The 57,671-nt window shown below is 72.2% G+C and carries 49 protein-coding genes (2 of these 49 only partly in view); 15 read left to right on the forward strand and 34 right to left on the reverse strand.

The features are described from left to right. The 4 genes from GBN72_RS08345 to GBN72_RS34040 form a co-directional block, all read right to left on the reverse strand. Positions 1-1,215: the start of a condensation domain-containing protein gene (locus GBN72_RS08345; protein ID WP_151771075.1), read on the reverse strand. The gene continues 2,055 nt to the left of window position 1, outside the view; the window shows 1,215 of its 3,270 coding nt (coding positions 1-1,215); the start codon lies at positions 1,213-1,215; the stop codon falls past the left edge of the window. A gap of 175 nt (positions 1,216-1,390) precedes the next feature. Continuing rightward, positions 1,391-2,257: a 4'-phosphopantetheinyl transferase family protein gene (locus GBN72_RS08350; protein WP_151771076.1), complete on the reverse strand. Its 867-nt coding sequence runs from the start codon at positions 2,255-2,257 to the stop codon at positions 1,391-1,393. Then, positions 2,251-2,547 (reverse strand): hypothetical protein, encoded by a 297-nt coding sequence (locus GBN72_RS08355; protein ID WP_151771077.1) that lies wholly within the window; start codon positions 2,545-2,547, stop codon positions 2,251-2,253. Before GBN72_RS08355 ends, GBN72_RS08350 begins: the two co-directional genes overlap by 7 nt. A gap of 46 nt (positions 2,548-2,593) precedes the next feature. Further along, entirely contained in the window at positions 2,594-2,734 is a 141-nt protein-coding gene (locus GBN72_RS34040) for a hypothetical protein (RefSeq protein ID WP_164540503.1), read from the reverse strand. A 567-nt stretch (positions 2,735-3,301) separates the two neighbouring features. Here GBN72_RS34040 and GBN72_RS08360 point away from each other — a divergent pair. Then, positions 3,302-4,789: an FAD-dependent monooxygenase gene (locus tag GBN72_RS08360; RefSeq protein ID WP_246212370.1), complete on the forward strand. Its 1,488-nt coding sequence runs from the start codon at positions 3,302-3,304 to the stop codon at positions 4,787-4,789. Between the two features lie 13 nt (positions 4,790-4,802). Here the strand turns inward: GBN72_RS08360 and GBN72_RS08365 are convergent, their stop codons facing one another. Further along, positions 4,803-5,456, reverse strand: coding sequence for a ScbR family autoregulator-binding transcription factor (locus GBN72_RS08365; RefSeq protein ID WP_151771079.1), 654 nt, complete (start codon positions 5,454-5,456; stop codon positions 4,803-4,805). A 156-nt stretch (positions 5,457-5,612) separates the two neighbouring features. Between GBN72_RS08365 and GBN72_RS08370 the strand changes: the two genes are divergently transcribed. Together GBN72_RS08370 and GBN72_RS35855 are read left to right on the forward strand one after the other, a co-directional pair. Next, on the forward strand, positions 5,613-6,473 hold the full coding sequence (locus GBN72_RS08370; RefSeq protein ID WP_151771080.1) for an NAD(P)H-binding protein: 861 nt from the start codon (positions 5,613-5,615) through the stop codon (positions 6,471-6,473). A 161-nt stretch (positions 6,474-6,634) separates the two neighbouring features. After that, positions 6,635-6,769, forward strand: a complete 135-nt coding sequence (locus GBN72_RS35855; protein ID WP_281371506.1) for a hypothetical protein — start codon at positions 6,635-6,637, stop codon at positions 6,767-6,769. 183 nt (positions 6,770-6,952) lie between these two features. Here the strand turns inward: GBN72_RS35855 and GBN72_RS08375 are convergent, their stop codons facing one another. Beyond that, on the reverse strand, positions 6,953-7,960 hold the full coding sequence (locus GBN72_RS08375) for a ScbA/BarX family gamma-butyrolactone biosynthesis protein (protein WP_151771081.1): 1,008 nt from the start codon (positions 7,958-7,960) through the stop codon (positions 6,953-6,955). A gap of 361 nt (positions 7,961-8,321) precedes the next feature. Here GBN72_RS08375 and GBN72_RS08380 point away from each other — a divergent pair, with 361 nt between their 5' ends. The 3 genes from GBN72_RS08380 to GBN72_RS08390 all read left to right on the forward strand — a co-directional run bounded on the left by GBN72_RS08380 (position 8,322) and on the right by GBN72_RS08390 (position 10,483). Further along, positions 8,322-8,534, forward strand: coding sequence for an acyl-CoA carboxylase subunit epsilon (locus GBN72_RS08380; protein ID WP_246212371.1), 213 nt, complete (start codon positions 8,322-8,324; stop codon positions 8,532-8,534). Positions 8,535-8,653: 119 nt separating this feature from the next. After that, on the forward strand, positions 8,654-10,246 hold the full coding sequence (locus tag GBN72_RS08385; RefSeq protein ID WP_246212372.1) for an acyl-CoA carboxylase subunit beta: 1,593 nt from the start codon (positions 8,654-8,656) through the stop codon (positions 10,244-10,246). A 39-nt stretch (positions 10,247-10,285) separates the two neighbouring features. Next, positions 10,286-10,483, forward strand: coding sequence for an acyl-CoA carboxylase epsilon subunit (locus tag GBN72_RS08390; RefSeq protein WP_151771082.1), 198 nt, complete (start codon positions 10,286-10,288; stop codon positions 10,481-10,483). A 245-nt stretch (positions 10,484-10,728) separates the two neighbouring features. Here GBN72_RS08390 and GBN72_RS08395 read toward each other — a convergent pair whose 3' ends face one another. From GBN72_RS08395 to GBN72_RS08430, 8 genes are all read right to left on the reverse strand, one after another. Next, positions 10,729-11,310: a GTP-binding protein gene (locus GBN72_RS08395; RefSeq protein ID WP_151771083.1), complete on the reverse strand. Its 582-nt coding sequence runs from the start codon at positions 11,308-11,310 to the stop codon at positions 10,729-10,731. Beyond that, on the reverse strand, positions 11,291-11,890 hold the full coding sequence (locus tag GBN72_RS08400; RefSeq protein WP_151771084.1) for a DUF742 domain-containing protein: 600 nt from the start codon (positions 11,888-11,890) through the stop codon (positions 11,291-11,293). The genes GBN72_RS08395 and GBN72_RS08400 overlap by 20 nt, the downstream gene beginning before the upstream one ends. A 96-nt stretch (positions 11,891-11,986) precedes the next feature. Continuing rightward, a complete protein-coding gene (locus tag GBN72_RS08405) occupies positions 11,987-12,400 on the reverse strand; it encodes a roadblock/LC7 domain-containing protein (RefSeq protein WP_108954969.1) in 414 nt (137 codons plus the stop codon). 10 nt (positions 12,401-12,410) lie between these two features. Beyond that, positions 12,411-15,503 (reverse strand): nitrate- and nitrite sensing domain-containing protein, encoded by a 3,093-nt coding sequence (locus tag GBN72_RS08410; RefSeq protein WP_151771085.1) that lies wholly within the window; start codon positions 15,501-15,503, stop codon positions 12,411-12,413. 429 nt (positions 15,504-15,932) lie between these two features. Then, a complete protein-coding gene (locus GBN72_RS08415) occupies positions 15,933-16,508 on the reverse strand; it encodes a GTP-binding protein (RefSeq protein WP_151771086.1) in 576 nt (191 codons plus the stop codon). Continuing rightward, the gene (locus GBN72_RS08420) at positions 16,489-16,881 is read right to left on the reverse strand and encodes a DUF742 domain-containing protein (RefSeq protein WP_151771087.1); all 393 of its coding nucleotides are present in this window, start codon (positions 16,879-16,881) and stop codon (positions 16,489-16,491) included. Before GBN72_RS08420 ends, GBN72_RS08415 begins: the two co-directional genes overlap by 20 nt. A gap of 107 nt (positions 16,882-16,988) precedes the next feature. Further along, complete coding sequence (locus GBN72_RS08425) at positions 16,989-17,411, reverse strand: roadblock/LC7 domain-containing protein (RefSeq protein WP_151771088.1); 423 nt, start codon at positions 17,409-17,411, stop codon at positions 16,989-16,991. Further along, positions 17,412-21,128, reverse strand: a complete 3,717-nt coding sequence (locus tag GBN72_RS08430; protein ID WP_164540505.1) for a sensor histidine kinase — start codon at positions 21,126-21,128, stop codon at positions 17,412-17,414. It abuts the gene before it with no gap. A gap of 618 nt (positions 21,129-21,746) precedes the next feature. On the opposite strand from GBN72_RS08430, the gene GBN72_RS08435 reads away from it, so the two are divergent. The 5 genes from GBN72_RS08435 to GBN72_RS08455 all read left to right on the forward strand — a co-directional run bounded on the left by GBN72_RS08435 (position 21,747) and on the right by GBN72_RS08455 (position 26,289). Further along, positions 21,747-21,929 (forward strand): hypothetical protein, encoded by a 183-nt coding sequence (locus tag GBN72_RS08435; RefSeq protein ID WP_151771089.1) that lies wholly within the window; start codon positions 21,747-21,749, stop codon positions 21,927-21,929. A 119-nt stretch (positions 21,930-22,048) separates the two neighbouring features. Beyond that, a complete protein-coding gene (locus GBN72_RS08440; protein WP_151771090.1) occupies positions 22,049-22,825 on the forward strand; it encodes a fumarylacetoacetate hydrolase family protein in 777 nt (258 codons plus the stop codon). Beyond that, on the forward strand, positions 22,809-24,293 hold the full coding sequence (gltX, locus tag GBN72_RS08445; RefSeq protein ID WP_151771091.1) for a glutamate--tRNA ligase: 1,485 nt from the start codon (positions 22,809-22,811) through the stop codon (positions 24,291-24,293). Before GBN72_RS08440 ends, gltX begins: the two co-directional genes overlap by 17 nt. A gap of 241 nt (positions 24,294-24,534) precedes the next feature. After that, the gene (locus GBN72_RS08450; RefSeq protein WP_151771092.1) at positions 24,535-25,014 is read left to right on the forward strand and encodes a hypothetical protein; all 480 of its coding nucleotides are present in this window, start codon (positions 24,535-24,537) and stop codon (positions 25,012-25,014) included. 138 nt (positions 25,015-25,152) lie between these two features. After that, positions 25,153-26,289: a serine hydrolase domain-containing protein gene (locus tag GBN72_RS08455; protein WP_151771093.1), complete on the forward strand. Its 1,137-nt coding sequence runs from the start codon at positions 25,153-25,155 to the stop codon at positions 26,287-26,289. Between the two features lie 667 nt (positions 26,290-26,956). Here the strand turns inward: GBN72_RS08455 and GBN72_RS08460 are convergent. From GBN72_RS08460 to GBN72_RS08485, 7 genes are all read right to left on the reverse strand, one after another. Continuing rightward, the gene (locus GBN72_RS08460; protein ID WP_369695879.1) at positions 26,957-28,345 is read right to left on the reverse strand and encodes a hypothetical protein; all 1,389 of its coding nucleotides are present in this window, start codon (positions 28,343-28,345) and stop codon (positions 26,957-26,959) included. A 255-nt stretch (positions 28,346-28,600) separates the two neighbouring features. After that, complete coding sequence (gene cimA / locus GBN72_RS08465) at positions 28,601-30,214, reverse strand: citramalate synthase (protein WP_151771094.1); 1,614 nt, start codon at positions 30,212-30,214, stop codon at positions 28,601-28,603. 472 nt (positions 30,215-30,686) lie between these two features. Continuing rightward, complete coding sequence (locus tag GBN72_RS08470) at positions 30,687-31,781, reverse strand: branched-chain amino acid aminotransferase (protein WP_151771095.1); 1,095 nt, start codon at positions 31,779-31,781, stop codon at positions 30,687-30,689. Between the two features lie 264 nt (positions 31,782-32,045). After that, a complete protein-coding gene (locus GBN72_RS08475) occupies positions 32,046-33,089 on the reverse strand; it encodes a 3-isopropylmalate dehydrogenase (RefSeq protein ID WP_151771096.1) in 1,044 nt (347 codons plus the stop codon). Between the two features lie 347 nt (positions 33,090-33,436). After that, positions 33,437-33,589: a hypothetical protein gene (locus GBN72_RS34045; protein WP_164540507.1), complete on the reverse strand. Its 153-nt coding sequence runs from the start codon at positions 33,587-33,589 to the stop codon at positions 33,437-33,439. Positions 33,590-33,906: 317 nt separating this feature from the next. Continuing rightward, positions 33,907-35,538, reverse strand: a complete 1,632-nt coding sequence (pruA, locus tag GBN72_RS08480; protein WP_151771097.1) for an L-glutamate gamma-semialdehyde dehydrogenase — start codon at positions 35,536-35,538, stop codon at positions 33,907-33,909. Between the two features lie 57 nt (positions 35,539-35,595). Beyond that, positions 35,596-36,522, reverse strand: coding sequence for a proline dehydrogenase family protein (locus GBN72_RS08485; protein ID WP_151771098.1), 927 nt, complete (start codon positions 36,520-36,522; stop codon positions 35,596-35,598). 148 nt (positions 36,523-36,670) lie between these two features. Between GBN72_RS08485 and GBN72_RS08490 the strand changes: the two genes are divergently transcribed. Next, positions 36,671-37,804, forward strand: coding sequence for a PucR family transcriptional regulator (locus GBN72_RS08490; protein WP_151771099.1), 1,134 nt, complete (start codon positions 36,671-36,673; stop codon positions 37,802-37,804). Here the strand turns inward: GBN72_RS08490 and GBN72_RS08495 are convergent, their stop codons facing one another. Further along, positions 37,805-38,395 (reverse strand): TetR/AcrR family transcriptional regulator, encoded by a 591-nt coding sequence (locus GBN72_RS08495; RefSeq protein WP_151771100.1) that lies wholly within the window; start codon positions 38,393-38,395, stop codon positions 37,805-37,807. A 96-nt stretch (positions 38,396-38,491) separates the two neighbouring features. On the opposite strand from GBN72_RS08495, the gene GBN72_RS08500 reads away from it, so the two are divergent. Then, complete coding sequence (locus GBN72_RS08500) at positions 38,492-40,030, forward strand: MFS transporter (RefSeq protein WP_151771101.1); 1,539 nt, start codon at positions 38,492-38,494, stop codon at positions 40,028-40,030. Positions 40,031-40,192: 162 nt separating this feature from the next. Here GBN72_RS08500 and serA read toward each other — a convergent pair whose 3' ends face one another. From serA to GBN72_RS08530, 6 genes are all read right to left on the reverse strand, one after another. Continuing rightward, positions 40,193-41,782 carry a phosphoglycerate dehydrogenase gene (gene serA / locus GBN72_RS08505; protein ID WP_151771102.1) on the reverse strand — a complete coding sequence of 530 codons (1,590 nt, stop codon included), beginning with the start codon at positions 41,780-41,782 and terminating at the stop codon, positions 40,193-40,195. Between the two features lie 225 nt (positions 41,783-42,007). Next, a complete protein-coding gene (gene ilvC, locus GBN72_RS08510) occupies positions 42,008-43,006 on the reverse strand; it encodes a ketol-acid reductoisomerase (RefSeq protein WP_151771103.1) in 999 nt (332 codons plus the stop codon). Between the two features lie 131 nt (positions 43,007-43,137). Further along, a complete protein-coding gene (gene ilvN, locus GBN72_RS08515) occupies positions 43,138-43,662 on the reverse strand; it encodes an acetolactate synthase small subunit (protein WP_151771104.1) in 525 nt (174 codons plus the stop codon). Positions 43,663-43,682: 20 nt separating this feature from the next. After that, entirely contained in the window at positions 43,683-45,533 is a 1,851-nt protein-coding gene (locus GBN72_RS08520) for an acetolactate synthase large subunit (RefSeq protein WP_174887094.1), read from the reverse strand. A 244-nt stretch (positions 45,534-45,777) separates the two neighbouring features. After that, positions 45,778-48,864, reverse strand: a complete 3,087-nt coding sequence (locus tag GBN72_RS08525; protein WP_170315361.1) for a putative bifunctional diguanylate cyclase/phosphodiesterase — start codon at positions 48,862-48,864, stop codon at positions 45,778-45,780. A gap of 690 nt (positions 48,865-49,554) precedes the next feature. After that, positions 49,555-50,508 (reverse strand): 2-hydroxyacid dehydrogenase, encoded by a 954-nt coding sequence (locus GBN72_RS08530; RefSeq protein ID WP_151771106.1) that lies wholly within the window; start codon positions 50,506-50,508, stop codon positions 49,555-49,557. A gap of 103 nt (positions 50,509-50,611) precedes the next feature. Between GBN72_RS08530 and GBN72_RS08535 the strand changes: the two genes are divergently transcribed. Both GBN72_RS08535 and GBN72_RS08540 read left to right on the forward strand, forming a co-directional pair. Next, the gene (locus GBN72_RS08535; protein WP_151771107.1) at positions 50,612-51,619 is read left to right on the forward strand and encodes an aldo/keto reductase; all 1,008 of its coding nucleotides are present in this window, start codon (positions 50,612-50,614) and stop codon (positions 51,617-51,619) included. Between the two features lie 174 nt (positions 51,620-51,793). Beyond that, positions 51,794-52,933: a PQQ-dependent sugar dehydrogenase gene (locus tag GBN72_RS08540; protein WP_151771108.1), complete on the forward strand. Its 1,140-nt coding sequence runs from the start codon at positions 51,794-51,796 to the stop codon at positions 52,931-52,933. Between the two features lie 34 nt (positions 52,934-52,967). Here the strand turns inward: GBN72_RS08540 and GBN72_RS08545 are convergent, their stop codons facing one another. From GBN72_RS08545 to GBN72_RS08570, 6 genes are all read right to left on the reverse strand, one after another. Continuing rightward, positions 52,968-53,294, reverse strand: coding sequence for a TetR/AcrR family transcriptional regulator C-terminal domain-containing protein (locus tag GBN72_RS08545; protein ID WP_151771109.1), 327 nt, complete (start codon positions 53,292-53,294; stop codon positions 52,968-52,970). Positions 53,295-53,430: 136 nt separating this feature from the next. Continuing rightward, positions 53,431-54,945 carry an Asp-tRNA(Asn)/Glu-tRNA(Gln) amidotransferase subunit GatB gene (gene gatB / locus GBN72_RS08550; RefSeq protein WP_151771110.1) on the reverse strand — a complete coding sequence of 505 codons (1,515 nt, stop codon included), beginning with the start codon at positions 54,943-54,945 and terminating at the stop codon, positions 53,431-53,433. A gap of 15 nt (positions 54,946-54,960) precedes the next feature. Further along, on the reverse strand, positions 54,961-55,200 hold the full coding sequence (locus tag GBN72_RS08555; protein ID WP_151771111.1) for a hypothetical protein: 240 nt from the start codon (positions 55,198-55,200) through the stop codon (positions 54,961-54,963). Further along, a complete protein-coding gene (gene gatA / locus GBN72_RS08560; protein WP_151771112.1) occupies positions 55,197-56,705 on the reverse strand; it encodes an Asp-tRNA(Asn)/Glu-tRNA(Gln) amidotransferase subunit GatA in 1,509 nt (502 codons plus the stop codon). Before gatA ends, GBN72_RS08555 begins: the two co-directional genes overlap by 4 nt. 2 nt (positions 56,706-56,707) lie before the next feature. Continuing rightward, complete coding sequence (gene gatC, locus GBN72_RS08565; RefSeq protein ID WP_108954271.1) at positions 56,708-57,007, reverse strand: Asp-tRNA(Asn)/Glu-tRNA(Gln) amidotransferase subunit GatC; 300 nt, start codon at positions 57,005-57,007, stop codon at positions 56,708-56,710. Between the two features lie 260 nt (positions 57,008-57,267). Beyond that, positions 57,268-57,671, reverse strand: the 3' portion of a protein-coding gene (locus GBN72_RS08570; protein ID WP_151771113.1) for a putative bifunctional diguanylate cyclase/phosphodiesterase. Its footprint extends 1,906 nt past the window's final position; the window shows 404 of its 2,310 coding nt (coding positions 1,907-2,310); the start codon falls outside the window, past its right edge — the gene reads right to left on this strand; its stop codon occupies positions 57,268-57,270.

Below are 57,671 nucleotides of genomic sequence, written 5' to 3' on the forward strand. Positions count from 1 at the left end.
CCGGAGCGCCGGGGAGGGCGCGTGCTCCCGGCACGCCGCGAAGGAGGCCCGTCCGACGACGGCCAGCCGGGACGCGGCCCGGGCGAGGAAGTCCGGCCCGTCACCGTCGGCCGCGCCGTCGAGCAGTACCGGCTCGGTGACGGCGAGCGGACCGACCGTGCGGCGCAGGGCGGGGCTGTCCTGGCGGCCGTCGGTGTGGACGTCGAAGGACGCCCGGTCGTCGTCCCGCCACCGGGCCAGGGCCAGTCCGGCGGCGCCCGCCAGCACCTGGGGGGCGGTCAGGCCGAGACGGCGGGCCAGGGTGACCGTCACCCGCCGGGTGGCGGCCTTGCCCAGGACGAGGGCCGGGCGGTGGTCCGCCTCCCCGGAGTCGCGCAGGTCCCGCCGCGGACGGAACGGGTGGGCGGCGGCGCGGCCCTCGGCCACCGTCTGCCAGTGGCCGGTCTCGCGGGGGTCGGCGGCGACGTCCGGCAGCGAGCCGATCCAGTCGCTGTAGCGGACCTCCTCGGCGGCGGGGTACGCGCCGCCGAGGAGAGCGTCGGCCAGGTCGGCGAGGAGGACCCGCAGGGAGGCGTGGTCGGCCGCCAGCGGGTCGGCCAGCAGCACGATCCGGCGCCCGCCGCGCAGGGCGACGGCGTGCAGGGTGCGTCCGGCGTGCGCGTCGAGCATGCGGCCGGCGTCGGCGACCGCCTGCCGCTCGCGGGTCCGGGGGACGGCGGCCACGGTGCAGGCCACGGCGTCGGCGGGCGGGACCGGGCGGACCCCGGCCGCCGGGCCGTCGCCGATCCGCGACGCGAGCAGCGGGTGGGCCTCCGCCAGGGCGGCAAGGGCGGCGGCGAGTGCCTCCGGATCCACCGGCTCGGGCAGGTTCAGGGTGGCGGAGCGCGGCGGCGGCCGGTGGCCGGTCTCGTGCAGGCGCAGCAGGGCGCGCTGTCCCGGTCCCGGGGTGACGGCGGGCCGGCCGGGCATGGTGAGCAGGTCCGCGACCCGGCCCGCCGGGAAGGGCCGGGCCGTTTCGGGGGTCAGCAGGTAGTGGCCCGCGCCGAGCCGGCGCAGGGTGTGGCGCGGTCCGTCGGGCTCGTCGTCCAGGGCGGTGGCGACCCGATCCTCGTGCGGGGCTCCGAAGAGCTCCAGCAGGGGCGGGTGGCCGTCGGGCGACGGCCCGGGGGCCACGGTCACTACCGAGGCGGGGGCGGTGGAGAGGTCGTCGGTCAACGGTCCGTCGGGCCGTGGCCCTCCTCCTCCCCGCGGTCGCCGGTCCGGATGCTCGCCGTGCAGGCGTTATGGCAAACGGTAGGCGTACCAGCAGTAAGGTGTCCGGTTCCTCCAGCGAGCCTGGAGCGCGGCAGGGGAGCATCTACAGGGAGGCGACGTCCTCGGGCGCCGGCGGTCACCGCCGCAGCAGTTCCTCCATCGCGGCGGTCAGCCCGCCGTCGACTCCGCCGGGATGCGGGCCGCTCCAGGGCCGGGTGCCGTACGGGGTGTCCTGGTAGGCGGCGCTCAGCACGTACCCGTCGAGGACGGTGTGGGTGGCGAGGACCCAGTCGCCGTGGCGGAAGAGGCCGCCGTCCGGCGGGGGGCCGACGCCCTGGCTGCCGAAGCCGAAGGTGGTGAAGTCCAGGCGCAGGCCCTGTCCGAGGGCCTTGCTGTAGGCCTCCTTGAGGGTCCACAGCCGCAGCAGCGCGTCCTTGCGCGGCCGCGGCGGCAGCTGCGCGAGGGCGCGCAGTTCGCCGGGGGTGCAGGCCTGGGCGCTCAGCAGGCCGACGTCGGTGCGCCGGTCCAGCGGCTCGAGGTCGACGCCCACCCGGCCGCCGCAGGAGAGCGCGACCACGATGACGTCCCCGGTGTGCGACAGGCTGACCTCCAGGTCGCATCCGGGCAGGAACGGGCGGCCGCCGATGCGGTGGCCGAGCTCGACGGAGCGCGGGTCGAGGCCCAGGACGGCGGCGGCGGCGTGCCGGACGACCTGCTGCGCGGTCGTGTGGTGCTCCGGGTGCTCCAGGTGCTCCAGGTGCTCCAGGTGGCCGGGGTGCTCACGGTTCTCGCGGTGCGTGGGGTGCCGGGGCGGTCCGTCGGCGGGCCAGTCGGCGCCGAGGGTGTGGAGGACGGCCCTGCCACCGCTCTCCAGGGCGGCGCGCACGCCGGCCCAGGGTCCGGCCGGGCCGTGCACGCGGACGGGGGAGGGGGCGGCGGCCGGGGCGGGTGCGGCCGGCCTGGTGCGGGGCGGCCGGGCGGTGGTGCGCGCGCCGCTCACCATGGCGTGAGCCCGCCGTCGTGGGCGACGGGCGGGGAGGAGAGGAACCAGCGGGCGGGCGCTCCGGTGCCGTCGAGGACGCGGCGGCACAGTTCGCGGACGGTTCTCCGGGCGTGCGGCGCGTCGTCGGCGAGCAGGAAGACGGCCAGTGCGATCTCCCCGGGCCCGCTGTGCACGCGCAGGTGCTCGACGCCGGCGACGTCCTCGGCCCGGGCGCGGATGCGGTGGACGATCCCTGCGGTCTCGCCGGGATCCAGCTCGGGGCCGGTCATCGTGAGGGTGTACAGGTACATGGGTTGCCTTTCGGCCGGGCGGGGGCGGGACGAGACCGTCCCGGGGCTACCAGCCGAAGCCGTCGTCCAGCACGCCCGCCTCGCCGGTCGTGGCCGGTGCGGCCGCCAGCGCCTGGGCGGAGCCGCCGAGGCCGGTGCCGAAGAGCATCAGGAACAGAACCGCGACCCGGACGACACGACGACGCATGACACGCTCCTTTGGGTGGTGACCGTTGGCCGGCCCGGGGATCGGGCCGGGTTTCTTTCCGTCGCATCAAGCTTGTCCGCGGGCACCGGCCCTGTCACGCGTTGACCTGCGGCATCATCGCGCCTGGCAGCTTGGCGTCACGGTCCTCGCGCGGAGCGAGGACAGCCCCAGCACCCCTCCTCGATCTCAATAACAGCAAAAAGCTCCCCTCACACCCTCCGCCTGCCCCTGCGGGTCCCGCTTCGGTCCGTCACGGTCCGACCCGGACCACCCCGTACCGGAACGGTTCCCGCACGGCGCCCCGGGCTCCGCCCGCCACCCTGACGGGTGAGTTCGCACGCTTGTCTTGCTGTTATTTGCATCGGGCAGCTATCTGCCGGACCCGTCGGGAACCGCCGCGTGAACAGGCGGGAAGCAGAACGCCGGACCACTTCCAACGAACCGTCCAACCGGTATATTTTCCGCCCGGGGACAACGTCATACGAGTGCGTGCCGGGCTTGCCTGCCGGCCGCGAGGCCAGGGGGGCCGGGTCGATGCCGCGGGACGTACGGGGTCAGGTTGCCGTGGTGGGCGGGGGACCGGTGGGTCTGCTGCTCGCCTGCGAACTGGCGCGTGAGGGAGTCGGCACGGTCGTCGTGGAGCGCCGCACGACGGTCTCCGGACGGCCGAAGGCGACGACGCTGCACGCCCGGGCGGTGCAGAGCCTCGTACGGCGCGGCCACCTCGACGGGCTGGTCGCCGGCGCCCGCGCAGGCAGCCGCGGAACGGTCACCATGCCGTTCCACTTCGCCGGCCTCCCCGGCCTCACCGTCTCCGCGCCGGCCGGCGAACCCGAGCCGATCCTCAAGTGCGCCCAGGACGAGATCGAGCGCCACCTCGAGCGGCGGGCCGAGGCCGCCGGTGCCCGCATCCTGCGCGGGCACCGGGTCACCGGCCTGCGGCAGACGGACGAGGGCGTACACCTGACCACCGAGGGGCCCGACGGCCCGGTGACCTGCTCCGCCGAGTACGTCGTGGGAGCGGACGGCGCCCGCAGCAGCGTGCGCCGGCTCGCCGGGATCGAGGCCGACACCAGCCCGGCCACGGTGTCCGCACTGGCCGGGGACGTCACCCTGTCCCGCCACTGCGCCCTGCGGCCCGGCTGGCACCGGACCGACCGGGGATGGATCGTCGTCAAGCACGTGGCCGGCGGCAGGACGCGGCTGCGGACGCTCAACTGCTCGGGCGCCCACCCCGCGCGGCACGAGACACCCACCCTGGAGGAACTCGGCCAGGAGGTGTCGTGGATCCTCGGCGAGGACGTCCCGATGGAACAGCCGCGCTGGCTCAGCCGGTTCAGCGACTTCTCGCTGCTCGCCCGCTCCTACCGCCGCGGCCGGATCCTCCTCGCAGGGGACGCCGCCCACCTGCACTTCCCCATCGGCGGACAAGGACTCAGCACCGGACTGCTCGACGCCGTCAACCTGGGCTGGAAACTGGCCTACGCGGTCCGCGGCCCGGCCGGCGAAGGACTGCTCGACACCTACGAACGCGAACGCAGACCCGCCGCCCAGCAGGTCATCGACAACACCCGCGCCCAACTCGCGCTGATGCGCCCCGACACCGGACTCGACCCGGTGCGCGCCCTCTTCGCGGACCTGCTGCTGGGCGGCGCGGCCGGCGAGGGCGCCGCCCTGGCGGCACGGGTGAGTGCCCAGGACACCCGGCTCCCGTCGCACCCGGCGACGGCGTCCTCCTGGGAAGGGACGTTCCTCTACAACGCCGCACTCAGCACCACCGAAGGCCCCACCGACGTGATCACCCTGCTCCGCGCGGGCAGGCCCCTGCTGCTCCTCCTGGGCGACGGCGGACACCGCGACGTGACGCTGCCTTCCCGGTGGAAGGACGTGGTGAGCGTGGTGCGCGCCGAGGCCGTCCCCGGCGTTCCGTGCGCGGCGCTGCTGGTACGCCCCGACGGCTACATCGCCTGGGCCTCGCCCGACAACGGCGACGGCGACCACGGCGGTCCGACCGCGGTCGACCTGGCCGGCCTCGGGGAAGGGGTGGCGGCGTGAGCGGCCGCGGCCGTCACAGGTGGTCCAGCGGATCCTCCAGCAGTTCTTCGTGCACGGCCTCCCCCCGGCCCTCCGACAGGTCGACGGCCGCCAGGACGGAGGGCACCACGACGCCCGGCAGGATGTGACGGATCAGCGAACTGACCCGGCGCGGCAGGTCCTGATAGTCGCTGAGCGCCTGCGACATGGCCTGGATCCCGGCGAAGCTGCCGACCAGGACGTCGGTGGTCTCGGCGAAATCGACGTGCGGCAGCAGCTCGTTCTGGGCGCCGGCCTTCTCCAGCAACTCGGTGCCCACCAGCCGCCAGTGGTCGAAGGGACCGCTGCGGTCCAGCCCGCCGGCCTGCTGGTCGAGGGTCAGGCGCACGCCTGCCCGCACCATCGGGTCGCTCTGCAGACGGTAGGCGTGCACGGCGATGGTGTCGACGAGCTGCTGGACACGGCAGGCGCGCTCGGGAACGGCACGCCACTGGTTCTGCGCGTGCATGATCCCGTCGGCCAGAGCCTCCTTGGAAGGGAAGTGGAAGTAGAGCGCCCCCTTGGTGACACCGGCCGCCGTGAGGATCTCGTTGATGGTCGCGGCCTTGTAGCCGCGTTCCTCGAAGACTCGCGCCGCCGACTCGAGGATCACCTTCCGCGTACGAATCGCTCGGTCCTGCTTGACCACGTGGGCCCGCCTTCCGCCCGTCGGTCCGGGCCAACCACTAAAAAAACCGTCCAGTTTGTATCTTACAGTTCGCGGTCGGCCGGGCGCTGTGCCGTTGCCCCGAAAATCTTCGGGCAGGGGCGACTGGGGCCGGCCGGACGCCGGGAGGGAGAACGGATGATCCTGGTGACCGGTGCCAGCGGCACGGTCGGATCCGAGGTGCTGAGACGGCTTCCCGCCGGGGCGGAGGTCCGGGCCATGTCGAGGGATCCCGCACGGGTGTCCGCCGCGGGGCACGCGGTGGAGGCCGTGCGGGGCGACCACCGTGACCCGCGGTCCCTGGCCACCGCCCTGCGGGGGGTACGGCGGGCGTTCCTCGTCACCAACGCCGTCGACGGCGACGACGACGTCCGCTTCCTGCGGGCCGCCGGCGAGGCGGGGGTGCGGCAGGTGGTGAAGCTGTCGGCGGCCGCCGTCCTCGACCACGGCGCGCAGGACCTCGTCACCCGGTGGCAGCGGTCCTGCGAGGAGGCCCTGCGGAGCTCCGGGCTCGGCTGGACACTGCTGCGTCCGCGCGCGTTCATGTCCAACGCCCTCGGCTGGGCGGGGTCGGTGCGCGCCGAGCAGGTGGTGCGCGCGCTCCACGGGAACGCGGTCACCTCCTGCGTGGACCCCGGGGACGTGGCGGAGGTGGCCGTCCGGGCCCTCACCGAGGAAGGGCACGAAGGCAGCTCCTACACCCTGACGGGGCCGCAGGCGATCAGCGCGGCCGAACAGACACGGGTGCTGGGCGACCTGCTCGGCCGGTCACTGCGCTTCGAGGAACTGGGCCGGGACCAGGCACGGACGGCGCTGCGCCGGCGCCATCCGGACCCGGTCGCCGAGGCACTGCTGGAGAGCGCCGACCGCGCGCGGGACGGCGCGAAGGCACAGGTGGAGGACACCGTGCGAGCGGTGACGGGCCGCGACGCCCGGACGTTCCGGGACTGGGCGCACGAGCACCTCACCGCCTTCACCCCGGCCCCGGGCCCCGCGTAGGGGCGGCACCGGTCCACCGCCGCACGAGGAGTACTCGACGGATACTCGAGGATCCCTGGCTAATTTCACGAGTGCGGACCGGACATCCGGAGGGACGTCCCCGGAAGCCCGGTCCGCCCTCCCGCACGACACAGGAACCGCTCTCACGACAGGGGAACCGGATGACGTCGAACCTGAACAACAACAACGTGAACGACAACAACGTCGTGAACAACAACCTGAACAACAACGCGAACAACAACGCGAACAACAACAACGTCAACGCCAACGTCGGCAACAACGTCAACGGCGTCTGAACGGAACCTCCCGGCCCCGCCGCGAACGCGGTCGTGCCGACGCCCCACCGGGCGTCGGCACGGGGCCGGCCGGCGCAAGGCCAAAGGGTCCTCCCCCCGGGGCGGGCCCTTTTGCCGTCACGCGCCGGTCCGGCGAAGTCTGTGAGGGGCGGTGCGCCTGATCGCTGCCCCTGATCGACGCGCCTAGAGCGCGGCGTGCTGCCCCGGGAAGGGCTGTGCCAGCGTCACCGTGGAGGAGAACACCCGCGCACCGTTCTGCGTGCCGGTGACCCGCACGGCACTCGCACCCGGCCCGGCGGGCTCCGGGGCTGCCTGGATGATGCACGGCGTGTCCAGTTCGGCGTACCGGTCGAAGTCACAGGTGACCTCGAGCGGCAGGCCGTCCCGGCCGAGGAAGGCGGTCGCCGCCTGCCGGGCGGCCTCCATCAGCACCATGCCGGGCACGTGGTCGTTGGCGTGCTCGAACAGCACCGGGTGATTGGTGTCCAGCCTCAACTGCCAGCGGTCGTCCGCCCCGAGAGGGGAGAGGACCACGTCGGTGGGCGAGATGCGCCCGACGGCCTGCGGCGGGACGGGCGCGGTCAGCCGGATCACCTTCGAAGGACCGTCGCCGGGAAGATGGTCGGCGCGCAGTCGCCGGTAGACGAGGGGGGCCACACAGCTCAGCGAGCCGCCGCCGGTGGCGACGACGTGGCCGTCGCGGCGGATCTCCACGTGGATGCGGAGCCCCATCAGGGTGCGGCCGCGGCGTCTCACCTCGGAGCATCTGACGTCCAGCTGCAGCGAGGCCGGCGCGAGGCCGACCCGCATGTGCTCAGGACGGACGGAGACCTGCAGGTCGTGCACCAGGAAATGGTGACCGAGCGGGACGCCGTACTCGGTGTGGGCCAGGAGGATGCCGGCCTGCCGCACCGTCTCGGCCGCCAGGAGGGGGTCGTGGCAGCCCTGGACACCGGTGAAGAAGCTGTGGCTGCGCGGCCACTGACCCGTCAAGGAGAAACGATCCTCCTCGCCGCTCCGGCGCCAGCCGGTCAGCATCACCTCGGCGACGCCGGCGCGGTGCACGAGTTCCTTCGGAACGGTCGTGGTCAGCCCCTGAAACCGCTGAACGCTCTCCGTCCTTTGCCCCGGAATCCCGTGATGACGCTCCAGGACGCGGCGGCGGGCAATGCGGATCGTGCTCGCAGACATGGTTCCTCCTGGTGTGAGTTGCCTGAATGCGAGGGGAGGAGCTCCCCCGGTCCTCGTAAAGATACAGACCACCCGGTTTCATTTCCATCACCAGCCGTCCTCAAGTCGTACAAGAACTGGAAGCAACCGTTCCTTCGGCACCCCTCCAGCGGTCCGGATCGCCCCATCGACCCGAACCCACCTGGGAGTTGACCTTCCACCGGGCCTCCGCGGCGGCCTCGGCCCACCGCGTGGCCCACCCCCGGCCCGGGAGTAGGGCCATCCCGCCCCAACCGGACCTCCAGTGGGCCCATAGCGATTCTTGAGCGGCTCGTTCGACGGTGTCCGGTGGACCACATCACGACACCGAGGGGGTCGCCGCATGCCGATGGACGGTCATCAGACGAACGACGCCCGGGGGCCTGTTCTCCGGGTGGAAAGGGGGCGGGCCAGCGACGAGGAACTCGCGGCGCTCACCGCCGTGTTGCTGTCGCTGCCCCGCAAGGCCGGCTCGACGGAAGAAGTCCGGCCACGGACCGCTTCCGGCTGGTGGGAACGGCGGACGGACTACGAGGCGCCCGGCAGCTGGCACTGAGAGCGCACCGGACGAAGAAAACACGCTTCACGCATACAAACCGCACGCGCGGTTTGTTAGCATCCCTGTTACGGATCCGGGGCGGGACCTTCTCGGCCTCGCCCCAGGAGGGAACCGACATGGCGACGATCACTGCCCCTGCCCGGCAACGGCAGGAAACCGCAGGACTGGCCGCACGCACCGCGGAGCTGCACGCGATCCGCATCCAGGCACTGGCCGGGCCGAGTGAGAAGGCCACCGCCGCGCAGCATGCCAAGGGCAAGCTGACCGCGCGGGAGCGTATCGAGCTGCTGCTGGACGCGGGCTCCTTCCAGGAGGTCGAGCAGTTGCGGCGGCACCGTGCCCAGGGCTTCGGTCTGGAGGCGAAGAAGCCGTACACGGACGGTGTGATCACCGGCTGGGGGACGGTCGAGGGCCGTACGGTCTTCGTCTACGCCCACGACTTCCGGATCTTCGGCGGCGCGCTGGGCGAGGCCCACGCGACGAAGATCCACAAGATCATGGACATGGCCATCGCGGCGGGTGCGCCGCTGGTGTCGCTGAACGACGGCGCCGGCGCCCGTATCCAGGAGGGCGTCTCCGCGCTGGCCGGCTACGGCGGCATCTTCCAGCGCAACACCAAGGCCTCCGGCGTCATCCCGCAGATCAGCGTGATGCTCGGCCCGTGCGCCGGCGGCGCCGCCTACAGCCCCGCCCTCACCGACTTCGTGTTCATGGTCCGCGAGACCTCGCAGATGTTCATCACCGGACCGGACGTCGTCAAGGCCGTCACCGGTGAGGAGATCACCCAGAACGGCCTCGGCGGCGCCGACGTCCACGCCGAGACCTCCGGCGTCTGCCACTTCGCCTACGACGACGAGGAAACCTGCATCGCCGAGGTCCGCTACCTCCTCGCGATGCTCCCGCAGAACAACCGCGAGAACCCCCCGCAGGCCGCCGCCACCGACGCCCTGGACCGCCGCTCCGACGTCCTGCTCGACCTGGTCCCCGCGGACGGCAACCGCCCCTACGACATGACCAAGGTCATCGAGGAGATCGTCGACGACGGCGACTACCTCGAGGTCCACGAACGCTGGGCCCGCAACATCATCTGCGCCCTCGGCCGCCTCGACGGCCAGGTCGTCGGCATCGTCGCCAACCAGCCCCAGGTCCTCGCCGGCGTCCTCGACATCGAAGCCAGCGAGAAAGCCGCCCGCTTCGTCCAGATGTGCGACGCCTTCAACATCCCCATCCTGACCTTCCTCGACGTCCCCGGCTTCCTGCCCGGCGTCGACCAGGAACACGGCGGCATCATCCGCCACGGCGCCAAACTCCTCTACGCCTACTGCAACGCCACCGTCCCGCGGATCTCCCTGATCCTCCGCAAGGCCTACGGCGGCGCCTACATCGTCATGGACTCCCAGTCCATCGGCGCCGACCTCACCTACGCCTGGCCCACCAACGAGATCGCCGTCATGGGCGCCGAAGGCGCCGCCAACGTCATCTTCCGACGCCAGATCGCCGACGCCGACAACCCCGAAGCCATGCGGACCCGCATGGTCAAGGAATACAAGTCCGAGCTGATGCACCCGTACTACGCGGCAGAGCGGGGACTCGTCGATGACGTCATCGATCCCGCCGAGACCCGCGAAGTCTTGATCAGGTCCCTCGCGATGCTCCGCACCAAGCACGCGGACCTGCCCTCGCGCAAGCACGGCAACCCGCCCCAGTAAGACAGTCGCGCCTCAGGAAGGCAGTAGGGAGACACGTTCATGAGCACACCGGTGGACATCCGCGTGGAGAAGGGACAGGCCGAGCCGGAGGAGCTCGCGGCTCTCACGGCCATCCTGCTGGCCCGGGCCTCCTCGGGGCCCGCCCCGGAGGCGTGGCGCGGCGGAGGCTCCGTGCGCGCCGCCTGGCGGCGGCTGGAGCGTGAGCCCGGCTTCCGCGCCCCGCACAGCTGGCGCTGACGCCCCCGGGACACCGTGTGAAGGCCCGCCCGCCCCCTCGAGGGGCGGGCGGGCCTTCGCGTGTTCCCGTGCGGGTGCGTGTGCCGTTCCGCGCGGGTACGACGCGTGCCGTTCCCGCGCGGGTACGACGCGTGCCGGTGCGGGCTCACGGAGTGCACCGGCAGCCGGCGGCCGGCGGCCCCTGAAAACGCCGGAGCCCGGCACCGCCGTGGGGGCGGTGCCGGGCTCCGGGTATGAACCCGCGACTAGCGGAGGCGCGCCATGAGGGCGTGCTCCACGAGCGTGATGAGCGCCGACTTGGCGTCGGCGCGGTGCCGCGCGTCGGTGGTGATGATCGGGGTGTCCGGCCCGATCTGCAGCGCCTCCCGCACCTCTTCCGGCTGGTACGGCTGGTGGCCGTCGAAGCCGTTCAGGGCGATGACGAACGGGAGACCCGAGTTCTCGAAGTAGTCGACCGCCGGGAAGCAGTCGGCGAGACGCCGGGTGTCCACCAGGACCACCGCGCCGATGGCGCCGCGGACCAGGTCGTCCCACATGAACCAGAACCGGTCCTGACCGGGGGTGCCGAACAGGTACAGGATCAGATCCTGGTCGAGCGTGATGCGGCCGAAGTCCATGGCGACCGTGGTGGTCGTCTTGTCCCCGGTGTGGGTGAGGTCGTCGATGCCCGCCGAAGCAGACGTCATGACGGCCTCCGTGCGCAGCGGGTTGATCTCCGAGACGGCGCCGACGAACGTGGTCTTGCCCACGCCGAAGCCGCCCGCCACCACGATCTTCGCGGAGGTGGTGGAGCGGGAAGACCCACCGTCAGAGCTTGCGAAGTCCACTGAGCACCCTTTCGAGCAGTGTCACGTCTGGCTGGCCGCCGGCGTTCTCGTCGCCGCCGGGCTGATGGATGGCGACCAGGCCCGCCTCCGCCAAGTCGGCGACGAGGATCCTGGCCACACCGAGAGGGATCTGCAGCAGGGCCGAGACCTCGGCGACCGACTTGATCTCCCGGCAGAGGTTGCAGATCCGCTGATGCTCGGGAAGCTGCCCCTGCATCTGGTGCGGCTGCGCGGTGGTGTGCACCAGCGCCTCGATGGCGAGCTGGTAGCGGGGCCTGGTACGGCCGCCCGTCATCGCGTACGGACGCACCAGGGGGTTCTTGGCCGACGGCGCCGCGGCGGGCGTCGGCTCGGGACCACGCCGCTGCGGTGCCACGGGCCGCTCGTACGGGGCAGCCGGCTGCCCGTACGGCGAATGCTGCCCATGACCCGGCCCTTGCGGGTTGTAGGGCGCATACGGCTGCTGGTGCGTGTGGCTCGCAGCGGAGGAAAAGTCGTACGACTGCTCGCCGTGCTGCCCGTTCTGGCCCTGGTCGTACGACCAGCCGCCCGGGTTCGGACCGCCTGGGGATGTTGCCACTCTCTCTCCTCCTCCAACTGTGCCGGGCACCCAACGTGTGGACGCCGCGTCCCGAAACCTTACGGTCTCGGGACGCCAAGGCGCACGCGGTGTCTGCTAGTTGAGCAGGCTTCCCTGAAGCTCCGCACGAAGATCCGGCGTAAGTACCGTACCTGCACGGTCGACCAGAAGGGCCATCTCGTACCCCACGAGACCGATGTCCGCCTCGGGGTGGGCCAGCACGGCAAGTGATGAACCGTCCGAAATGGACATGATGAAGAGGAATCCCCGCTCCATCTCGACCACCGTCTGGTTCACATGGCCGCCCTCGAAGATCCGCGAGGCTCCCGCGGTCAGCGAGGTCAGACCCGAGGCGACCGCGGCCAGCTGGTCCGCGCGGTCACGCGGGAAGCCTTCCGACATCGCCAGAAGGAGGCCGTCGGCGGAGACCACCACGGTGTGGGAAACACCCGGGGTGTTGTCCACGAAATTGGTGATCAACCAGTTCAGGTTCTGCGCCGCCTGGCTCATCGGGCTCACACTAACGCTCCTGGTTGTAGGTGCTGTCAGGACCACGGAATTCGTTCCCGTCGGCCTGGCCGTTCGTTTCGTTGCCTGCGGTACGTCCGCGCTGGACGCCCCGCCGCAGGTTGCTCAGCCGGCCCCGTACTTCGTCGGGGTTGCGGGAGACCTGCGGGCCGCCCTGCGGGGTGGCCTCGGCGGTGCCCTCCACGAGGTTCGCCTTGGGTACCCGCTTCGGCAGACCGGAAGAGGTCACTCCGCCCGCCTTGGGCTTGCGGAGCTTGGAGGCGGACTCCCAGCGGCCGTCGTTGGCCGAACGCCAGTCGTCGCCCGCGGCAGCCGGTTCCTGGCCGTTGCCCTGACCGGCGGCGCCGCCGAATCCTCCGCGTCGCGGAAGTCCTGCTTCGGTGGTCGCCGGGCCCTGGCCGAAGCCTACGCCGTTCTGCATGCCCCCGTCAGGACCCTGCGGGGATTCCGCTTGCGCCCCGTAGCCCTCGGCGTAGTCGTTCTGGTAGCCCTGCTGCTGCTGCCAGTCGTCCTGGTAGGACTGCTCGCCGTAGTTCTGGTAACCGTCCTGGCCGCCACCCTGGTGCTGGCCCTGACCGGCTTCCGCATAGCCCTGCTCGGGGTAGCCGTTCACGGACCCGTCGGCGGCGTAGTACGACTCGTCGTACTGCTGCTGCTCCTGGTAGCCCTGCTGGTCGTAGCCGCCGTCCTGGTAGCCCTGACCGTCCTGGTAACCCTGGCCGTCCTGGTAGCCCTGGGCCTGGCCCTGGCTCTCGTCGTAGCCCTGGCCGTTGTCGTACTCCGGACGGCTCTGGGACTCCAGGGCGGCGCGGCGCCCCTCGCGGAGCATCTGGCGGCCGACCGGGTCGAGCTCGCGGACGTCCTCCGGCACCTGCTGGTAGCGGGTGTCGTCGAAGCCCAGCTCGGCGGCGGTCCGCAGCGGCGCCTGCTCGGGAGCCTGCTGGAGCTGCTGCTTCGGGATGATCTGGGAGACCGTGAACTCGTCGGCCGGCACGTCCTGGGCGACACCACCGTGGGTGATGTTGTCCGGGAGCATGACCAGCGAGGTGGTGCCGGCCTGCTCGCCCGAGGGGCGGAGCTGGACACGGATGCCGTGCCGGTCGGACAGGCGGCCGACCACGAAGAGGCCCATGTGCTGGGAGATCGCGGCGTCCACGGTCGGCGGGTTGGCCAGCTTGTGGTTGATGTCCGCGAAGTCCTCGGCGGTGAGGCCGATGCCCTTGTCGTGGATCTCGATCATCACGCGGCCGTCCGGCAGACGGGTCGCGGTGACGCGGACCTTGGTCTGCGGGGAGGAGAACGTGGTGGCGTTCTCCAGCAGCTCGGCGAGCAGGTGCACGAGGTCGGTCACGGCGCGGCCGTGGATCTCGGCCTCCGGGACGCCGGCCAGCTCGATGCGGTCGTACTGCTCCACCTCGGAGGAGGCGGCGCGCAGGATGTCGACCAGCGGGACCGGCTGGTCCCAGCGGCGGCCGGGCTCCTCGCCGGCGAGGACCAGGAGGTTCTCGCCGTTGCGGCGCATACGGGTGGCCAGGTGGTCCAGCTTGAAGAGGTTCTCCAGCTGGTCCGGGTCGGCCTCGTTGTTCTCCAGGTCGGTGATCAGGGTCAGCTGGCCCTCGATCAGCGACTGGTTGCGGCGCGACAGGTTGGTGAAGATCGCGTTGATATTGCCCCGGAGCAGGGCCTGCTCCGCGGCGAGCCGGACCGCCTCGCGGTGGACCTGGTCGAAGGCGCGCGCGACCTCGCCGATCTCGTCGGTGGTGCTGATCGGGATCGGGACCACGCGGGTGTCGACCCGGCCCGGGTCGGTGCGCGAGAGCTGGTCGACCAGCATCGGCAGGCGCTGCTCGGCGACGTCGAAGGCCGCGTTGCGCAGGTCGCGCATCGAGCGGCTCATCTGACGGGCGACGAGACCGGCCAGGACGAAGGCGGCGATGAGGGCGATGAGCACCGCTGCACCGGCGAGGAACGCGGCGGTCTTCGCGTCGTCGGCGACCTTCTGGGAGCCATCCACCGCGGCGTCGGCGAGGTCGGACTCGATCTTGCCGTAGGCCTCGAACTTCGGGTCGTTGACCTCCTGCCAGGTCTTGGCGTTGACGCCCATGGCCTCGAGCTGCGCCTTGCCCTCCACGGTGCCCGGGTTGAGCGCGAGGATCACCTTGATGATCTCGGTGGTGTCCGTCAGGTTCTTGTGGAACGGGGTCTCGGCCGCCGTCTTCTCGAAGCCGCGCTTCACCTCGACCATCTCGGCTTCGAGGCGGTCGGCGTCCTCCTGGCGGCCCGCTCCGGCGTACTCCTCCAGCGCGATGCGCTCGAGGTAGGCGTAGGAGGAGAGCGTGACCAGCTGGGACATCCGCTCGGCCTCGTCCTCGTCCGGCTTCACCAGGACGTGGGTGCCGATGGAACGCTGCAGCGACTGGGCGCCCTTGGTCAGCGACATCGCGTACGCGGTACGGCCGTAGGAGACGACGTTGCCCTCGTCGAGCGTGAGCTCGTTGGAGAAGTCCATGAGGGGGTGGATGACCTTGACGTACCCCTCCTCCGTCCTGGTGCCGGGCAGGCGCTTGGTGTAGGCGCCCTCGCGCAGCGCGGGGAGGAGCTTCTCGGCCTCGAGGAACAGGTCGCGGCGGCGCTCCAGGCCCTCCTTCTGCGGCAGTTCCTTCAGGACGGTCTTGAACTCCGCGGCCGCCTTGTCGGTGCGCGCGCGGGTCTCCTTGACGACCGGGTTGTCCTTGCCCTTGCCCTCCAGGAGGGGGGCGGCGCTCCGGTCGCGCTCCTCGGACAGCGCGTCGGCGTAGTCCAGGGCACTCCGGACGACGCGCGCGGTGGCCGCGGCGTCCTCGGCCTCCTGCCAGGTGTCGATCGACCCCTTGACCTCGACCGCGGCCAGAATGAGGCCGAGGACGACGGGTATGAGCATGATCGCGTTCAGACGCGTCCGCACGCGCCAGTTACGGGGCGAAAGACGTCCGCCGCCCGCTTCCGGCGCGGCGACCGGCTCGGAGCCGGGCAGCTCATCCGCCCGCGGGGGCGGCGTGAAGTTGCCCCGCGCCGACGGCTCGGGTCCGTTCTTGCTTCGCCTCACTCGACCAACAACCTCTCGGCGGTCGGCACCTTCGTCGTGCCGCGGTGTCTCTGGGCCCTTGTGACCAATGGGCAGTTCTGGCATTCCAGCACGCCGGTACGGACAGTTCCAAACGTCCGGACAGGACTCGATTCCGCGCGGAATCCGCCCCGCAAACAGGACATATGGACTGTCGCCCGGCAAAAGACGGGGTGTTTGTGCGCGCTGCGGCACCACGCGAACGCGCGCTGTCGCAGGACGTGGCACATATCTCTGTCGAAATGTTATGAACACGCGCCACCAGGTGGCCAAGGCCACAGAGGCCTGTTGAGGCACGTCATAACTGCTGTTCCGCGCGGCGCACTTGGGGGCTCGCGAGCGCCCCGGGTGCGCCGGACGGCGGAACCCGGCGGCGCCGGTGGGCGCGGCCGGGTTCCGGGTGCCGCCGGTCTAACGCAGTCGCGCCATCAGGGCGTGTTCCACGAGGTGGATCAGGGCGCCCTTGGCCTCGGCGCGGTGCCGGGCGTCGGTGGCGATGATCGGGGTGCCGGCGCTGATCTGCAGCGCCTCGCGGACCTCTTCCGGCTGGTAGGGCTGGTGCCCGTCGAAGTTGTTGAGCGCCACGACGAACGGCAGCCCGGAGTTCTCGAAGTAGTCGACCGCCGGGAAGCAGTCGGCGAGACGCCGGGTGTCCACCAGGACCACCGCGCCGATGGCGCCGCGGACCAGGTCGTCCCACATGAACCAGAACCGGTCCTGACCGGGGGTGCCGAACAGGTACAGGATCAGGTCCTGGTCGAGCGTGATGCGGCCGAAGTCCATGGCGACCGTGGTGGTGGTCTTCCCGGACGTGTGGCTGAGGTCGTCGATGCCCGCCGAGGCGGACGTCATGACGGCCTCCGTGCGCAGGGGGTCGATCTCGGAGACGGAGCTGACGAACGTGGTCTTGCCCACGCCGAAGCCACCCGCCACCACGATCTTCGCCGAGGTGGTCGCCCGGCTCCCGTCAGAGGTTGCGAAGTCCACTGAGCACCCTTTCGAGCAGTGTCACATCCGGTGCACCGCCGTTGTTCTCGTCGCCACCCGGCTGGTGGACGGCGACCATGCCCGCCTCGGCGAGGTCGGCGACGAGGATCCGTGCCACGCCCAGGGGCATGGACAGCAGTGCCGACACCTCGGCCACCGACTTCACCTCCCGGCAGAGGTGACAAATGCGCTGGTGCTCGGGGAGCAGCCCCTGCGTCTGTGCCGGATTCGCGGTCGTGCTGATCAGCGCCTCGATGGCGAGCTGGTAGCGCGGCCGGGTCCGGCCGCCGGTCATGGCATAGGGCCTGACCAGCGGCCCCTCTTCCCCGTACTGGTCTCTGTACGGATCGTGAGCGGCGGTTGGCGGGTTCATGCATCCTCCGGGCGGACAGCAAGTCGGATTGAAGTGCCGTAGGCCGGTGGGGGGTTGCTTTGCTGACGGCCGGACGGTGGGGGACGGTCACATGGCGCGGACAGGTCTCAGCGGAGAAGGCTGCCCTGTAGTTCTGCACGCAGGTCGGGCGTGAGCACGGCGCCGGCGCGGTCGACGAGGAGGGCCATCTCGTAGCCCACCAGGCCGATGTCGCACTCCGGGTGGGCCAGCACCGCGAGCGACGAGCCGTCCGAGATGGACATGATCAAGAGGAAACCGCGTTCCATCTCGACGACCGTCTGGTTCACATGGCCACCCTCGAAGATCCGCGAGGCTCCCGCGGTCAGCGAGGTGAGCCCCGACGCGACCGCGGCGAGCTGGTCGGCGCGGTCGCGCGGGAAGCCCTCGGACATCGCCAGGAGCAGACCGTCGGCGGAGACGACGACGGTGTGGGAGACCCCGGGCGTGTTGTCCACGAAGTTCGTGATCAACCAGTTCAGGTTCTGTGCAGCCTGGCTCATCGGGCTCAACTAGCGCTCCTGCTGGTGAGTGGGGTTCGGGAAGGAACCGGTCTGGCCGGAAGTGGCCTGCCGTCCCTGCGCGATGCCCCGGCGGAGATTGGTCAGCCGGCCCCGCACGGCGTCGGGCGCGCGGGAGACCTGCGGCCCTCCGGTGTGCTGGTTCTGCTGCGCCGTGCCCGGGACGAGGTTCGCCTTGGGCACCCGCTTGGGCAGGCCGGACGTGGTGACGCCGCCCGCGCTGGGCTTGCGGGCGCGCTCAGCCTGGCGGGACAGCTCGTCGTTGGGCGAGCTGCGCCAGGGTGCGGCGGACGGCCGCTGGGGCGCGGCCCCGGCACCGGGCCGCTGCTGCGTGGGCTGCTGCTGACCCGCCTGCTGCGGCCGGCCCTGCGGGGCCTGCTGCGGCTGCTGCGGGCGCCGGGCCTGCCCGGGCGCCTGCTGCTGCGGGCCGGGGCGGCCGGCCTGCGGCTGCTGGCGGTGCTGCTGCGGCTGCCCGCCCTGCGGGGCCTGCTGGCCCGGCTGGCCCTGCTGCTGGCCGGCCTGCTGCTGACCGCGGAACCAGTTGGTCTCCAGCGAGTCGAACAGCGGGGTGCCGCCGTCGGCACGGCCGTTGACCGGCGGCAGGTCGCCCTGTGCGGGCTGCTGCTGCGCGGCGTAACCGCCGTACTGCGGCTGCTGGCCCGTCTGCGGCTGGGCGAACTGACCGGTGCTCGTGGGGTCCTGGGCCTGGTACTGGCCCGGGACCGGGAACTGGCCGGTCGACGACGGGTCCTGCGGGTTGCCGTAGCCCTGCTGCGGGTACTGGCCGCCGGCACCGCCGTACTGCGGGGCCTGCGGCGGCTGCGGGGCCTGCGGACGGCCGCCCTGCTGGGGGTGCTGCCGGCCCGCCGCCGGAGGCTGCTGCTGCGGGGCGGGGGCGTCGAAGTCCGGGCGGGGGAACTGGGCCGTGGAGCCCGCCCCGTGGTCCTCGACGCGCGGCATCTGCGCGGTCTGGCCGAAGTCGTCGTGGCCGCGCGGCGTGTCGGGCCGCTGGGCGGGACCGCCCGGCAGCTCGGGGCGCTGGGCGCCGGGAGGCGGCAGCTGGGGCTGACGCTGGCCGGGCTGGCCGCCCTGCGGCGGGTTCGGCCGGCCCGCGCCGGGGCCCTGCGCCATGCCCTGGCCCGTCCCCGGACCCTGGCCCATGCCCTGCTGGGCGGAGTGCGGGGTGGAGGCGGAACGCTGCGCCGGGACGGATCCGCGGCCCTGCTGCGGTGCGGGGCCGGACGGGAAGCCGCCCTGCGGGGCCTGTCCGGCCGGGGCCTGCGCGGCGGGACCGCCGAAGCCGGCGCCCGCACCGGCACGGCCCTGACCGGGACCGCCGGCGGGCGCGCCGCCCGGACCGCCCTGGTTGCCGGGACCGCCCTGGCCGAAGCCGCCGGGACCGCCCTGGTTGCCGAAGCCGCCGGGACCGCCCTGACCGAAGGCGCCCTGGCCGCCGAAGCCGCCGGAGCCGGAGTCACGGCCGGGCAGCGCCGGACGGGCCGACTGTCCCGCGCCGATCGCCGCGCCGGTGCTGCGGCGGGCCGCCGCGGCGCCGGCCGCGGCCGCGGCGACACCGCCGCCGCCCTGGCCGCCCTTGCCGACGGGTGCCTTCTTGTCGCCCTGCGCGACGTCCACCGGGAGCATGACCAGCGCGGTGGTGCCGCCGGAGTCCGAGGGGCGCAGCTGGATGCGGATGCCGTGGCGCTGCGAGAGGCGGCCGACCACGAACAGACCCATGCGCCGGGAGACCGAGACGTCCACGGTGGGCGGCGCCGCGAGGCGCTCGTTGATCGCGGAGAGGTCCTCCGGCGAGAGGCCGATGCCGGTGTCGTGGATCTCGATCAGCGCACGGCCGTCGGGCAGCGCGTGACCGGTGACCCGGACCTTGGTCTGCGGGGAGGAGAACGAGGTGGCGTTCTCCAGCAGCTCGGCGAGCAGGTGCACGAGGTCGTTGACGACGCGGCCGGCGATCTCGGTCTTGGGGACCGTGGCCAGCTCGATGCGCTCGTACTGCTCCACCTCGGAGGCCGCGGCGCGGAGCACGTCGACCAGCGGGACCGGGCGGGTCCAGCGGCGGCCGGGCTCCTCGCCCGCGAGGACGAGGAGGTTCTCGCCGTTACGGCGCATGCGGGTGGCGAGGTGGTCCAGCTTGAAGAGCGAGGACAGCTGGTCCGGGTCGGCCTCGCGGGACTCCAGTTCGGAGATCAGGGTCAGCTGGCGCTGGATGAGGCCCTGCGAGCGGCGCGAGAGGTTGGTGAACATCGCGTTGACGTTGCCTCGCAGGAGGGCCTGCTCGGCGGCGAGGCGGACCGCCTCGCGGTGCACGTCGTCGAAGGCCGCGGCCACCTGGCCGATCTCGTCGCGGGAGTGCACACCGACCGACTCGACGGTGGTGTCGACGTCCTGCGGGTCCGACTCGGAGAGCTGCTTGACCAGCTCGGGCAGGCGGTCCTTGGCGACCTTGGTCGCGGTGTCCTGCAGGCGGCGCAGCGAGCGGATCATGGAGCGGGCCACCACGAAGGCGCCGACCAGGGACACGCCGAGCACGAGGAGGATCAGGACACCGGAGATCAGCGCCTCGCGCTGTGCCTCGTCCTGGAGCTCGCGGGCCTTCTGCTCCATCTCCTCCAGGAGCGTGTGCTCGATGCTCCCCATCGACTCGATCTTCGTCGAGGCGTCGTCGACCCAGTCCTGGTAGGACTGCTTGCCCACGTTGCGGCTGCCGTTGGGGCTGAGCACCGTGTTCGAGTACTTGTCGGCGACCTCGATCACGCTGTTGTTCTCGAGCGGCTCGAGCATCTTCTGGCGGCCGGAGCCGTAGATGGTCTCGAAGGCGTCGAGTTCGCTCTTCTCGCCCTCGCGGGCGGCCTCGCCGTAGAGGCGGTCGTTCTCGGAGATGTCCGCGAAGGACGAGGCGTCCTTGGGCAGCGAGGCGGCGATGACCGCGCGCTGCATGGACGCGTACTCCTTGGCCGAGGAGAAGGCGGCCAGGGCACGGGTGTGCTGGATCATCTCCGGGTTGCTGGTGGCCTCGGCCATGTCCGTGGACAGTTCGAGCAGCTGGGTGATGAGCCGGTGGTAGGACTCGACGGTCTGGGTCGAGTTGTCCTTGGCGTCGTAGGCGTTCTCGCGGAGCTTGTCGAGTCCGCGCAGCTCGACGATGAGGCCGACGAGGCTGTCGCGGACGCCCTGGAGGTCGCCCTCGCCGAGGTTGTCGTCGACGGTCTCGGTGTCCTTGAGGAACTGGTCCTTGGCCTTGTCCGTCTTCTCCCGCGGCGTCCTGACCTTGTAGTCGGAGTCCTTGGCGCCGTGGGCCAGCGGGCCGGCGGTGACGTCGCGCTCCTCCTGGAGCGCGTTGGCCAGCTCGGTGGCCTGCTTGGTCATCTCGGTGAGCAGCTGCATGTTCTCCAGCTGCTGCATGTCCTCGAGCGAGTCGCTGATCCGCAGCCCGCCCAGGGTGGTCGCGGCGACCACGGGCAGGGCCAGCAGCGACACCAGTCGGGTGGAGATGCGCCAGTTGCGCAGGGCTATGCGGGCGCCCGGGCCCGTGGACCCGCTGCCGGCCGGCTTCAGCACGGGGGCCGCCGGCTCGGCGGCCTGCCCCTGGCCCGGGGGCTGGGCGTGCTGGGGCGAGGCACCGCGTGCGGTCCCGTTGTGTGGCTCCGGCTCCGCCGAAGCGCTGCCATCCCTCTTGAAACGTCCCTGCACTAGCGTCGCAACCTCTGGACCAGGCGTCCCCCCGGAGAGGAAGGGACGGTGTCGGCGTGTGAGGGGCGCGTTCGGGCTGCGCCCCCGTTGTCGGTCGTCAAGTGACCTTCGTGGTCGTGGTGGACCGGCGTTTCTTCCCCCTCCTGTCCACCGCCCGGGACGGTTCTCGCACCGGAGCGTCGACTGGATCCCACGACGGTCCGTGGAATTCCAGCACAGTGGCCGATCCTCAACAAGGCCCGTAGGGCAGCCCGTGACCCAGATGACACCGCGTGAGTGAGCTGTCACCGCATGTCGAGGCTCATCCCTGACAAACCGGACGTTCACCCAGGATCCGGCAGTCCCCGCCCGGTGTCCCAGTCGCCATGATCAGGAGCGGAATGACGACTTTCACTTACTTATGTCCGCTATCGAACAGAGTCCGCTTTCACCCGTTACGCCCCGAATGGCGAGCTGGAGAGTGAGGAAAATCACTGAGGATTCACCGACCCTTCACGGCTTGGGCGGGGAATCGCACGTTTAGTCTGACGTTTTAGCCTGACCCTTTACAGGAACCGTCGGCGTGCCGTCGACGGCAGCTCCCCAGCAGCATCCGCCACCAGAGGGGTCCGATCGACAGTGAAGACGAACATGAGCTCTCGCATCACCGCCAACCCGCGCCGCACCACCCTGGCGCACCTGGAAGACGCCGCGCACCTGCTCGGCGAGGAGCGGGAGCACTCCGTCGAACTGCCGGCGCAGACCGCCAACCCCCGGCGCACGGTGCTCAACGAGATCCCGGTCCGCGCCGTCGCGGAGTGAGCCGGGGCCCCTCCGCCCGGCCGGGCCGTCCGGGCGGCGCGCCACCCGGGCCTCCTCCGCCGCGTTAGCCTGGAGCGTCAGACTCCGGCCGGCAGCTCAGTGAGGGGCATCAGAATCCCGTGCGCATCGCCAGATTCTCCATCGACGGGAACGTCGCCTTCGGCGCGGTCGAGGGCGACAAGCAGGACGAACTCGTCCTCGACATCATCAAGGGCATCCCGTTCGCGGAGTTCGAGCTCTCCGGCACCAAGGTCCCGCTGAGCAAGGTCCGGCTGCTGCCGCCCGTGCTGCCCAGCAAGGTCGTCGCCTTCGGCCGCAACTACGCGGACCACGCGGCGGAGATGGGCTCCCGGGCGGCCGAGGACCCGTTCGCCTTCTTCAAGCCGTCGACCTCGGTGATCGGCTCCGGCGACGTCATCCAGTACCCCTCCTTCACCGAGGAGCTCCACCACGAGGCGGAGCTGGCCGTGGTGATCGGGCGGATGTGCCGCGAGGTGCCGCGGGAGCGCGTCAAGGACGTGATCCTCGGCTACACCTGCGCCAACGACGTCACCGCCCGCGACGTGCAGCGCCGTGAGCAGCAGTGGGCGCGCGCCAAGGGCTTCGACTCCTCCTGCCCGCTCGGCCCCTGGATCGAGACCGACGTCGACCCCGCCGACCTCACGGTCCAGTGCACGGTCAACGGTCAGCAGCGTCAGCTGGGCAGCACCGCGCAGATGGTGAACCCGGTCGAGGACCTGATCGTCAACATCTCGGCGGCGATGACGCTGCTCCCCGGCGACGTGATCCTCACCGGGACCCCGGCGGGCGTCGGCCCGCTCCAGGACGGCGACGAGGTCGCCGTCACCATCGAAGGCATCGGCACTCTCACCAACAAGGTTGTCAAGCGTGGCTAGCGCACCCGTCCGTGTTCGTTTCTGCCCCTCCCCCACCGGTAACCCCCACGTGGGCCTGGTGCGCACCGCCCTGTTCAACTGGGCGTACGCCCGGCGCCACCAGGGCACCCTGGTCTTCCGCATCGAGGACACCGACGCGGCCCGCGACTCGGAGGAGTCGTACCAGCAGCTCCTGGACGCGATGCGCTGGCTGGGCTTCGACTGGGACGAGGGCCCCGAGGTCGGCGGCCCGCACGCGCCGTACCGGCAGTCCGAGCGGATGGACATCTACCGCGACGTCGCGCAGAAGCTGCTGGACGGCGGTCACGCCTACCACTGCTACTGCTCCACCGAGGAGCTCGACGAGCGCCGCGAGGCCGCCCGCGCGGCCGGCCGCCCGTCCGGCTACGACGGCCACTGCCGCGAGCTGACCGCCGAGCAGGTCGCGGCCTACGAGGCCGAGGGCCGCAGGCCGATCGTGCGCTTCCGGATGCCGGACACCCCGATCACCTTCGACGACCTGGTCCGCGGCGAGCTGACCTTCACCCCGGAGAACGTTCCGGACTACGGCATCGTCCGGGCCAACGGCGCCCCGCTGTACACCCTGGTGAACCCGGTCGACGACGCGCTGATGGAGATCACCCACGTCCTGCGCGGCGAGGACCTGCTCTCCTCCACCCCGCGGCAGATCGCGCTCTACGGCGCGCTGATCGAGCTGGGCGTCGCCAAGGCCGTCCCCGCCTTCGGCCACCTGCCGTACGTGATGGGCGAGGGCAACAAGAAGCTCTCCAAGCGCGACCCGCAGGCCTCGCTGAACCTCTACCGGGAGCAGGGCTTCCTGCCCGAGGGCCTGCTCAACTACCTCTCGCTGCTGGGCTGGTCCCTCTCCGCCGACCGTGACGTCTTCTCCATCGAGGAGATGGTCGCCGCGTTCGACCTGAAGGACGTCAACCCGAACCCGGCGCGCTTCGACCTGAAGAAGTGCGAGGCGATCAACGGCGACCACATCCGGATGCTCGACCCGAAGGAGTTCGCGGCCCGGTGCGAGCCGTGGCTGCGGGCGCCGTTCGCGCCGTGGGCGCCGGAGGACTTCGACGAGGCCAAGTGGGCGGCGATCGCGCCGCACGCGCAGACCCGTCTGCGGATGCTCGCCGAGATCACCGCGAACGTCGACTTCCTCTTCCTGCCGGAGCCGGTCTTCGACGAGGCGTCCTGGAGCAAGGCGATGAAGGAGGGCTCGGACGCGCTGCTGCGCACGGCGCGCGAGAAGCTGGAGGCCGCCGACTGGTCCTCCGCGGAGTCCCTGAAGGAGGCCGTCCTGGCCGCCGGCGAGGCCCACGGGCTCAAGCTCGGCAAGGCCCAGGCCCCGGTCCGGGTCGCCGTCACCGGCCGCACTGTGGGCCTGCCGCTCTTCGAGTCGCTCGAGGTCCTGGGCAAGGAGAAGACGCTGGCCCGCGTCGACGCCGCGCTGGCGAGGCTGGCGGCGTAGCGTCCGGCCCGGCGTGGGCGCAGGAGCGGGGTGGTGTCCGGTGGCCCGGGTACCACCCCGCTCCCGTGTCCGCTCCCGTGTCCGCCTTCCTCGACCGGTTGGCCCGCGGCGAGGGGCGTACCCGCTCCCGCCGCTCTTTCCGGGGCACCTTCGCCACGGCGGTGTGGCCGGTTCGAGATCGAGAGGTGACCGTTCCGCCGTGCGGACGCCCGACCCTGGACAGTGATGCGAGGGGGGCTCGATGAGACGTGGCCGGCTGGTCGCCGCGGTGTGCACGGTGCTGGCTCTGGGCGCGACGAACGGCTGCTCTCCCCCTTTGTTGCCGCTGGTGGCGGTGCTCGAGCTGCCGACCGGGGGGCCCGCGGCGGTCCTCCGGCCGTGCGAGCGTGACCAGGACCACTCCATGACCGTGGAGCTGCGCGACCAGGGCTGGGACGGCTGGCAGGCCCGCACGCGGAAGGCCGGGAGCGCGGTGTTCCGGCTTTTCTCGCCGCCCGACTCCTGGCAGGTCACCCGCACCGGCGAGCAGCGGCTGGTCCCCGGGGGTTCGTACGACCTCGAGTTCGCCGTGGAGTCCAGCGGCGGCTTCGTCGACCACCGCGGATTCCTCTACTCCTTCAGCACCGCCGACCTCGCCTCGCTCCGCCCCGGTGAGGTCCTGACCGGCCAGGGAACGATGACGCGGGAGGAGTTCCTGGAGCAGGCGCTCGATCACTGCTGACCATGGAACGGGTCGCAGGTGTGTGCGTGTGCACTGAATCTTGTTCCGCGCGTTCCCTGGTGGGGCGGGGCCCTTCTAGGGTGCTGGTCAGGCGGTGCGGACGGTCGGGTCCGGCCGGGAGGGACAGGGGGCGCGGCGGTGGCCGGACTCAACGGGTATGTGGACGAGCGCTTCGCGGCGGTGCGGGAGGCCGCGGAGGCGAACCTGGCGGTCGGCGCGGAGACCGGGCTGTCGGTGTACCTGGACATCGACGGGGAGCGGGTGATCGACCTGTGGGGCGGGCACGCCGACGCGGCGCGGACCCGGCCCTGGGAGCGGGACACGGTCGTCAACGTGTGGTCCACGACCAAGACGGTGGCCTCGCTCGCCGCGTTGATGCTGGTGGACCGCGGGGAGCTGGACGTCGACGCCCCGGTGGCCAAGTACTGGCCGGAGTTCGCCACCGACGGCAAGGAGGGGGTGCTGGTCCGGCACGTGCTGAGCCACACCTCCGGGGTGTCCGGCTGGGCCGCGCCGTTCGACGTGGCGGACCTCTTCGACTGGGAGCGCTCGACGGCCCACCTGGCCGCGCAGGCCCCGTGGTGGACGCCGGGCGAGGGGTCCGGGTACCACCTGCTCAACTTCGGGCATCTGGTCGGCGAGGTGGTGCGGCGGGTCAGCGGGAAGCCGTTGAAGCGGTTCGTGGACGAGGAGATCTCGGGCCCGCTGGGCGCGGACTTCCGGATCGGCGCGCGGGAGGCGGACTGGGGGCGCTGCGCGGAGATCGTCCCTCCGCCGCCGATGCAGATCGACCCGGGCGCCGTCGACCCGCGGAGCGTGCTGGCGAAGACGCTGATGGGGGCGCCGCTGCGGGCGGAGATCGCGAACACTCCCCAGTGGCGGCTCGCCGACATCGGCGGGGCCAACGGCCACGGCAACGCGGCCTCGATCGCGCGGATCCTCTCCGTGGTCTCGCGCGGGGGCGAGGTGGACGGGGTGCGGCTGCTGTCGCCCGAGACCATCGAGCTGATCTTCCGCGAGCAGGCTCACGGAGTCGACCAGGTGCTGGCGATCCCCCTGCGGTGGGGCATCGGGTACGCGCTGCCGGAGCCGGCGGGAGTGCCGTTCATCCCCGAGGGGCGGATCTGCTTCTGGGGCGGCTGGGGCGGTTCGCAGATCGTGATGGACCTGGAGCGGCGGATGACCTTCTGCTACGTGATGAACGAGATGAAGGCGGGGCTGGTGGGGTCCGAGACGGGGGCGCAGTACCTGAACGCGGTGTACGCGGCGGTGTGACCCACCCGGCCGGCCGCTCCTCGGCGCCCCGGGGGCGACCGGCCCCGGCGGGAGCGGCACGGCCGGGACCGGCAGCCACGCACGGCGCGCAACGCGGCGGTCCCGGCGGGGACCCGCCCCACGGAACACGGCCGTCCCGGCAGGCACGGAGCGCCTGGCGCCCCGGAGCGGGGGTGACTGAGCCGGTACGCCGGACCGGGGGTGGCCGTACCGGGGACGCCGGAGCGAGGATGCCGGGCCGGGCCGCGCCAGAGCAGAGGCAGCGCAGCCGGAGACGCCTGGCCAGGCGCGCCGCAGCGCCGGTGACCGGGCCAGAGACACCGGAGCCAAGACACCGGGCCGGGCCACGCCACAGCAGAGGCAGCGCAGCCGGAGACGCCTGGCCAAGCGCGCCGCAGCGCCGGTGACCGGGCCAGAGACACCGGAGCCAAGACACCGGGCCAGGCCACGCCAGAGCAAGCGCGGGGGTGACGGAGCCGGGACGCCGGGGCGGGGGTGGCCGAGCCTGGGACGCCGGAGCGAGGATGCCGGGCCGGGCGCGCCACGGCGGAGGCAGAGACGCCGGAGCGGCGGTGGCCGGGCCGGAGCGAGGATGCCGGGCCAGGTGCGCCGCAGCCGAGGTGGCGGAGCCGGGGACGCCCGGGTCGGGCGCGCCGGGCCGGGTGGGTCAGAAGCCGCCGCCGAAGTCGCCGCCTCCGCCGAAGTCACCGCCGCCGCCGAACCCGCCTCCGAAGTCACCGGAGTTGAAGTCGCCGCCGCTGAAGTCGCCGCCTTCGTGGCCGCCGGCGTACCCGTCCCCCCAGCCCGCCCCGTACGCGGGGCCGGCCATCATGCCGCCGAGCATGGTGCCCATCAGCAGCCCCGGCAGCAGCGCTCCGCCGAAGTAGCCGCCGGCCCACGGGCCGTAGGCGGGGCCCGCGTCCCAGTAGGGGCGGCGGTTGCCGTACCCGGTGTCGACCTCACGGATCATCGGCTCCAGCCCGTCCGCGAGCCGCGCCTGGTCGGCGGCGCAGACCGGCACCTCGCGGGCCGTGCCGCCGGGCGGCGTCCACCGGGCGTCGGCCACCGAGGGCCCGTGCCGGGGGTCGAAGAAGCAGGGGGCGCGCCGCTCCGGCAGCGGCCGGCCCTCCCGCCGCGCGGCCAGCACGGAGAGTGCGAACCGGCCGTCCTCCAGCGTCTCGGTGACGCCCTTGACGTCGTCCGGCCGCTTGGCGGCCGCCATCTTCCGCTTGGCGTCCTCGTAGCTGTCCAGGGCCCGCGCGTAGTCCGCGCGCATCGCGTCGTCGGCTCCGGGCTCGGCCGGGTGGAAGTCCAGCCGGTCCAGTTCCTCGCCGTACGCGGTGATGTCCTCGTCGACGACGACCCTCAGCCGCTCCAGCGACTCCTTCTGCGCGGCCTCGGTCCGGCGGCGGCCCCGGCGGGACACCACCAGCGCGCTGCCGCCGACCGCCGCGGCGAGCGCGCCGACGGTCACCAGGGCGCCCACGCCGTTGGCCTCGCCTGCCGTCCGGCCGGCGGGCGCCGAGCCGCTCATGGTGGCGACGGCCCGGTCGGTGAAGTCGTTCAGCTGCTGCGCGGCCGGCTCTCCGTCCACGCTGCGGGCCAGGTTGCTCACGGCCTGGCGGGACATCACCGACGAGTCCGCCCGGGCGTCGAAGCGGTCGCCCAGGCGTATGCCGTAGACACCGGTGACGCCGGTCGCGGCGCGCAGGTCTCCGAAGATGTTGTCGGTCGGGTAGTCGGCCGGCAGGACGATCAGGAAGATCGGACGGCCGGACTCCTCGATCTGGTCGGTGAGCGCGTTCGCGTCGGCCCGCGAGAGCTGGTCGGACGCCTCGGGGTCGACGTAGACGGGGTTCTCCCGCAGCCGTTCGGCTATGTCGGATATCGGGGCGGCGGCCGGTGCGACGCTGAACTCCGCCGCGGCCACTGTCCCGGTGGGCGCGGCGGAGGCGAGGGGCACGCCGGTCACCAGGGTGGCCGACGTAGTGAGCAGCGTCGCCGCCACGAGGGAGGCCGGTCGCCCGAGGCGCCGGCGGGTCGGGGTGCCCTTCATACGTTCGAAGGTACGCCTCATGGCCCGAAAGGGTGAAATAGGTCACCCGAGGCCATAATGGGCACCCTCCCCGCGTGCACCGCGGGCCTCGGTCGCCGACGCGAGGGCCCGACGCGGGACCGGAGGGACCGACGGCGGGGTGCCGGACGGAGCGGCGGCCGGGTGCCGGACGAAGCGGCGGCGGAGGTCCTGCGCGGGCCCGCCCGGGTCCGCGCAGGACCTCGCCCCCGCCGCCCGTCCGGCGGCGGACCGCGCCTACGCGGGTGCGACCCCGGCGCGCAGCAGCCCGTAGGTGTAGGCGTCGGCGAGCGCCTGCCAGGAGGCGGCGATGACGTTGTCGGCGACCCCGACGGTGGACCACTCGGCGCGGCCGTCGGAGGTGGAGATCAGCACGCGCGTGGTGGAGTCGGTGCCGGAGCGGCCCTCGAGGATGCGGACCTTGTAGTCCACCAGGCCGATCTTGGCCAGCTCGGGGTAGATCCGCTCCAGGCCCGCGCGCAGCGCCCGGTCCAGCGCGTTGACCGGGCCGTTGCCCTCGCCGGCCGCGTGGATGGTCTCCCCCTTGGCGCGCAGCTTCACGGTGGCCTCGTTGGCGTGGCTGCCGTCGGGGCGGTCCTCGGTGATCGCGCGCCAGGACTCCACCTCGAAGTAGACCGGGGCGGTGCCGGCCTCGGCGCGCAGCAGCAGCTCGAAGCTGGCGTCGGCGGCCTCGTAGGTGTAGCCCTTGAGCTCCCGCTCCTTGACCCGCTCGACGACCCGGCCGACCAGCTCCCGGTCGCCGCCGAGGTCGATGCCGAGTTCCTTGCCCTTGAGCTCGACGGAGGCCCGGCCCGCCATGTCGGAGACGAGCATCCGCATGGTGTTGCCGACCTGCTCGGGGTCGATGTGCTGGTACAGGTCGGGGTCGACCTTGATGGCGGAGGCGTGCAGCCCGGCCTTGTGGGCGAAGGCGGAGACGCCGACGTAGGGCTGGTGGGTGGAGGGGGTGAGGTTGACGACCTCGGCGATGGCGTGGGAGATCCGGGTCATCTCACGGAGCTTGCCCTCGGGCAGGACCCGCTTGCCGTACTTGATCTCCAGCGCGGCGACGACCGGGAACAGGTTGGCGTTGCCGACCCGCTCGCCGTAGCCGTTGGCGGTGCACTGGACGTGGGTGGCGCCGGCGTCCACGGCCGCGAGGGTGTTGGCGACGGCGCAGCCGGTGTCGTCCTGGGCGTGGATGCCGAGGCGGGCGTCGCCCTTGTCGGTGCGCACGGCGGCGAGGACGGTGGAGACCACCGAGTGGATCTGGGCGGGGAGCAGGCCGCCGTTGGTGTCGCACAGGACGACCACGTCGGCGCCGGCCTCCGCGGCGGTGCGGACCACGGCCGTGGCGTACTCGGGGTTGGCCCGGTAGCCGTCGAAGAAGTGCTCGCAGTCGACGAAGACCCGGCGGCCGGCCGCCCGGAGGTGGGCGACGGTGTCGCGGACCATCTCGAGGTTCTCGTCCAGGGTGGTGCGCAGGGCCAGTTCCACGTGGCGGTCGTGGGCCTTGGCGACCAGGGTGATCACGTCCGCGCCGGAGTCCAGGAGCGCCTTGACCTGGGGGTCGTCCGCCGCCGATCCGCCGGCCCGGCGCGTCGCGCCGAAGGCGACCAGCTGGGCGTGGCGGAAGTCGATCTCCTCACGGGCGCGGGCGAAGAACTCGGTGTCGCGCGGGTTGGCACCGGGCCAGCCGCCCTCGATGAACCCCACGCCGAACTCGTCCAGGTGGCGCGCGATGGCCAGCTTGTCGGAGACGGTGAGGTTGATGCCCTCCCGCTGGGCGCCGTCGCGCAGCGTGGTGTCGAAGACGTGGAAGGCGTCGTCGGGTCGGCTGGTTTCCGTCATGGCAGGAACTCCTGAACTGGTCGTCTCGGTCGGACCGGAAGAACCGGCGCCACCGCCCTCGAATGCCGCACGCCCTCCGTTTCGGCCGCGGGTGGGGCCGAAACAAAGAAAACCCCTCGCGGGTGCGAGAGGTCTGCGCGCGGGTCGACGACGAGGGTGACCACGCGTACGGGGTACGTACGGGCGGTCACTGCGGACCGGCGCGCCTGCTGCCGATAATCATGGCGAACGAGGGCACGGCGTCAGTCTGGCACAGACGCCCCACGACCGGCCGGGTGTCTCAGGATACGGGCGAACCGTCCCACGCCGGGGCGTTCGCCCCGGATGACGACGACGGCCCCGGGGAGTGCGGGACACTCCCCGGGGCCGTCGTCGTCATCCGGGCCCCGGACCGGGCCCGGTGCGCCTGGCGGGGCGGACGGGCCCCGTGGGGCGGACGGGCCTGCCCGGGCCGGACGGGCCTGGCGGGGCCTCAGCAGACCTTGTGCATCCAGCCGTGCTTGTCCTCGGCCGTGCCGCGCTGGATGTCCAGCAGGGCGTCGCGCAGGCGCAGGGTGACCTCGCCCGGCTCGCCGGTGCCGTGCTTCCACTCGGCGCCGCTGCTGCGCTTGACCGTGCCGACCGGGGTGATCACTGCGGCCGTGCCGCAGGCGAAGACCTCCTTGAGGGCGCCGCTCTCGGCGTCCGCCTGCCACTGGTCGACGGAGACCTTCCCCTCCTCGGGGGCGAGGCCGAGGTCCTGGGCGACCGACAGCAGGGAGTCGCGGGTGACGCCCTCCAGGATGGAGCCGCTGAGCGACGGGGTGACGATCCGGTCCTCGTAGACGAAGTACAGGTTCATGCCGCCGAGCTCCTCGATCCACCGGCGCTCGATGGCGTCGAGGTAGCAGACCTGGTCGCAGCCCACCTTGGCGGCCTCGGCCTGCGCCATCAGGGAGGCCGCGTAGTTGCCGCCGGTCTTGGCGTCGCCCATGCCGCCCGGGACCGCGCGGACGTGCTCCTCGGCGACCCAGATGGAGACCGGCTTCACGCCGCCCGGGAAGTAGGCGCCGGCCGGGGAGGCGATGACCAGGAAGAGGTACTCCTTGGCCGGACGGACGCCCAGCCCCACCTCGGTGGCGATCATGAACGGCCGCAGGTACAGGGACTCCTCGCCGCCGTGCGCCGGGACCCACGCCTCGTCCTGGCGGACCAGCACGTCACAGGCCTCGATGAAGGTCTCGACCGGCAGCTCCGGCATGGCCAGGCGGCGGGCGGATGCCTGGAAGCGGCGGGCGTTCTTCTCGGGGCGGAAGATGCCCACCGAGCCGTCGGCGCGGCGGTACGCCTTGAGGCCCTCGAAGATCTCCTGCGCGTAGTGCAGGGTCATGTTGGCCGGGTCGAGGGAGAGCGGGCCGTACGGGACGAGTTCGGCGTCGTGCCAGCCGCGCCCCTCGGTCCACTTGATCGTCACCATGTGGTCGGTGAAGTGGCGGCCGAACCCGGGGCTGGCCAGGATCGCCTCCCGCTCGGCCGCGGGCAGCGGGTGCGAGGTGGGCTTGAGCTCGATCGTGGGCGTCGTCGTCATCAGCAGAACTGTCCTTCACCGTTGTAGTGACGGGCCGCGTTTCCGCTCGTCCTTGCCGCCGGGGTCCGGAGGTCCGGTGAGGGGACGTCCGGTCGGCGCCCTCGTCGACGCGACTCCACGTTCGATTATCGCAAGAGGGTGCCCGGTGAAGGAACGGTGCGGGGTCGAGACCCTGCGTTTCGATGGTGGCACCCGGCGGGACATGGCGGAAGCCGCCGGGTGCGAGGTGCTCCCGGCGGCTTTCGAAAGGTGGGCGGGCCGGGGTCAGCCGGCTACTCGGGCGGCGAGCGCGTCGCCGATCTCCTCGGTGGAGCGGGCGGCGAGAGCCACGCGCTCGACCAGGTCGGCGGCGACGGCGTCGTCGATGCGCGCCGCCTCGGCGTCGTACCCGAGGTGGCGCAGCAGGAGGGCGACGGACAGGACGGTGGCCGTGGGGTCGGCCTTGCCCTGGCCGGCGATGTCCGGGGCCGAGCCGTGGACCGGCTCGAACATGGACGGGTACGCACCGCTCGGGTTGATGTTGCCCGAGGCGGCCACGCCGATTCCGCCGGAGACGGCGGCGGCGAGGTCGGTGACGATGTCGCCGAAGAGGTTGTCGGTGACGATCACGTCGAAGCGCTCCGGCTGGGTGACCAGGTAGATGGTCGCCGCGTCGACGTGCATGTACTCGGTGGTGACCTCGGGGAACTCCTGGGCGACCCGGTTGAACACGTCGGTCCACAGGTGGCCGGCGAAGGTCAGCACGTTGTTCTTGTGGATCAGCGCGAGCTTCTTGCGCGGGCGGGCCTGGGCGCGGGCGAAGGCGTCACGGACCACGCGCTCGACGCCGTACGCGGTGTTCACCGAGACCTCGGTGGCGACCTCGTGCTCGGTGCCCTTGCGGATGGTTCCGCCGTTGCCCGTGTACGGGCCCTCGGTGCCCTCGCGGACCACGACGAAGTCGATCTCCGGCTCGCCGGCCAGCGGGGTGGCGACACCCGGCAGGAGCTTGGACGGGCGGAGGTTGACGTGGTGGTCGAAGGCGAAGCGGAGCTTGAGCAGGAAGCCGCGCTCCAGGACGCCCGAGGGGACGGACGGGTCGCCGATGGCGCCGAGCAGGATGGCGTCGTGCCCCTTGAGGGCGGCCAGGTCCGCGTCGGTGAGGGTCTCACCGGTGGCGTGGTAGCGGCGTGCGCCGAAGTCGTACTCCGTGGTCTCCAGCTTCACATCCTGCGGGAGGACGGCGGAGAGGACCTTGAGGCCTTCGGCCACGACTTCCTGCCCGATGCCGTCACCGGGGATCACTGCGAGATCGATGCTGCGAGACATGTCGGCACCTTAGTGGGTCGTCCCAAGGAGTGGCCCGCACCATCCGCCATACGGACAGCCGGCACCGTGACGTGCGGTTTCACTCACCCCCTGCGACCGGGCCATGCCCTCACCGGACCGTTCGCCGGGCCGGAGGACGGCGCCGTGAGGCTCCGCGGACCCCGCCGCACGCTTCGGGGGAGCCGCGACGCTCACCGGCCCGACCGGAAGCCGGGTCGGCAAACCGGCCGCCAAGGCCGACGACCACGCTCGGGCCGCCGGGAGGCCGGGAGGCCGGGAGGCCGGGAGGCCGGGAGGCCGGGAGGCCGGGAGGCCGGGAGATGGAGGGCGGGAAACCGGGGGCGGGGTCAGTGGCCGGTGGAGCCGCCGTTGTCGCGGCGGTCGAGGGCCCGCTGGAGCGCGGCGGCGGCATTGCGGCGGTCCGCGTCGGCCACCCGGGCGCGACGGGTCCGGGGGCGGACGGCGGTGTGCGGGTGCGCGGCGACGGTCGTCTCGGACATGACGCATCGGCTCCTTCGGAGGAAGAGTGACGAGAGGCGCCGGAAGGGGCGGGGAGCGGCACGCCGCAGGGGTCGCCTGCGTGGGGGCGTGGCTCGCCAACGCCGTTCGCCGGGTCGGGCGAGATGTTCGGCTTCCACCAAGCTAGGCCAGGCGGGCTTGGTTGTCTCCACAGTTAGTCGGACGTCCTACTATCCGAGACGGAGACCACCCCAACGGGCCCACGCGTTCACTCCCGCCCCGTCCGTCACAGCACACGGCTCCGCCCCCGCCCCCTCGGAGGAGGGAACGGGGGCGGAGCCGTGGTGCGCGTGGGCCGTCAGCCCATGTGCGGGTAGCCGTACTCGGTCGGCGGGACCAGGGTCTCCTTGATGGCCCGGGTCAGGGTCCAGCGCTGCAGGTTCTGCGGGGCGCCGGCCTTGTCGTTGGTGCCGGAGGCGCGGCCGCCGCCGAACGGCTGCTGGCCGACCACGGCGCCGGTCGACTTGTCGTTGATGTAGAAGTTGCCCGCCGCGTAGCGGAGCTTGTCCATCGTGTACGCCGCCGCGGCGCGGTCGCCGGAGATGACCGAGCCGGTGAGGGCGTAGTCGGAGGCCGACTCCATCTGGGTCAGCATCTCGTCGTACCGGTCGTCCTCGTAGACGTGGACGGCGAGGATCGGGCCGAAGTACTCGGTCGTGAAGACCTCGTTCTCCGGGTCGGTGCACTCGATGACGGTCGGGCGGACGAACCAGCCGACCGAGTCGTCGTAGGTGCCGCCGGCCACGATCGTGCAGGCGTCGTCGGCCTTGGCGCGGTCGACGGCGGCCTTGTTCTTGGCGAAGGCGCGCTCGTCGATCACGGCGCCGATGAAGTTCGACAGGTCGGTGACGTCACCCATCTTGATGCCGTCGATCTCGGCCGCGAACTCCTCCTTGAACCCGTCGTTCCAGATGGAGGCCGGGATGTAGGCGCGGGAGGTGGCGGAGCACTTCTGGCCCTGGTACTCGAAGGCGCCGCGGGTCAGCGCGGTCTTCAGGATCGCGCGGTCGGCGCTCGGGTGGGCGACGACGAAGTCCTTGCCGCCGGTCTCGCCGACCAGGCGCGGGTAGGTGCGGTAGTTCTCGATGTTGGCGCCGACCGTCTTCCACAGGTGCTGGAAGGTCTTGGTCGAGCCGGTGAAGTGGATGCCGGCGAGGTCGCGGTGGTTCAGCGCGACCTCCGAGACCGCGATGCCGTCACCGGTGACCAGGTTGATGACGCCCTTGGGCAGGCCCGCCTCCTCCAGCAGGCTCATCATCAGCACGGCGGCGTGGGTCTGCGTCGGGGACGGCTTCCACACCACGACGTTGCCCATCAGCGCGGGCGCGGTCGGCAGGTTGGCGGCGATGGCCGTGAAGTTGAACGGCGTGATCGCGTAGACGAAGCCCTCCAGCGGGCGGTGGTCCATGCGGTTCCACACGCCCGGGGAGTTGGCCGGGGGCTGCTCGGCGAGGATCTGGCGCGCGTAGTGCACGTTGAAGCGCCAGAAGTCGACGAGCTCGCAGGGGGTGTCGATCTCGGCCTGCTGGGCGGTCTTGCCCTGGCCGAGCATGGTGGAGGCGGCCAGCGTCTCGCGCCACGGGCCGGACAGCAGCTCGGCGGCGCGCAGGATGATCGCGGCGCGGTCGTCGAAGGACATCGCGCGCCAGGCCGGGGCGGCGGCCAGGGCGGCGTCGATCGCATCCTGGGCGTCCTGCTGGGTGGCGCCTCGGCCGGTGCCGAGGACCGCCTGGTGGTTGTGCGGCTGGACGACCTTGAACTCCTCGCCGCCGCCGAGGCGCTTTGCGCCGCCGATGGTCATCGGGAGCTCGATCGGGTTGTCGGCCAGCTCCTTGAGCTTGGCCTCCAGCCGGGCGCGCTCGGCGGAGCCGGGGGCGTAGCCGTGCACCGGCTCGTTCACGGGCGTGGGGACCTGGGTCACAGCGTCCATGGGTTCCTTCTCCTTGTGAGAGCTCTGAGCGGTGGGTGCGGTTGAGCGGTGCGGGGCTCAGCCCTTGCTGACCATCGAACGCAGGAAGAACTTCAGGTTCGACGGCTTCTCCGCGAGACGGCGCATGAAGTAGCCGTACCAGTCGGTGCCGTACGCGGTGTAGACACGCATCCGGTGACCCTCGGCGGCGAGACGCAGCGATTCGTCGCCGCGGATGCCGAACAGCATCTGAAACTCGTACTCGTCCATCTTGCGCCCTGCGCGCCGCGCGAGCTCCTGTCCGATGGAGATCATCCGCGGATCGTGCGAGCCGATCATCGGGTAGCCGTCGCCGTCCATCAGGATCTTCATGATCCGGACGTACGCCTTGTCGATCTCGGCCTTCGACTGGTACGCCACCTCGGCGGGCTCCTTGTAGGCGCCCTTGACGATGCGCACCCGGCTGCCGCTCGCCGCGAGACGACGGGCGTCCTCCTCGGTGCGGAACAGCATCGCCTGGATCACGCAGCCGGTCTGCGGGAAGTCCTCGCGCAGCCAGGCGTGGGTGGCCAGCATCCTGTCGATGGTGGTGTGGTCCTCGGCGTCGAGGGTGACGGTGGTGCCGATCGCGGCGGCGGCCTCGACGACCGGGCGCACGTTGGCGCGGGACAGCGCGACGCCGTCCTCCAGGTCCTGGCCGAACATCGAGAGCTTGACGGACATCTCCACCCGGGGACCGAGCTCCAGCTCGCCGACGTGGGCGATGAGCTCCAGGTACGCGTCGCGGGCCGCCTCGGCCTGCTCGGGGGTGGTGATGTCCTCGCCCACCACGTCCATGGTGAGCTCGAGGCCCTGGCCGGTGAGCCGGCGGATGATCGGCAGCACGTCGCCGACCGTCTCACCGGGGATGAACCGGTCGACGACCTGCTTGGTGCCCGGTGCCGCGGTGACGAGACGGCGCATCCTGTCGCTGCGCGAGGCGGCGAGAATCACGGGACCCAGCACGGGACCTCCTGGAAAAACGAAAGTGACGAGGGCGTGGACCGCCGCTTCGAACGGTAGGGATCCGGGTTCGGTTTCACCTATCGACACCTGTCACGGATCACCGGCTTTCCTCTCAGACATCTGTATGAAGAGGAGGGAGAATGGAGCCGTGAAACCCGACTACCAGGAACTGGTCGACGAGATCTCCGCGCTGCTGGGCGTCCCGGCCACCCTCGAGGGCCGCGACTTCGGGCTGATCGCCTTCGGCGTGCACGACGGGCTCGGCGACGAGGCCGAACTCGACCCGGTGCGGACCCGGACGATCCTCGCGCGCAGCTCGTCGGCGCAGGTCAAAGCCTGGTTCGAGGGTTTCGGCATCGCCCGTGCCACCGGCCCGGTCCGTATCCCCCCGGCGCCGGAGGCGGGGGTGCTGCGGGGGCGGATCTGCCTGCCGGCCCGCTCCCGTGAGGTCGTCCAGGGGTACGTGTGGCTCCTGGAGTCCGACCCCGGCCCCACCGAGGCCCAGCTGGCGTCGGCCATGCGGGTGGCCGAGCGCATCGGCGGGCTGCTCGCCGAGGAGGCCTCCGCCGAGGACTCGGTGACCCGGGAGTTCCGACGGGTGCTGGAGAGCGGCGGTCCGGGCCGGGAGCGGGAGATCGCGCTGACCGCGCTGGAGTCGGCGCTCGGGCCCGACGCGGGCGACCTGTACACCGCCCTGTGCGTGACGCCGTGGACCGAGGGCGAGCCGCCGTCGGTGCGCAGGGTGCCGGGCACGGCGGCGGCCTGCGCCGCGCCGCTGACGGGCGGCCCGCGGATGCTGGCTCTGCTGGTGCGGGTGCGCACCGGCGCCGAGGTGCCCGCCTCGGTGCTGACCGCGGCCGCCCGGCTGGCCCCCGGCTCGGCGACGGGGGTCGGCGGACCCCGCCGCGGGGCCCGCGAGGCGGGCGTGCTCTGGGACCAGGCGCTGGCCGCCGCGCGTGCCGCGTCGGCCGAACCGCGGCTGGGGCCGGTGGCGCGGTGGTCGTCGATCGGCCCCTACCGCCTGCTCACCCGCCTTCCGGCCGGGGTGACGGCGGAGGACGCGGCACTGCGCGAACTGCTCGCCCACCCGGAGCTGGCCCGCACCGTGGAGGTCTACCTCGACCACGCCGGGCAGGCGGGCCGGACGGCGGCGGCCCTGGGCATCCACCGGCAGACGCTCTACTACCGCCTCTCCCGGGTGGAGCAGCTCACCGGCCTCGACCTGGACGACGGCGAACACCGGCTCCTGCTCCACATGGGCGTCAAGGCCGCGCGGCTGTAGTCACCGGCCGCCCTCCGGAGCCGGGCCGGCGACCAGCCGGAGCAGGCCGTCGGCAAGCTGGTCCCCGGTCGGGGTGCCGTCCGGATCCAGCGAGTTCTGGGCGATCAGGCCGGTCAGCAGGACCATGGCGAAGTTCCCCACGGTGTCGGTGAGGTCGTCGTCGACCTTCTCCTCCGGAATGCCCAGCAGCAGTGCGGCGAGGCCACGGCCGCCGCTGCGCTGGGCGAGCGCCAGGTTGCGGCGGATCTCCGGAAGCCGGTCACCCATGGCGATGATCTCGATGCTCAGGTGCCAGATCGAGTCCGGGCGCTTCAGTGAGTCCGCGAGCGTCCGCATCGTCGCCCGCAGCCTCTCGTGCGAACCGGGAGGGGTGCCGGCCGCGCCGGCGTCCCAGTCGAACCGCTCCGCCTGCTCCTCCACCAGCGCCACGTAGGCCTCGGCGAGCAGGGCGTCCTTGGACCCGTAGTGGTAACCGATCGACGCCAGATTGGCCCCCGACTCCCGCACGATGTCGCGCGCGGTGGTCCGGGCGAAACCCTTCTCCAGCAGACAGCGCTTGGCACCGTCCAGCAAATCTTCGCGATGACCCATGCCACCAGCGTAAACCGCGCCTGTACACGCGTCACGGACACCCGTCTTATACAGTTGTTCTAGACAGCCGTATAAGACGCGTGTACGGTCACTCGCATGACGACGACAACCCCTTCCCCGGCCCGGGCCGGGCGCCGTGAATGGACCGCGGTGGCCGTGCTGATGCTGCCGCTGCTGCTGGTCTCGATGGACGTGTCGGTGCTCTACTTCGCCGTGCCGGCGATCAACGCCGACCTCGCGCCCACCGGCACCGAGCAGCTCTGGATCTTCGACATCTACGCCTTCGTCCTGGCCGGCCTGCTGATGACCATGGGCTCCCTCGGTGACCGCATCGGCCGCCGTCGGCTGCTGATGTTCGGCGCCGCGGCGTTCGGGGCGGCCTCGCTGGCCGCCGCCTACGCCGACAGCCCGGAGATGCTGATCGCCGCCCGCGCCGTGCTGGGCATCGGCGGAGCCACCCTGATGCCGTCGACGATCGCGCTGATCCGCACGATGTTCACCGACCCGCGTCAGCGCGCCCAGGCGGTGGGCCTGTGGAGCGCGGTGATGACCGGCGGCGTGGCGCTGGGCTCGGTGATGAGCGGCCTGCTGGTCGAGTTCTTCTGGTGGGGCTCGGTCTTCCTGGTGAACCTGCCCGCGATGGCCCTGCTGCTGGTCCTCGGCCCGCTCCTGCTGCCCGAGTCCAAGGACCCCTCCCCCGGCCGGTTCGACCTGCTGAGCGTGCCCCTCTCGATGGCCGCGGTGCTGCCGCTGATCCACGGGCTGAAGGAGTTCGCCTCCGACGGCTGGCGGCCGGAGCAGGGCGTGTTCGTCGGCGCCGGGCTGCTCTTCGGGGTGCTCTTCGTGTGGCGGCAGCGCACCGCGGCCTCCCCGATGGTCCCGCGCGGGCTGTTCCGCTCGCCCGGCTTCGCCCCGGCGGTGGTGCTCAACTCGGTCTCCGCCCTCGGTCTGATGGGCTCCGCCTTCTTCACCACGCAGTACCTGCAGTCGGTGCTCGGGATGAGCGCGCTGGAGGCGGCGCTGTGGTCGCTGGTCCCCTCCCTGCCGATCGCCGCCGCGGCGCCGGCCGCCACCGCGCTGGTGCAGAAGGGGGTCCCGCGCGCCCATGTGGTGGCGGCCGGTTTCCTGATCGCCGCCGGAGGTTACGCCCTCCTCACCACGCCCGGGACCGACTCGCTGGCTCTGGTCCTGGTGGCCGCCGGCGTGCTGGCCTGCGGAATCGTCCTGGTGATGTCCCAGATGGCGGACCTGGCGCTGAGCGCGGCACCGGTGGAGAAGGCGGGTTCGGCCTCCTCCCTGCTGGAGACCGGGGCGGAGTTCGGCGGTGCGCTGGGCATGGCCGTGCTGGGCTCCGTGGGGACCGCCGTCTTCCGGGACGGCATGCCGGCCGCCGCCCCGGAGGCGGCCCGGGAGACGCTGGGCGGCGCGCTGGCGGTCGCCGCGGAACTGCCCGGCCAAGCGGGCGAGTCGCTGGCCCTCGCCGCGCGAGTGGCCTTCACCGACGGCATGCACGCGGCGGGCCTGACCGGCGCGGTGGTCCTCGCCGTCGCCGCCGTGGTCGCCGCGACGGCCCTCCGCCGGATCCGGGTGGAGTCTCCGGCGCCCGGCGACGCGGTCACCCCGGTGATCCGGTGACCCGGTGACCCGGTGATCCGGTAACGGGCCCGTCGGCCCGCTCCCGGGGGGGAGAAAGGGAAGGGACAACGACCAGGACCCGCCTGCCGCGTGGAGCGGCGGGCGGGTCCTTCGTCGTGCGGAGTGCCGGACCGGACCGGACCGGACCGGACCGGAAGGCGGTCAGGTCAGGTTGATGGCCCGGGCGGACGTCGCGCCGATCTCCTCGGCCAGCTCCGACAGCACCGTCTGCGGGACCGTGTCGTCGACCGTCAGCACAGCCAGCGCCTCGCCGCCGGCCGCCGCACGGGCGACCTGCATGCCGGCGATGTTGACGCCGGACTCGCCGAGCACCCGGCCGACCGTGCCGACCACGCCGGGACGGTCGGCGTACCGCAGCACCAGCATGTGGTCGGTGAGCGCCAGGTCCACGTCGAACTCGCCCACCGCGACCAGCTTCTGGTGGTGCTTCGGGCCGGCCAGCGTGCCGGAGACCGACACCTCGGTGCCGTTGCCCAGCGTGCCGCGGACCGTGACCACGTTGCGGTGGTCCGGCGACTCGGAGCTGGTGGTCAGCCGCACCTCGACGCCGCGCTCCTGCGCGAACAGCGGGGCGTTCACATAGGACACGGTGTCCTCGACGACGTCCTCGAAGACGCCCTTGAGCGCCGACAGCTCCAGCACCTTGACGTCGTGCTGGGTGATCTCGCCGTACACCTCGACGTCGAGGCGCAGCGCGACCTCGCCGGCCAGCGCCGTGAAGATCCGGCCCAGCCGCTCGGCCAGCGGAAGACCCGGCTTGACGTCCTCGGCGATCACGCCGCCCTGCACGTTGACCGCGTCCGGAACCAGCTCACCGGCGAGCGCCAGGCGCACCGACCGGGCGACCGCGATACCGGCCTTCTCCTGCGCCTCGTCCGTGGACGCGCCCAGGTGCGGCGTGCAGACGACCTGGTCGAACTCGAACAGCGGCGAGTCCGTGCACGGCTCCTTGGCGTAGACGTCGAGGCCGGCGCCGGCGACCCGGCCCTCCTTGAGCGCCGAGTACAGCGCCTCCTCGTCGACGATGCCGCCGCGCGCGGCGTTGACGATCCGGACCGTCGGCTTGACCTTGCGCAGGGCCTCGTCGCCGATCAGGCCGAGCGTCTCCGGCGTCTTGGGCAGGTGGACCGTGATGAAGTCCGAGACCTCGAGCAGCTCGTCCAGCGTCAGGACCTTGACGCCCATCTGCGCGGCGCGCGCGGGCTGGACGTACGGGTCGTAGGCCACGACCTTCATGCCGAACGCGGACATGCGCTGGGCGACCAGCGCGCCGATCCGGCCGAGGCCGACCACGCCGAGTGTCTTCTCCGCCAGCTCGACGCCGGTGTACTTGGAGCGCTTCCACTCGCCGTTCTTCAGCGCGGCGTTGGCCTGCGGGATGTTGCGGGCCGTGGCCACGAGCAGGCCGCAGGCCAGCTCGGCGGCGGTCACGATGTTGGAGGTGGGGGCGTTGACGACCATCACGCCGGCCTTGGTGGCGGCGGAGACGTCGACGTTGTCCAGGCCCACGCCCGCGCGGGCGACGACCTTCAGCTTGCCGGCCGCGGCGATCGCCTCGGCGTCGACCTTGGTCGCCGAACGGACCAGGATCGCGTCGACGTCGGCGATGGCCGGGAGCAGTTCGCCCCGGTCGGCTCCGTTGCAGTGCCGGATCTCGAAGTCCGGACCGAGCGCGTCGACGGTGGCGGGCGACAGCTCTTCAGCGATGAGTACGACAGGTTTCGAGCTCACGTGAGTCCTCAGGTGCGATGCGGACGGCCGTCCCGACGGCCGCAGGCGTGGAGGGTTGCTAGCCGCGTGGAAGACGCACGACGCTGTGGGCCTGACGCGTATGCAGTGCAGTGTAGTGGGGCCGGGGACCTCGTCCCTCGCCCCTGCGGAAGGATCACCCGTCCGTGCGTTTCCACCACGGGCGAAGCACGGGGCCGGGGCGACGCCCCGGCCCCGTCAAGAGGATCAGGCCTCCTCGTCCACCCAGCTCATGAGCTTGCGCAGCTCCTTGCCGGTGGTCTCCAGCAGGTGCTGGGAGTCCTGGTTCTTGTACTCGTTGTACTTCTTCAGACCGCCCTGGTACTCGGCCATCCAGTTGTTGGCGAAGGTGCCGTCCTGGATCTCGGCGAGGACCTTCTTCATCTCGGCCTTGGTGGCGTCGGTGATGACGCGCGGGCCGGTGACGTAGTCGCCCCACTCGGCGGTCTCGGAGATCGACCAGCGCATCTTCTCCAGGCCGCCCTCGTACATCAGGTCGACGATCAGCTTCAGCTCGTGGAGGCACTCGAAGTAGGCGATCTCCGGCTGGTAGCCCGCCTCGGTCAGGGTCTCGAAGCCCGCCTTGACCAGCGCGGCGGTGCCGCCGCAGAGCACGGCCTGCTCACCGAACAGGTCGGTCTCGGTCTCCTCGGTGAAGGTCGTCTTGATGACGCCGGCACGGGTGCCGCCGATCGCCTTGGCGTAGGACAGCGCCAGCTCGAAGCCCTTGCCCGTGGCGTCCTGCTCGACGGCCGCGATGCAGGGGACGCCGCGGCCCTCCTCGTACTGACGGCGCACCAGGTGGCCCGGGCCCTTGGGGGCGACCATGCAGACGTCGACGCCGGCCGGGGGCTTGATGAAGCCGAACCGGATGTTGAAGCCGTGCCCGAAGAACAGCGCGTCGCCGTCCTTCAGGTTGTCCTTGATCGACTCCTCGTAGACCTGGCCCTGGATCGGGTCCGGGACCAGGATCATCACGACGTCGGCCTCGGCGGCGGCCTCGGCCGGGGTGACCACGCGCAGGCCCTGCTCCTCGGCCTTGGCACGGGACTTGGAGCCCTCGTGCAGACCGACGCGGACGTCCACACCCGAGTCGCGCAGCGACAGGGCGTGGGCGTGGCCCTGGCTGCCGTAGCCGATGACCGCGACCTTGCGGCCCTGGATGATGGACAGGTCGGCATCGGCGTCGTAGAACAGCTCGGCCACTTCGGTTCACTCCTCATGTCTGCAGGTGTAGGGCCCGCAGGTGTCGCAGGTGTTGCGCCCAGCGTATGACCGGGCGGTGGAGAAGGGGTTGACGGTCTCGCCATACGGGCGAGCCGGGGGTTCCGGGCCCGTCAGGAGGCGCGTTCGACGGCCCGCAGCGAGCGGTCGGTGATCGACCGCGCGCCGCGCCCTATGGCGATCGTGCCGGACTGCACCAGTTCCTTGATGCCGTACGGCTCGAGCATCTTGAGCATGGCCTCGAGCTTGTCGCTGCCGCCGGTCGCCTCGATGGTGACGGCGTCCGGGGAGACGTCCACGGTCTTGGCCCGGAACAGGTCGACGATCTGGACGATCTGCGAGCGGGTCTCGTTGTCCGCGCGGACCTTGACCAGGACCAGCTGGCGCCGGACCGACGCGACCGGGTCGAGCTCGACGATCTTCAGCACGTTGACCAGCTTGTTCAGCTGCTTGGTGACCTGCTCCAGCGGCAGGTCCTCCACGCCCACCACGATGGTGATGCGGGAGATGTCGGGGTGCTCGGTGACGCCCACGGCCAGGGAGTCGATGTTGAACCCGCGGCGGGAGAAGAGCGCGGCGATCCGCGCCAGGATGCCCGGCGTGTTCTGCACCAGGACGGAGAGCGTGTGCTTCGACATGTCAGGTGTTCCTCGCTCGGTCACTCTTCGTTGTCGCCGAAGTCGGGGCGGACGTCCCGGGCGGCCATGATCTCGTCGTTGGAGGTGCCGGCCGGGACCATCGGCCAGACCATCGCGTCCTCGTGGACGATGAAGTCCACGACGACCGGACGGTCGTTGATCGAGTTCGCCTCCTCGATGACCTTGTCCAGGTCCTCGGGCGACTCGCAGCGGATGGCGTGGCAGCCCATCGCCTCGGACAGCTTGACGAAGTCCGGGACCCGGGTGCCGGCGCTCGGGCCCGTCGCGTCCGCGCCGGGGCCGGAGTGCAGCACCGTGTTGGAGTAGCGCTGGTTGTAGAAGAGCGTCTGCCACTGGCGGACCATCCCCAGGGCGCCGTTGTTGATGACGGCGACCTTGATCGGGATGTTGTTCAGGGCGCAGGTGGTGAGCTCCTGGTTGGTCATCTGGAAGCAGCCGTCGCCGTCGATCGCCCAGACCGCGCGCTCCGGGCGGCCGGCCTTGGCGCCCATCGCGGCGGGGACCGCGTAGCCCATGGTCCCGGCGCCGCCGGAGTTCAGCCAGGTGGCCGGCTTCTCGTGCTGGAGGAAGTGCGCGGCCCACATCTGGTGCTGGCCGACGCCCGCGGTGAAGATCGTGCCCTCGGGGGCGAGCTGCCCGATCCGCTCGATGACCTGCTGCGGGGAGAGCGAGCCGTCGGCGGGCAGCTCGTAGCCCAGCGGGTAGTTCTCCCGCCAGCGGTCCAGGTCGGCCCACCAGGCGTCCAGGTCGGCGCGGTGGCCTTCGGAGTGCTCCTTCTGCACGGCCTGGACCAGGTCGGCGATCACCTCGCGGGCGTCGCCGACGATCGGCACGTCCGCCTCGCGGTTCTTGCCGATCTCGGCCGGGTCGATGTCCGCGTGGACGACCTTGGCGTGCGGTGCGAAGCTGTCCAGCCTGCCGGTGACGCGGTCGTCGAAGCGGGCGCCGAGGGCGACGATCAGGTCGGCCTTCTGCAGCCCGGTGACGGCGGCGACCGAGCCGTGCATGCCGGGCATGCCCAGGTGCTGCGGGTGGCTGTCCGGGAAGGCGCCCAGCGCCATCAGGGTGGTGGTGACGGGGGCACCGGTCAGCTCCGCCAGGACCTTCAGCTCGGCGGTGGCGCCGGCCTTGAGGACGCCGCCACCGACGTAGAGCACCGGCCGCTTGGCGGTGGTGATCAGCCGGGCGGCCTCGCGGATCTGCTTGGCGTGCGGCTTGGTGACCGGGCGGTAACCGGGCAGGTCGGCGACCGGGGGCCAGGAGAACGTGGTCTTCGTCTGGAGGATGTCCTTCGGGATGTCGACCAGGACCGGGCCGGGGCGGCCGGTCGAGGCGATGTGGAAGGCCTCGGCGATGACCCGGGGGATGTCCTCGGCGCGGGTGACCAGGAAGCTGTGCTTGGTGATCGGCATGGTGATGCCGACGATGTCCGCCTCCTGGAAGGCGTCCGTGCCGATCGCGGCGGACACCACCTGCCCGGTGATCGCGACCAGCGGCACGGAGTCCATGTTGGCGTCGGCGATCGGGGTGACCAGGTTGGTGGCGCCCGGACCGGAGGTGGCCATGCAGACACCGACCTTGCCGGTGGCCTGCGCGTAGCCGGTGGCCGCGTGGCCGGCGCCCTGCTCGTGGCGGACCAGGACGTGGCGCACCCGCGTGGAGTCCATCATCGGGTCGTACGCGGGCAGGATCGTGCCGCCGGGAATGCCGAAGACCGTGTCGACCCCCACCTCCTCGAGCGAGCGGATGAGCGACTGGGCGCCCGTGACGTGCTCGGTCGCGGACTGCTGGAGTCCTCCGGAACGGGGCCGCGGCTGCGGATGGTGGGCCCCGGTGGCCTGCTCGGTCATCGGCATTCTCTTCTCGATGCAGAGTGGTGTGTGCGAGCTTTTGAGAATTTTGTTCGGTTGGCGCGTCCGCCCCGGTGCAACAAAAAACCCCTCGTGCCGTCAGGCAAGCGAGGGGAGCGCGTCGGGCGGTTAGGCGCTGGGTCTCCGGTTCTCAATCCGAAGGTCCAGCTCAGCCGACGCGCTGTCCAAGTACGAGAATTCGGGTGCGCATGACCTTGACCCTCTACCCGACGCAGGTCGGGTGTCAAGGGGGTGGGACGACGGTCTCAGAATGTGGGCGTGCGGCGCCGTGCTGGAGACCCGCGTAGGCCGCTCCCGCACTGCGGGCGGGAGGCACCGGGGGGCGGGCGCCCGCTCCGCTCCCGGGGCCGGTCGCGGCGCCGCCCGGACGGCTCTGTGCGTGGCCCCGGGACGCTACGGCGCTGGTGGGCCTGCCGCCGGTTCCGCCGGGCCTGGGGTGGCCTGCGGGGACCGGGCAGTGCCCGTCGGCGAGCAGCCGGCGGATCCGGTACTCGTCCAGAGGTGCGGAGAAGGCGCCGCCCATGCCGTGGGTGCAGCCCATGGCGCGCAGGACGCCCGCCTGGTCGGGCAGGTCCACGCCCTCGGCGACGGTCTGCATGCCGAGGTCGCCGGCGATCCGCAGCAGCCCGCTGGTGATCTTGTGCAGGCGGGCGGACTCCACCACGCCTTCAACCAGGCTCCGGTCGAGCTTGAGCACCTCCACAGGCAGCCGGCGCAGCGCGGTGATGGATCCGTAGCCGGTGCCGAAGCCGTCCAGGGCGAACCTGACGCCCAGCCGGCGCAGCGCCGTGAGGCGGCGCTCCAGGTCGTCCAGCGGGAGGCTCGGGTCGAGTCCGGCGAGTTCGATCATCAGTGACCCGGGCGCCAGTCCGTGCCGGGTCAGCAGCGCCTCTATCGAGGTGAGCGGCAACGACCGGTCGAGCAGGCGCCGGGCGGCGATCCGTACCGCCACCGGGGTGCGCAGACCCGCCCGGGACCGGTCTGCGGCCTGGACGACGGCCTCCTCCAGCACCCAGCGGCCGAGTTCGGCCGTCCGGTCGCCCTCTTCGGCGGCCCGCAGGAACTCGGCGGGCGTGAACAGCGCGCCCTGCGCGGACCGCCAGCGGGCCTGGGCCGAGACGGCGGTGATCCGGCCGTCGGCCAGCGAGACCATGGGCTGGTGGAGCAGGGTGAACTCGCCCTCGTGCAGGGCGTTCCGCAGCCGGGCGGCGACCTCGGCCCTGCGCACCACGTCCTGCTGCATCTGGGGCGCGTAGAGCTCGACGCGATCCTTGCCTGCCGCCTTGGCCCGGTACATCGCGAGGTCCGCGTTGCGCAGCAGCTCTCCGGCGCCCAGGCCGGGTTCGGCGAAGGCCACGCCGATGGAGGCGGCCACCCGGACGTCGTTGCCGTCGATCTCGTAGGGCTGGGAGAGCCGTAGTCGCAGCCGGTCGGCGAGCTCCAGGATGTGGCCCTCGCGGGCGGTCCGGTCGCTCACGCCGTCGCCGAGGATCAGCGCGGCGAACTCGTCCCCGCCGAGGCGGGCGGCGGTGTCGCCCTGGCGGACGGCCTCCTGGAGGCGGCGGGCGGCCTGGACGAGGAGTTCGTCCCCGGCCTGGTGCCCGATGGTGTCGTTGACCGCCTTGAATCCGTCGAGGTCGATGAAGAGCACCGCCGTGCCCTGGTCGGACTGCCGCCGGCCGGAGAGGGCCTGCCCGACCCGCCGGGTGAACAGCGCGCGGTTGGGCAGGTCGGTGAGCGCGTCGTGCTCGGCGCTGTGCTGCAACTGCGCCTGGAGGCGTACGCGTTCGGTCACGTCGCGGCTGTTGAGGATCAGGCCGCCCTGGTGCCGGTTGACCGTCGACTCGACGTTGAGCCAGCCCCCGTCGCCGCTGCGGAAGCGGTACTCGATCCGGGTGGTGGGGTCGGCGGGCGGGCCGGCGGCGAGGAAGCGGCGCAGTTCGTGCAGGACGGCCGGCAGGTCCTCGGGGTGGATCAGACCGGCCAGCTCCCGGCCGACCAGCTCCTCCGGGAGGAGGCCGTACACGCCCTCGGAGGCGTCGCTGACGTATTTCAGGCGGCCGTTGGGCGCGGCGATCATGATGACGTCGCTGGAGCCCTGGACCAGGGAACGGAAGTGGTTCTCGTTCTCGGCCAGCTTCTCGGTGAGCGCCATGTTGTCGAGCAGCATGATGCCCTGCCGGACCAGCAGCGCCAGGACCACGGCGCCGGCCGTCAGCAGCACGACCTGGTCCACGCTGCGGCCGGCCAGCACGTTGTAGAGGATGCCCAGCGTGCACACGGCCGCGGCCAGGTAGGGCAGGAGCGCGGCCAGCGATCCCGCTATGGGCCGCGCCGGTGCGTAGTACCCGGGGTCCACGCCCGGTGCGGGAGGCCCCGGGGCGGCGGGACGGGGACGGACCGGGTCGGTCCGCGGCGTCGCGGCCGGGGTGTCGGGCGGACCGGCGGGGGTCTCGGCCTTCCCGGCGGCCGGGCCGGGTCGCGGCAGCGCGCCGGGGCGCCCGGTGCCCGCACTCCGGCGGAACCGGCGGCCCCGCAGGAGCGGGCGGGACCGGCGGCCCTCTCGCGGCCGGGCGAAGGTGGCCGCCCAGGGGGCGTAGGCGAGCAGCAGCGAGCCCGCGAACCAGCCCGCGTCCAGCAACTGCCCGGACCGGTAGCTCTGGTGGAGCAGCGGCGAGGTGAACATGGCGTCGCAGACGACGGTGAGCGCAAGCGCGGCGACCGCGGCGTTGACCGCGGCGCGGTTGGCCGCGGTGCGCCGGAAGTGCAGCGCGAGGACCACGCTCACCAGGGCGATGTCCAGTATCGGGTAGGCCAGTTGGAGGGCGGCGTGCGCGACGCCCTGGTCGGCCGCGCCGGCCGTGCGGCCCAGCGCCAGGCTCCAGGAGAGCGTGAGCAGCGAGCCGCCGATCAGCCAGGCGTCGAGCACCAGGCAGACCCAGCCGGCTCCGTTCAGCGGGCGCCTCGCCAGCATCAGCAGGCCGAGGATGGCGGGCGGCGCGAAGCACAGGAAGAAGAAGTCGGCCAGGCTGGGGCGCGGCATCTCGGCCCGGAGGACCACCTCGTACCAGCCCCAGACCAGGTTGCCCATGCTGGCCATCGCCGAGGAGAACGCGAACAGCAGCCAGGCCGGGCGCAGTTCGCCCTGCCGGCGGGCGTAGAGGAAGCACGAGACGGCGGCCGTCGCACCGGCGGCGCTCAGCCCGAAGTCGCCCATCACCAGGGCCGCGCGGTGCGACCCCCAGCCGACCGCGGAGCCGAGCGCGTAGCCCGCGCAGACCAGGGTGAGGAGCACGAGCGGCACCGGCATCACGGCACGGCGCACGCCGGCCGGGGGCCTGGCCGGGGCAGCGGCGGGGGCGGCGGGGAGCCACGGCTCGTGGGCGCCGCGGCCCGCGCCGTCGAGCACGGGCGGGGAGAGGGACGGAGAGATCACCGGGGCCTCCCGCAGCCGCCGGGCCGCCGGGCGGCGCACACCCCGCGACGGAAGGGCCGGGTGCGCGCGGTGGTGCGCTCCGGGTACCGCGGGTCCGCCGGCGCCCCGGCCCGGCCGGCCCCGAACCGGCCGCCCCCGAGGCGGCCGACCCCGGGGCGGTGGGGCACGGCGGGGTGGGTGACGGCGGGGTCGAGCACAAGGTGGCGGGCGGCGGCGCGGTTGGCGGCGGGGCGGTGGGCGGCTGCCCGATGAACCACCGCGGGAGGAGCCACGGCGCGACGGCGGCTCACGGCGCGCGGGGTCCCGGTCTTCCCGGCGTGCTGGGCGACGTGGTAGGTCGCAGCCTCATGGGTCCGTCGTCCGGTACATCGGCCGTGCATCGCCCGTCGCCCCCCTCGCAGTTCGGTCCAGTCCGTCTCCGGCGCCTCGATGCGGGCGCAGCCCCCGAGTGACGATACACCAGCATCGTCACTCAGGGACATAGTTCATCTACTCTGCGTGATGACGAACGGAGGTTCGGAGACGGTCCGCTTCCGCGGGACAGCGGAGAGTACCCGGACCGGGTCAGGCCATGCCTGGTTCACCGGTCGTCAGCATCACATTGCGCAGAGGGCGTCCGTCGGCGAATCGAGACAACTGGTCCACCAGCAGCCTCTTGGCCCTCGGCTCGAACGCACTGGTGGGACCGCCCACATGAGGGGAGATCAGCACGCCGGGAGCCGTCCACAGCGGGTGACCGGGCGGCAGCGGCTCGGGGTCGGTGACGTCCAGGGCGGCCTTGATCCTTCCGGTCTCCACCTCCGCGAGCAGGGCCTTGGTCTCCACCACGGGCCCCCGGGCCACGTTCACCAGCAGCGCCCCGTCCTTCATGCGGGCCAGGAACGAGGCGTCCACGAGATGGCGGGTGGCCTCGGTGAGCGGCGTCAGCAGTACCACCACGTCGGCCTCGGGCAGCAGCCTCGGGAGGTCGGCGAGCTGGTGCACGGGACCGCGCGCCGTCGTGCGCGCGGAGCGCGCGACCCGTACCACCCGCGCGGGTTCGAACGGGACGAGCCGATCCTCGACCGCCGAGCCGATCGCCCCGTAACCGACGATCAGCACCGTCCGGTCGGCCAGCGCGGGCCGGAAGCCGCTCGCCCACTCACCGCGTTCCTGGGCGCGCACGAAGTCGGGGATGCCGCGCAGCTGGGCCAGGATCAGCGCCAGGGTCAGCTCGGCGGTGCTGGCGTCGTGCACCCCCCGGGCGTTGCAGACCTGGACGCCGTCGGGCAGCGCGGCGAGGCCCGGCTCGACGTGGTCGATTCCGGCGGAGAGCGTCTGCACCACCCGCACCGAGGTCATCTCCCGCATCGGGCGGGTGGTCACCGCGCCGGCCTTGAGGTAGGGGACGACGTAGAAGTCGCAGGCGGACGGGTCCGCCGGATACTCCTCCTCCCCGTTCCAGAACCGGTACACGGGACCCTCGGGGAGTCCCTCCATCTCGTCCTCGCGGTAGGGCAGCCACACTTCAGCAGTCATGCCACCGAGGCTAGGTCAGTGCCCGCGGGCGGCAGACGTTAGGTTGGTTTCTCGCGGGATCCGGTGGTGGCGGCAGGGCATGCCTAGGGAGGGTCGGGGGCAGGTGGAGCGCAGGAGGTTGGGCTCGACGACGCTCGAGGTCGGTGCCGTCGGGCTCGGGTGCATGCCGATGAGCTGGGGGTACAGCGCCTCGCGGCAGCGCGGTGGCGAATCGCTGCGCGCCGTGCACCGGGCGCTCGACCTGGGGGCCGGGGCGGCACTGCTCGACACGGCCGACATGTACGGGCCGTTCACCAACGAACTGCTGCTGGGCCGGGTGCTGAAGGAGCGGCGCCAGGACGCGTTCGTCTCGACCAAGGTCGGTCTGCTGGTGGGAGAGGGCCATCTGGTCGCCAACGGCCGGCCCGGCTACGTGCGGCGTGCCTGCGACGCCTCGCTGCGGCGGCTGCAGACCGATGTGATCGACCTGTACCAGCTGCACCGCTCCGACCCCGAGGTGCCGGTCGAGGAGACCTGGGGCGCCATGGCCGAGCTGGTGCGTGAGGGCAAGGTGCGCTCGCTGGGACTGTGCGCGGTGGGCGGCGCCCGTACCGGCCGCCGGACCGGGGCACGGCCGTACCAGGGCACGCTGGCGGAGCTGAGCCGGCTCCAGCGGGTGTTCCCGGTGACCGCGGTCGAGGCGGAGCTGTCCGTCTGGTCCCGGGAGGCGCTGGAGGCCCTGCTCCCCTGGTGCACGGCGCACGGGGTGGGGTTCCTCGCCGCGATGCCGCTGGGCAGCGGTTACCTCACCGGCACGCTCACCCCGGGCGAGGGGTTCGAGCCGGACGACCCGCGGGCGCGGCATCCGAGGTTCACCGCGGAGATGATGGCCGCCAACCAGCCCGTGGTGGCCGGGCTGCGCCGGGTCGCCGCACGGCACGGTGCGGACGTGACGCCGGGACAGGTGGCGCTGGCGTGGGTGCTGGCGCAGGGGCCGCACGTGGTGGCGGTGCCGGGGACGAAGCAGGAGCGCTGGGTCGGCCCCAACACCGGCGCGGCCGCGCTGCGGCTGACCGCCGAGGACCTGACGGAGCTGCGGGAGCTGCCGGCGGCGCTCGGCTCCTGGGACTGAGCGCCGGTCTCCCTGCGGCCGGACGGCGCGATCGCGGCGGAGCGGGAACTTTCGGGAGCCGTCCGGGGTAGGACAGGGTGAAGCCGGAACCCGTGCGGTACCGCTCGGCCCCGTGACGTGACCGATCCGACCGAAGGGACCCTCATCGTGCGACGTCCTGGACGATGCGCGGCCGTGGCGGCCGTGCTGGCCTCCTCCGCGCTCCTGCTGACGGCCGGCTGCTCCTCCGGAAGCGGGGACGCCGCGCCGTCCCCCTCGGTGAGCGGCGCGACGGCGAACCCGTCGCCCTCGGGGAGCCCGGGGGCTAGGACCCCGCCCGCCAAGGGGTCGGTGGAGGTGGTCCGGACCGTCGCGACCGGGCTGAAGTCGCCCTGGGGTGTCGCCCCCGTGGGTGACGACGCGCTGCTGGTCGCCTCCCGCGACGAGGGGACCGTCACCCGGGTCGAGGCCGCGAGCGGGAAGAAGACCGAGGTCGGCGAGGTGCCCGGGGTCGCCCCGGAGGGCGAGGGCGGTCTGCTCGGCCTCGCGCTGTCCCCCGCGTTCTCCTCGGACCACTACCTGTACGCCTACTTCACCTCCGCCTCCGACAACCGGATCGTGCGGATGCTGTACCGCCCGGACCGGCCGGCGGGCGAGCAGCTCGGCGAGCCGGACGTGGTGTTCCGGGGCATTCCGAAGGCCTTCGTGCACAACGGCGGGCGGATCGCGTTCGGCCCGGACAAGCTGCTGTACGTCGGCACCGGGGAGGCGGGCGACGAGGAGCTGTCGCAGGACCGGGAGTCGCTCGGCGGCAAGATCCTCCGTCTGACCCCGGAGGGCGAGCCCGCGCCGGGCAACCCGTTCCCGGACTCCCCGGTCTTCTCGTGGGGTCACCGCAACGTGCAGGGTCTCGCCTTCGACGGCGAACAGCGGTTGTTCGCGGCGGAGTTCGGCCAGGACACCTGGGACGAGGTGAACCACATCGAGCCGGGCGGCAACTACGGCTGGCCCGAGCAGGAGGGCAAGGGAGGCGGCAAGGAGTTCCGCGATCCGCTCGCCCAGTGGAGCACCGACGAGGCCTCCCCCAGCGGGATCGCCTACGCGGAGGGCTCGGTCTGGATGGCCGGTCTGCGCGGCGAGCGGCTGTGGCGGATCCCGCTGGACGGCACCGAGGCGTCGGCCGAGCCGCAGGCGTTCCTGGAGGGGAAGTACGGGCGACTGCGCACGGTGGTCGCGGCGGGCGGCGACCGGCTGTGGCTGGTCACCTCCAACACGGACGGGCGCGGGGAGCCGAAGGACGGCGACGACCGGGTGCTGGAGCTGCGGGTGCGATGACCTTCGCGCGAACGTCCGTGCCTCGCGCGGGGGTTCAGGTTCGGCGCGGCAGGTGTCCGTACAGGAAGGTCCGTACCCCGGCGGCGATCAGCGCCTCGTGTTCGGACTCCGGCAGGGGCGTGGCGCCCGGGTGGGTGCGGCTGCCGATCTCGGTGCCGGTGAGCAGCAGGAAGTGCGGCGCGGCCTGTCCGGGGTCGGGGGCCTCGAACCAGCCCTCCTCGGCCAGCTCGCGGAAGCGCTCGGCGAGCGCGGCCCGGGAGCGGTCGGGCCCGTTGGCGCGCCAGGTCTCCAGGAACTCGGAGGGCAGCCGGCCCGCCCCGGCGCTGACCGTGCCGGGCGTCCTCCGGCTTCCGGACGACACCCCGTCCTGACGGCCCGCCGACACCGGGGCCCCGCATACGTCAGCGCCCCGCACACGGCGGCGCCCCGCACACGGCGGCGCCCCGCACCGGAAGGCTCTTCCGGTCCGGGGCGCCGCCGTGCGGTCGCCGAGGCGCTCAGCCCTCGCTGACGCCGAGCTTCTCCAGGATCAGCTCCTTGACGCGGGCCGCGTCGGCCTGGCCACGGGTGGCCTTCATGACCGCGCCGACCAGCGCGCCGGCCGCCGCCACCTTGCCGCCGCGGATCTTGTCCGCGACACCCGGGTTGCCGGCGATCGCCTCGTCCACGGCCGTGCCCAGCGCGCCCTCGTCGGAGACGACCTTCAGGCCGCGCTTGTCCACGACCTCGTCCGGCGTGCCCTCGCCGGCCAGCACGCCCTCGATGACCTGGCGGGCCAGCTTGTCGTTGAGCTCGCCCTTGGCGACCAGCTCGGACACCCGCGCCACCTGGTCCGGGGTGATCGCGAGCTGGTCGGGCGCGACGCCCGACTCGTTGGCGCTGCGGGCCAGTTCACCCATCCACCACTTGCGGGCGGAGGCGGCGTCCGCGCCGGCCTCGATCGTCCGGACGATCAGGTCCAGCGTGCCGGCGTTGAGGATGGCCTGCATGTCGGTGCCCGACACGCCCCACTCCTCGCGCAGCCGGTTGCGGCGGGCCAGCGGCAGCTCCGGCAGCGAGCCGCGGATCTCCTCGACCCACTCGCGGGACGGGGCGACCGGGACCAGGTCCGGCTCCGGGAAGTAGCGGTAGTCCTCCGCCTCCTCCTTCACGCGGCCCGAGGTCGTGGACCCGGTGTCCTCGTGGAAGTGGCGGGTCTCCTGCACGATGGTGCCGCCGGAGGACAGCACCGCCGCGTGCCGCTGGATCTCGAAGCGGGCGGCCCGCTCCACCGAGCGCAGCGAGTTGACGTTCTTGGTCTCGCTGCGGGTGCCGAACTTCTCCCGGCCGTGCGGGCGCAGCGACAGGTTGACGTCGCAGCGCATCTGGCCCTGCTCCATGCGGGCCTCGGAGACGCCGAGGGCACGGATCAGCTCGCGCAGCTCGCGCACGTAGGCGCGGGCCACCTCGGGAGCGCGCTCACCGGCGCCCACGATGGGCTTGGTGACGATCTCGATCAGCGGGATGCCGGCGCGGTTGTAGTCCAGCAGGGAGTGCGAGGCGCCATGGATGCGGCCGGTGGCGCCGCCGACGTGCAGCGACTTGCCGGTGTCCTCCTCCATGTGGGCGCGCTCGATCTCGACGCGGAAGGTCTCCCCGTCCTCCAGCTGCACGTCGAGGTAGCCGTTGAAGGCGATCGGCTCGTCGTACTGGGAGGTCTGGAAGTTCTTCGGCATGTCCGGATAGAAGTAGTTCTTCCGGGCGAAGCGGCACCACTCGGCGATCTCGCAGTTCAGCGCGAGACCGATCTTGATCGCCGACTCCACGCCGGTCGCGTTGACGACCGGGAGCGCGCCGGGCATGCCGAGGCAGGTGGGGCAGGTCTGGGTGTTCGGGTCCGCGCCGAGCGAGGTCGAGCAACCGCAGAACATCTTCGTGTTGGTGCCGAGTTCGACATGGACCTCGAGGCCCATGACGGGGTCGTAGGACGCCAGCGCGTCCTCGTACGACACCAGGTCGGTCGTGGTGGTCACGGTGAAACTTCCCTCTCAGCCCAGCAGGACGTCGTCGTCGCCCAGCTGCTTCAGATCGCGCAGCAGGAGGGCGAGGCCGGTGACGATGGCGACGCCGGAGACGGCCGCGTCCAGCAGCCGCAGGGTGTCGCTCTCCGTACGGGCCTTGCGGATCTGCTTGACGACCGTCACGGCACCGAAGGCGGTGGTGGCGATGGACAGGTAGGTCCCGGTGCGGGACTTCTTGAAGCCCTTGGCCTTGTTCAGCGAGTTCACAGTGACGGAGCCTCCTCGAGGAGCGGGTGTCCCCACCTTTCCACGAAGGCGGCCTCGACCGCTGCCCCGACCTTGTAGAGACGGTCGTCCTTCATCGCCGGGGCGATGATCTGCAGGCCCACCGGGAGGTTGTCCTCCGGCGCGAGACCGCAGGGCAGGGACATGGCCGAGTTGCCCGCGAGGTTGGTCGGGATGGTGCACAGGTCGGCCAGGTACATCGCGATCGGGTCGTCGGCGCGCTCGCCGATCGGGAAGGCGGTGGTCGGCGTGGTCGGCGACACGATGACGTCGACCTGCTCGAAGGCCTTCTCGAAGTCCCGGGTGATCAGCGTGCGGACCTTCTGCGCGCTGCCGTAGTAGGCGTCGTAGTAGCCGGAGCTGAGCGCGTAGGTGCCGAGCATGATGCGGCGCTTGACCTCGTCGCCGAAGCCGGCCTCACGGGTGAGCGAGGTGACCGACTCGGCCGAGGCCGTGCCGTCGTCGCCGACGCGCAGGCCGTAGCGCAGGCCGTCGAAGCGGGCCAGGTTGGACGAGCACTCGGAGGGCGCGATCAGGTAGTACGCGGAGAGGGCCAGGTCGAAGGACGGGCAGTCCAGCTCGACGATCTCGGCACCGAGCTCCTTGAGCAGCTCGACCGACTCCTCGAACCGCTGCACCACGCCGGCCTGGTAGCCCTCGCCGCGGAACTGCTTGACCACGCCGACCCGCATGCCGGCCACGGAGCCGTTGCGGGCCGCCTCGACGACCGGCGGGACCGGGGCGTCGATGGAGGTGGAGTCCATCGGGTCGTGGCCGGCGATCGCCTCGTGCAGCAGGGCCGCGTCGAGGACGGTGCGGGCGCAGGGGCCGCCCTGGTCCAGGGAGGACGAGAACGCCACCATGCCGTAGCGGGAGACCGCGCCGTAGGTCGGCTTGACGCCGACCGTGCCGGTGACGGCGGCCGGCTGGCGGATGGAGCCGCCGGTGTCGGTGCCGATGGCCAGCGGGGCCATGTACGCGGCGAGCGCGGCGGAGGAACCGCCGCCGGAGCCGCCGGGGATGCGGGTGAGGTCCCACGGGTTGCCGGTCGGGCCGTAGGCGCTGTTCTCCGTGGAGGAGCCCATCGCGAACTCGTCCATGTTGGTCTTGCCGAGGATGACGACGTCGGCCGCCTTCAGGCGCGTGACCAGCGTGGCGTCGTACGGCGGGATCCAGCCCTCGAGGATCTTGGAGCCGACCGTGGTCGGGACGCCCTCGGTGGTGAAGATGTCCTTCAGCGCCAGCGGCACGCCGGCCAGCGGGCCGAGCTTCTCGCCGCGCTCGCGCTTGGCGTCGACCTCGCGGGCCTGCGCGAGGGCGCCCTCGCGGTCGATGTGCAGGAAGGCGTTGACCTTCTCGTCGACGGCCTCGATGCGGGCGAGGTGCGCCTCGGCCACCTCGACGGCCGTGAGTTCGCCCGAGGCGATCTTCTCGGCGGTCGCGGCCGCGGTGAGCCTGATGATCTCGGACTTGGTGATCTCGGTCATGACTACTGCTCCTCACCCAGGATCTGCGGCACCTTGAAACGCTGCTGCTCCTGGGCAGGGGCGCCGGAGAGCGCCTGCTCCGGGGTGAGCGAGGGACGGACCTCGTCCGCCCGCATGACGTTGGTCAGCGGGAGCGGGTGGGAGGTCGGGGGCACGTCTTGGTCGGCGACCTCGCTGACGCGGGCGACCGCGCCGATGATGTCGTCGAGCTGGCCTGCGAAGTGGTCGAGCTCTTCGGGCTTCAGCTCCAGACGCGCCAGCCGGGCGAGGTGGGCGACCTCCTCGCGCGTGATGCCAGGCATGCAGCGATCCTCTGGGGGTGAGAGTTCTGTGTGGTGTGGAACCCAATCCTATGGCTCGCGGGCGGCCCGCCACGCACCGGTTTCCCCGGGGCCCACTTTCGGGTTCCGCGGCACGGCGCCCCGTCCCCGTCCCGCCCCTTGCCCCGACCGCGGCTCCGGCCCGGGGCCGGGGCCGGGCCCGGGCGCCGGCACCGGGCGCCACCGAGGGAGCCGTCGCCCGCGAGGCGCGGGCGGTGGGCGGTGGGCGGCGGGCGGTTCGGTCAGCCCCGGCCGGGGTCGAGGGCGGCCCGGGCGCGGCGGGCGCCCCGGGCCCGCAGCCACGCCGTGGTCTCGTCCGCCGGCATCGCCGCGGAGACCAGCCAGCCCTGCACCGCGTCGCAGCCGAGGTCCCGCAGGCGTTCCCAGGTCTCGTCGTCCTCGACGCCCTCGGCGACGACCAGCAGGCCCAGCGAGTGGGCCAGGTCGAGGGTGCAGCGGACGATCTCCGCGTCCTGCGGGTCCACCGCGAGGCGCGCCACGAAGGAACGGTCGATCTTCAGCTCGCTCACCGGGAGCCGGCGCAGGTGGACCAGGGAGGAGTAGCCGGTGCCGAAGTCGTCCAGGGACATCTTCACGCCGTGGCCGCTGAGCGCCGCCAGCGTGTCGGCGGCCCGCTGCGGGTCCT

This window comes from Streptomyces abyssomicinicus (assembly GCF_008974245.1).
Lineage (GTDB): Bacteria > Actinomycetota > Actinomycetes > Streptomycetales > Streptomycetaceae > Streptomyces > Streptomyces abyssomicinicus.

What these genes read in the sequence shown, in the direction of transcription:
- GBN72_RS08350 (WP_151771076.1), bottom strand. Translation starts at nt 2,257, where the DNA reads ATGGTGAGCGGCGCGCGCACCACCGCCCGGCCGCCCCGCACCAGGCCG.
- GBN72_RS08355 (WP_151771077.1), bottom strand. Translation starts at nt 2,547, where the DNA reads ATGTACCTGTACACCCTCACGATGACCGGCCCCGAGCTGGATCCCGGC.
- GBN72_RS34040 (WP_164540503.1), bottom strand. Translation starts at nt 2,734, where the DNA reads ATGCGTCGTCGTGTCGTCCGGGTCGCGGTTCTGTTCCTGATGCTCTTC.
- GBN72_RS08370 (WP_151771080.1), top strand. Translation starts at nt 5,613, where the DNA reads ATGATCCTGGTGACCGGTGCCAGCGGCACGGTCGGATCCGAGGTGCTG.
- GBN72_RS35855 (WP_281371506.1), top strand. Translation starts at nt 6,635, where the DNA reads ATGACGTCGAACCTGAACAACAACAACGTGAACGACAACAACGTCGTG.
- GBN72_RS08375 (WP_151771081.1), bottom strand. Translation starts at nt 7,960, where the DNA reads ATGTCTGCGAGCACGATCCGCATTGCCCGCCGCCGCGTCCTGGAGCGT.
- GBN72_RS08380 (WP_246212371.1), top strand. Translation starts at nt 8,322, where the DNA reads ATGCCGATGGACGGTCATCAGACGAACGACGCCCGGGGGCCTGTTCTC.
- GBN72_RS08385 (WP_246212372.1), top strand. Translation starts at nt 8,654, where the DNA reads ATGGCGACGATCACTGCCCCTGCCCGGCAACGGCAGGAAACCGCAGGA.
- GBN72_RS08390 (WP_151771082.1), top strand. Translation starts at nt 10,286, where the DNA reads ATGAGCACACCGGTGGACATCCGCGTGGAGAAGGGACAGGCCGAGCCG.
- GBN72_RS08405 (WP_108954969.1), bottom strand. Translation starts at nt 12,400, where the DNA reads ATGAGCCAGGCGGCGCAGAACCTGAACTGGTTGATCACCAATTTCGTG.
- GBN72_RS08420 (WP_151771087.1), bottom strand. Translation starts at nt 16,881, where the DNA reads ATGAACCCGCCAACCGCCGCTCACGATCCGTACAGAGACCAGTACGGG.
- GBN72_RS08450 (WP_151771092.1), top strand. Translation starts at nt 24,535, where the DNA reads ATGAGACGTGGCCGGCTGGTCGCCGCGGTGTGCACGGTGCTGGCTCTG.
- GBN72_RS08460 (WP_369695879.1), bottom strand. Translation starts at nt 28,345, where the DNA reads ATGAAGGGCACCCCGACCCGCCGGCGCCTCGGGCGACCGGCCTCCCTC.
- cimA (WP_151771094.1), bottom strand. Translation starts at nt 30,214, where the DNA reads ATGACGGAAACCAGCCGACCCGACGACGCCTTCCACGTCTTCGACACC.
- GBN72_RS08470 (WP_151771095.1), bottom strand. Translation starts at nt 31,781, where the DNA reads ATGACGACGACGCCCACGATCGAGCTCAAGCCCACCTCGCACCCGCTG.
- GBN72_RS08475 (WP_151771096.1), bottom strand. Translation starts at nt 33,089, where the DNA reads ATGTCTCGCAGCATCGATCTCGCAGTGATCCCCGGTGACGGCATCGGG.
- GBN72_RS34045 (WP_164540507.1), bottom strand. Translation starts at nt 33,589, where the DNA reads ATGTCCGAGACGACCGTCGCCGCGCACCCGCACACCGCCGTCCGCCCC.
- pruA (WP_151771097.1), bottom strand. Translation starts at nt 35,538, where the DNA reads ATGGACGCTGTGACCCAGGTCCCCACGCCCGTGAACGAGCCGGTGCAC.
- GBN72_RS08495 (WP_151771100.1), bottom strand. Translation starts at nt 38,395, where the DNA reads ATGGGTCATCGCGAAGATTTGCTGGACGGTGCCAAGCGCTGTCTGCTG.
- GBN72_RS08500 (WP_151771101.1), top strand. Translation starts at nt 38,492, where the DNA reads ATGACGACGACAACCCCTTCCCCGGCCCGGGCCGGGCGCCGTGAATGG.
- ilvN (WP_151771104.1), bottom strand. Translation starts at nt 43,662, where the DNA reads ATGTCGAAGCACACGCTCTCCGTCCTGGTGCAGAACACGCCGGGCATC.
- GBN72_RS08520 (WP_174887094.1), bottom strand. Translation starts at nt 45,533, where the DNA reads ATGACCGAGCAGGCCACCGGGGCCCACCATCCGCAGCCGCGGCCCCGT.
- GBN72_RS08525 (WP_170315361.1), bottom strand. Translation starts at nt 48,864, where the DNA reads ATGCCGGTGCCGCTCGTGCTCCTCACCCTGGTCTGCGCGGGCTACGCG.
- GBN72_RS08530 (WP_151771106.1), bottom strand. Translation starts at nt 50,508, where the DNA reads ATGACTGCTGAAGTGTGGCTGCCCTACCGCGAGGACGAGATGGAGGGA.
- gatA (WP_151771112.1), bottom strand. Translation starts at nt 56,705, where the DNA reads ATGACCGAGATCACCAAGTCCGAGATCATCAGGCTCACCGCGGCCGCG.
- gatC (WP_108954271.1), bottom strand. Translation starts at nt 57,007, where the DNA reads ATGCCTGGCATCACGCGCGAGGAGGTCGCCCACCTCGCCCGGCTGGCG.